Raw genomic sequence first — 57,072 nt, forward strand, 5'->3', positions numbered from 1 at the left:
CGGGGGGCGGGCCGGCCGCGCGCCCCCCGCCCCCCCCCCCCCGGGGCGGCCCCCGCCCCCCCCCCCCCCGGGGGTGGGGGGGGGGGGGGTGGGGGGGGGGCGGGGGGGGGGCCCGGCCCCCCCCCCACTACCCTGCCGTCGTGGTTAAACTAGAGTAAGTAACTCTTATTACTCTGGGAGTGTTGGTCATGCCGGTCGGCAACTTGTTCACCCGTCGCAAGCGCGCTGTTGTCGCGACGGTGGCGATGAGCGCTCTCGCGGTGACCGGCCTGGTGCACGAGCCGGCCGCCGTGGCGGCGGGCCCGTCGCGTACGCCTGCGCTGGAGCGGCCCGTGGAGAGGCCGAACCTGCTGATGGTCACGGTCGATGACCTCTCTTCCCTCGACATGGACTACCTGCCGCGGGTGCGGAAGCTGGTCGAGCGGACCGGGGTCGCCTTCTCCGAGGGGATCGCGCCGACGCCGATCTGCGTGCCGGCGCGGGCCTCGCTGCTGACCGGGCAGTACGCCCACAATCACGGCGCGCGCACGATCGAGGGGCCGTACGGCGGGTATCAGGCCTTCGACGACTCCTCGACGGTGGCCACCTCGCTGCAGGACGCGGGCTACTCGACGATCCTGGCGGGGAAGTACCTCAACGGCTACGGCGAGGGTGCGACCCGCGACGACGTGCCGCCCGGGTGGGACCAGTGGCGTGCGACCGTCGACCCGTCGACCTACAACTTCCGTTCGCCGAAGTTCAGCGTCAACGGCAAGATCGTCAAGTCCAAGGGCTACTCCTCGACCGTCATCACCGAGCACGCGAAGGCCGGGATCGCGGCCGAGCGCGCGACCGGGAACCCCTGGTTCACCTGGGTCAACTACGTGGCGCCGCACCACGGCGGGCCTTCCGGGCCCGACGATCCGAAGAAGATCTACCCGGGCACCGATGCGGCGCTGTCCGTGACCGTGCCCGACACCCAGGACCGCGGGTTCTACGACAACGTGCAGATCCCGGCGCGCCCCAACCTCTTCCCCGAGGACACCTCCGGCTATGCCAAGGGCTCGCCCGGGCGCGGGAAGTTCAACCCGCGGAAGAAGGACGCCCTCCGGATCGCCTACCAGCGCCGCCTCGAGGCCATTCGCAGCCTGGACCGCAACATCGCCTCGCTCCTGGGCGGGCTGAAGAAGAGCGGTGAGCTGAAGCGGACGCTGGTCGTCTTCACCTCCGACAACGGCTTCTCCAACGGCTACCACAACCTCAACGGCAAGCTGTGGCACTACGACGAGTCGCTGCGGATCCCGGTGCTGATGAGCGGCCCCGGGGTGCCGCGCGGGCGGACGGTCCGGACCCCGGTCACCAACCCGGACATCGCCGCGACCCTGCTGGCGGCGGCCGGGGCGCGCGCTCCCGGCCCGCTGGACGGGATCGACATCATGCCGTGGCTGAGCGCCCCCGAGCAGGTCCGCGCGATCCCGGTCGCGGGCTGGCGGGTCACCGACGGGAGCAGGCAGCTGTGGTCCGGCGTCCGGGTCGGCTCCTGGACCTACGCCCGCCTGCACACCGGCCAGGTCGAGGTCTACGACCGCTCCTCGGACCCCTATGAGCAGCACAACCTCGCCGCGGACCCCTCCGCCGCGCAGACCGTGAAGGCGCTCGCCAGCCTCGCCGACCGCTATCAGGCCTGCGCCGCCTCGACCTGCCCGAAGGACCTGTACGCCGCCGGACGGGCGCTCGATCTGGAGGCGCTGTGACGCGCGTCGGCGACCTCGAGCGCGAGGCCGCGCGGGCGCGGCTCGTGGAGGCGTACGCCGCGGGGCGGATCGACGCGCCCGAGCTGGAGTCACGCGCCGAGGCGGTGTGGGGCGCGGCGAGGTCCGCCGACCTCGCCGCGGTGGTCGACGACCTGGGGGAGGAGGAACCCGTCTCCTCGCCCGGGGCGGGCCGGCGCTTCGTACGCGATGTTCTGGTGTTCCTGATCTGCGGTGCGATCGCCGTGGTGGCGTGGCACGTCACCGGCCGGGGGTTCTTCTGGCCGGTGTGGGTGCTGGTCTACACGGGGCTGCCGCTGCTGCGCCTCTGGCGCGACTAGGACTGCTTCGTCGACTGCTTGGCCGACTGCTTGGTCGACTGCTTGGTGAGGGTGTCGGCCGGGACGTTGCCCGACTCGATCTCTCGCGCCAGCTCGGAGATGCGTACGCCGCTGGCGGCCCACCTGCCCGCGCGCTCCTCGTGGATGGGGGTGAAGCCGCGGCGCACCTCGACTGTCCAGTGGCGGCCGAAGACGACCCGGGCGCCGATGGCGAAGGGGAGGATCGCGAGCAGGATGAGAAGCTCGATGCCGGTCAGCAGCATGACCACGACGGCCACGCCGATGATCGGCAGCGCGATGATGAGCCAGAGCACCATGAGGATCGCGCTGATCGGATCGTCGCCCGAAGGCGCATCGACGGGGACGTCGAATCCGTCGAGACTCAGCCGGCGGGACTTCCGCTGCCAGGGGACCCAGCGGCGGGTGATCCGGTAGGTCTGTCCGGCCGGGGTGCGTACCTTCACGGCGCTCAACCTAACGGCGCGTCTCAGTTAGCGGTTGTAAACCTCACACTTTGTGGTCACCGCCACTCCATCGGCCTAAGGTTCGATTCATGAACGACGCCGCTCGCGACGACTCGTTGCGCCTTGCCCAGCCGGCGGATGCCCATTCCCAGGCCGAGTGGGAGGCGGCGACTGCTGCCGTCCTCCGGAAGAGCGGTCGGCTGTCGGCCGACGACGCCGACTCGCTCGTCTGGGACAAGCTGACGCGCACCTCCCTCGACGGACTCAGGATCGCCCCGCTCGGGCTGCCGGAGGAGTCCTTTGCCGACGCGGCACGTCCCACGCGCTCCGGCGCCTGGGACATCCGCTCCCTCGTCTCCGGTCTCTCGGGGGTCGACGCCAAGACGGCCAACGAGGCCGCCCTGGTCGACCTCGACGGCGGGGTCTCCTCGCTGTGGGTGGCCGCCGACGAGACCACCGACCTCGCGGTGCTCCTCGACAAGGTGCTCCTCGACCTGGCGCCGATCGTGCTCGACGCGCCGATCGGCGCGGTCAAGGTCGCCCAGAACCTGCTCGCGCTGATCGCCGAGCGTGGCGCCGGGCTGCACGCCGGGACCAACCTGGGTGCCGATCCGATGGGCGCGCTGCTGCGCGACCTGCCGCTGGCGCCCGACGAGGCGTTCGCCGAGCTGGTCGACCTCGCCCGTCTCGCACAGGGGATCGGCGTGCGCGCGATCGTGGTGGACGCCACGGCGGCGCACGATCTGGGCGCGTCCGACGTGCAGGAGCTCGGCTGGTCGATCGCGGTCGGCGTCGCCTACCTGCGCGCGCTGACCGAGGCGGGGTTCTCGCCCGCCGTCGCGGCGAGCCTCATCGAGTTCCGGTTCGCGGCCACCGACGAGCAGTTCCCGACGATCGCCAAGCTGCGGGCTGCCCGGCAGCTGTGGGCACGAGTCCTCGAGCTCTCCGGGGCCGAGGGCGTGGAGATGCGCATCCACGCGGTGAGCTCGCGGCCGATGCTGTCGAAGTACGACCCCTACGTGAACATGCTGCGCGGCACCGTCGCCGCCTTCGCCGCCGGCGTCGGCGGCGCGGACGCGGTGACCGTGCTGCCCTTCGACTCCGCCAACGGCGTCCCTGACGGGTTCGGGCGACGGATCGCCCGCAACGTGTCCCACCTGCTGATCGACGAGTCCCATGTCGCGGCCGTCGCGGACCCCGCCGGCGGCTCCTTCGCCGTCGAGCAGCTGACCGCCGACATGGCCGCCGCCGGCTGGGAGGCGTTCATCCAGCTCGAGGAGGAATGGACCGGGGCCAACGCCGTCGGAGGCCACGACTTCTCGCCCTTCCGCGACCGGATCGCCGCTGTCTCGGCCGCGCGGGAGAAGGCGATCGCCCGCCGCAAGCGGCCGATCACCGGGCTCACCGAGTTCCCCAACCTCGCCGAGACGCTGCCCTCGCGGCCGAGCGATCCTCTCAACGAGCGGGTCGTGCGCTACGGCGCCTCCTTCGAGGCCCTGCGGGACACCCCAGCCACCGCCAAGGTCTTCCTCGCCACCCTCGGCACGGTCGCCCAGCACACCGCCCGGGCGACCTTCGCGACCAACCTGCTCGCCGCTGGAGGCATCGGCGTCGAGGTCGCGGGTGCGACCGCGGACGCCGAGGAGCTGGCCGGGAAGTACCGTGCGGCCGGCACGCCACCGGTCGTCTGCCTGGCCGGATCCGACAAGACGTACGCCGAGTGGGGCGCGGCCGCGATCGCGGCCCTCCGCGAGGCCGGCGCCACGCACGTGATCATCGCCGGGAAGCCCGACGCCGTCGACGCCGAGGTGGACGACGCCGCCTCGATGGGTGTCGACGCGCTCGCCTTCCTGACCGCTACGAGGGAGAAGCTCTCATGACGATTCCCGGATCCTTCAGTGGCATCCCGCTCAACGGCGGGGGCGCGACAGGCCCGTCCGCCGAGGCGACCGGTGCGGGCTGGCTGAGCCCCGAGGGCATCGAGATCCAGCCGGCGTACGGGCCTGCGGACCTCGAGGGTCTCGACGCGCTCGACACCTTCCCCGGCCTGAGCCCGTTCCTGCGTGGGCCCTACCCGACGATGTACACGACCCAGCCGTGGACGATCCGGCAGTACGCCGGGTTCTCGACCGCGGAGGAGTCCAACGCGTTCTACCGCCGCAACCTGGCGGCCGGCCAGAAGGGCCTGAGCGTCGCCTTCGACCTGGCCACCCACCGTGGCTACGACTCCGACCACCCGCGGGTGCGCGGCGACGTCGGCATGGCCGGCGTCGCGATCGACTCCATCTACGACACCAGGACGCTGTTCGACGGCATCCCGCTCGACGAGATGTCCGTCTCGATGACGATGAACGGTGCGGTGCTGCCGGTGCTGGCGCTCTACATCGCCGCGGCCGAGGAGCAGGGTGTCGCGCCCGAGAAGCTGGCCGGGACCATCCAGAACGACATCCTCAAGGAGTTCATGGTCCGCAACACCTACATCTACCCGCCGGCGGCGTCGATGCGGATCATCGGCGACATCTTCTCCTACACCGCCGCGAAGATGCCCCGGTTCAACTCGATCTCGATCTCCGGCTACCACATGCAGGAGGCCGGGGCGACGGCCGATCTCGAGCTCGCCTACACCCTGGCCGACGGCGTCGAATACCTGCGCACCGGTCTGGCCGCCGGCCTCGACGTCGACGCGTTCGCGCCGCGGCTCAGCTTCTTCTGGGCGATCGGGATGAACTTCTTCATGGAGGTCGCCAAGATGCGCGCGGCCCGTGCGCTCTGGTCCCGGCTGGTGAGCCAGTTCGACCCGAAGAACCCCAAGTCGCTGTCCCTGCGTACCCACAGCCAGACCTCCGGCTGGTCGCTGACCGCCCAGGACGTCTTCAACAACGTCGGCCGCACCGCGATCGAGGCGATGGCCGCGACCCAGGGTCACACCCAGTCGCTGCACACGAACGCGTTGGACGAAGCCATCGCGCTGCCGACCGACTTCTCGGCCCGCATCGCCCGCAACACCCAGCTGCTGCTGCAGCAGGAGAGCGGCACGACCGAGATCATCGACCCGTGGGGCGGCTCCTACTACGTCGAGAAGCTCACCCACGACCTCGCCGAGCGCGCCTGGGCCCACATCCAGGAGGCCGAGGCGGCCGGCGGGATGGCCAAGGCGATCGAGCAGGGCATCCCGAAGATGCGCATCGAGGAGGCGGCCGCCCGCACCCAGGCGCGCCTCGACTCCGGTGCCCAGAAGCTGATCGGCGTCAACACCTTCCGGCTCCCCTCCGAGGACCCGCTCGACGTGCTCAAGGTCGACAACGACCAGGTCTACAAGCAGCAGCTCGCCAAGCTCGAGCGGCTGCGTGCGGAGCGCGACGACGAGGACGTACGCCGGGCCCTGGAGGCCATCACGAACTCTGCCGGTGCCGAGAAGTCCGGGGCGAACCTGGAGGGCAACCTGCTCGCCCTGGCCGTCGACGCGGCCCGGGCGAAGGCGACCGTCGGCGAGATCTCCGACGCGATGGAGAAGGCATGGGGCCGGCACCAGGCCGTCATCCGTACCATCTCCGGTGTGTACCGGGATGAGGCGACGACGTCGGGTGACTCGAAGGTGGCCGACGTGCTGAAGGCGACCAAGGAGTTCGAGGAGGCCGAGGGTCGCCGGCCGCGCATCCTGGTCGCGAAGATGGGCCAGGACGGCCACGACCGTGGCCAGAAGGTCGTGGTCTCGGCCTTCGCCGACCTCGGCTTCGACGTCGACGTAGGCCCGCTGTTCTCCACGCCCGAGGAGGTCGCGCAGCAGGCGGTCGACGCCGACGTACACATCGTCGGGGTCTCGTCGCTGGCTGCCGGTCACCTCGCACTGCTCCCCGCGCTGAAGGCGGCGCTGGAGGAGCAGGGGCGCCCGGACATCATGATCGTCATCGGCGGGGTCATCCCGCCCGACGACGTGGCCACGCTCGAGCAGATGGGCGCGGCCGCGGTCTTCCTGCCGGGCACCGTCATCGCCGACTCCGCCATCGACCTGCTCGGTCGTCTGCGGGAGCAGCTCGACCACTGACACTCCCGCCGCGGTATGTCCTCGCCGGGGGCGTTCGGCTCGTCTAGCCTCAGAGCTGTGACGGACCTACGCCCCGGGCGGGCATCCGGGGACGGGCTGGTGAGGGTCGGCGCCTACGAGCTCCTCACCAAGCTCGGTGAGGGTGGCATGGGAGTCGTCCACCTGGCCCGCCACGAGGAGACCGGCGAGCGGGTGGCGCTGAAGGTGCTGCGTACGCATGTCGTGGGGGACGAGGAGACCCGTGCCCGGCTGGAGCGTGAGGTGCGGTCGCTGCGGCAGGTGCGCAGCCCCTGGATCGCGGAGGTCGTCGACGCCGACCCCTACGCGGACCTGCCTTACGTCGCGACCCGCTACGTGCCGGGGCCGACGCTGCACGACCGGATCAAGGACGACGGACCCGTCGTCGGTGAGGACCGGTTCTGGCTGGCACGCTGCCTGGCCGGCGGGGTCGCGGCCTGCCACGACGCCGGCGTGCTGCACCGTGACGTCAAGCCTTCCAACGTCGTGATGGAGGGGCGTACGCCGGTGCTCATCGACTTCGGGCTGGCCCGGGTCGCCGACGATCCCAAGATCACGCTCACCGGCTGGCTGGTCGGCACCCCGGGCTATCTGGCGCCGGAGATCCTGGAGGGGACGCCCTCGACGCCGGCCAGCGACGTGCACTCGTGGGCGGCCACGACGGCCTACGCGCTGACGGGGCGACCTCCGTTCGGGACCGGTCCCTCGATGGCCGTCCTGGATCGCGTACGCCGCGGCCAGCACGACCTCGACGGCATCGACGGTTCGATGCGGGAGGTCCTGACGGCGGCGCTGGCGACGGATCCCGCGGACCGGCCGGGCCTGGAAGAGCTGCGGGAGTGGCTGATGGAGCCCGAGGTGCCGTGGTCGGGAGGCGATGCCTCGGCGGTCACCGAGGTGCTGCCGGTGACGATGCCGCTGGCCGCCGCACCCACGGGCGCCGAGCTGAAGCCGACGCTGGTCGATCCGGACGCCGCCGACGATGCGATGACGGAGGTGGAGGAGGTGCCGCCGACAGCGGTGACCGACGCCGACGTGCCGGCCGAGCCCCTGGTGGTGCGCAGGTTCGACCCGCAGGCGCCGCCACCGGCTCCGTCGCCCGAGCCCGGGTGGAGCCCGCCCAGCAAGCACGCCAACCTCAAACGCTGGCCGGGTCCGATGCACTTCCTGATCCTGGTCGCGCTCGCCGCGATCCTCGCCGGGGTCGTGGCTGCGTACCCGTTCCTGGGAGCCGGTCTGCTCGGCCTCGGCGTCTGGCTGCTGCGGGCGACGTCGCTGGCCGCCGACCACCTGGCCAAGCGCCGGGAGGCACGCGGGCGGAAGTGGTACGACGGGCCGTGGGCGCTGGTCCGCTCGCCGTGGGACCTCTTGCGCGCCGTCCCCGGCACGGCGGCGCTGACCGCGCTGACGGGAGTGATCGCGGCCGCCGTCGCGGTCGGATGCCTGGGTCTCGGCGTACCTCTGACAGCGGTTCTCTACGCCGCCGCGATGACCTTCATGGCCGCGGCCTGGCTCGCCTCGCAACGGGTCCGCGACACGGTCGGGCCGGTCGCCCGTGCCGCCTCCTCGCCGTGGCAGCGCTGGGTCGTCGCCGTCGTCGGCCTGGCGATCATCGCCGCCGCCGTCGCCTGGTACGCGGTGCAGATGGGGGTCTCGTGGGTGCCGCTGGACGACGGGCGAGCGGGGCGGCTGCCCGACGCCGTCCGCGACGCCCTGTGGCGCGCTCGCTGACATCGTCGCGCGATTGGCTAAGGTGCTGGCCATGCCAGGGCCCGACGTACAAGACCTTCTCGACGGCATCAGCGACGGCAAGCGGGCGGCGGTGTCACGGGCGATCACCTTGGTGGAGTCGACCAAGCCCCAGCACCGCGACATCGCGCGCGAGCTGCTCACCAAGCTCCCGGCGGGCGACACCGTGCGGGTCGGCATCTCCGGGGTGCCGGGGGTCGGCAAGTCGACCTTCATCGAGGCGCTCGGCAGTCGGCTGACCGCCAACGGCCTCAAGGTCGGGGTGCTGGCGGTCGACCCGTCCTCGGTACGCACCGGCGGCTCCGTCCTGGGCGACAAGACCCGGATGGCCCGGCTGAGCGTGGACCCCAACGCCTTCATCCGGCCCTCCCCGTCCGCCGGCACCCTCGGCGGGGTCGCCAGGGCGACAGTGCAGGCGATGGCGGTGCTGGAGGCGGCCGGCTACGACGTGGTGCTGGTCGAGACCGTCGGCGTCGGGCAGTCCGAGGTGACCGTGGCCGGGATGGTGGACACGTTCCTGTTCCTCACCATCGCGCGCACCGGTGACCAGCTGCAGGGGATCAAGAAGGGCATCCTGGAGATCTCCGACGTGATCGCGGTCAACAAGGCCGACCCCGACGACCCCCACCGTGCCCAGGAGGCCCGCGCTGCCGCTCGCGAGCTCGCCGGAGCGCTCCGGCTGGTGCGCTCGCGTGAGGAGTGGGCGCCGCCGGTGGTCACCGCCTCGGCGCTCCACGACGACGGGGTCGACTCGGTCTGGGAGCAGGTGATGGCCCACCGTGCCCACCTCGGCAAGGACGGGCTGCGCACCAAGCGCGCCGAGCAGCAGCTCGACTTCACCTGGGCGCTCGTCCGAGACGAGCTCGACCAGCGGCTCAAGCACTCCGTAGGCGTCAAGGCGATCCGCGACGAGGTGCGTGACGAAGTGCTCTCCGGGGAGCTTCCGGCGACTGTCGCGGCGGACAGGATCCTCGCCGCCTACGACAAGGATTAGTCTGACAAGACCATGCTGGAGCCTGCTGCCTTCCTCGCCGAGCGAGTCGATGCCTACGACGCCGAGCTGACCGACCTGCGCCGGGACATCCACGCGCACCCGGAGCTGTCCTGGCAGGAGCATCGCACCACCGAGCTGATCGCCGAGCGACTGGAGAAGGCGGGCTGGCAGGTCGACCGGCCCTCTGCGACCGGCCTGATCGCCGACCTGGGCCAGGCGGACCGGGTCGTCGCGCTGCGCGGCGACATGGACGCGCTGCCCGTCGACGACGTCACCACCGACGTCTGGACGAGCACCGTCCCCGGCGTCGCGCACGCCTGCGGCCATGACGTACACACCACGGCGCTGCTCGGCGCCGGCCTCGCCCTGGCCGACCTGCATCGCGAGTCACCGCTGCCCGGTGGCGTACGCCTGCTGTTCCAGCCCGCCGAGGAGGTCATGCCGGGCGGGGCGCTGCACCTGATGAGCCTGGGCGCGCTCGACGACGTGGAGCGGATCTTCGCGCTGCACTGCGACCCGACCGTCGACGTCGGCCGGGTCGGGATCCGCTCCGGCGCTCTGACGAGCGCGGCCGACCTGATCGACGTGCACCTCAGCGGCACCGGCGGTCACACCTCCCGCCCGCACCTGACCGGCGACCTCGTCTTCGCGCTCGCCAAGGTGACCACCGAGCTGCCGGTGATCCTGAGCCGCCGGATGGACCCCCGGGCCGGCGTGAGCGTGGTCTGGGGCAAGGTGACGGCCGGCCAGATCCACAACGTGATCCCCGCCCACGGGTCCGTCGGAGGCACCGTGCGGATCCTCGACAGCGACGCCTGGAGCGAGGTCGAGCACGTCGTACGCGAGGTCGTCGCCGAGATCATCGCGCCCTACGGAGTGACGGCCGCGGTCGACTACACCCGCGGTGTCCCGCCGGTCAGCAACGACGAGGAGTCCCACCAGATCCTCGTCGAGAGCGTCCGCGCCGTTCTGGGGGAGCGGGGTGCCGTCGTCTCCGCGCAGAGCCTCGGTGGCGAGGACTTCGGCTGGTACCAGGAGCAGGTCGCCGGCTCGATGTTCCGTCTCGGCGTACGCACCCCCGGCGGCCCCACCTACGACCTCCACCAGGGCGACCTGCGCATCGACGAACGCGCGGTGGGCGTCGGCGCCAAGGTACTGGCAGCCGCCGCCCACCGCGCGCTGGTCTAGCCCGGGCTAGCCCTTTCGGTACGGCACCCCGTCTGCCGCAGGGGCACGCGAGTGCCCGACGAGGCCGGCGACGGCGAAGATCGTCACCACGTACGGCAGCATCAGCATGAACTGCGACGGCACCGGAGAGCCGATCACCGAGAGCACGGACTCGACGTTGGACGCGAAGCCGAAGAGCAGCGCCGCCAGGGTCGCCTTGATCGGGTCCCACTTGCCGAAGATCACCGCGGCCAGCGCGATATAGCCCGCGCCGCCGGTCATCTCACGACCGAAGGACGGCACCGAGACGAGCGTGTAGGTGGCCCCGCCGATGCCCGCGATCGCGCCGGCCAGGAGCACGGTGCGGTAGCGGGTGGCGATCACGTTGATGCCGACGGTGTCCGCCGCCTTCGGGTGCTCGCCGACCGCGCGCACGCGCAGGCCCCACTTGGACCGGTAGAGCGCCCAGGCGATGAGGAAGACGGCGGCGTACATGATGTAGACCAGCACCGTCTGGCGGAAGAAGATCGGGCCGAGCACCGGGATGCCGGACAGCAGCGGGATCTCCAGGCGCGGGAAGTGGGGCGGGTTGTTGAGCGCCGCGGCGTTCTCCGAGAGGACCTGGGAGAACATGAAGCTGGTGAAGCCGATCACGAGCACGTTGAGGACGACACCGACGATGACCTGTTCGACCCAGTAGGTGATCGCGAAGAGGCCCAGGAGCAGCGCGACCAGCATCCCCGCGACCATCGCGGCCACCAGGCCGGCCCAGGGGCTGCCGGTGATGGAGGCGACGATCGCGGCGCCGAAGGCACCGAAGAGCAGCTGCCCGTCGATGGCGATGTTGACGACGCCCGACCGCTCACCGAGTACGCCGCCGAGCGCACCGAACACGAGCGGCACCGCCAGCGCCAGCGCGCCGGCGAGCAGGCCGACCACGGGAAGCGTCTTGCCCGCGACCGCCCAGGCCAGGAACCCGGACACCGCGATGACGGCGAAGGCCGCGACCAGCCACAGGGGAGTCTTGCGGCCGGCGCGAGCGGTCCATGCCGCGTACGCCGTGCACAGCAGGCACAGCAGCACGGCCGTCCAGACGACGGCGTTGGCCGGCAGCGTGATGTCGGGGATGGCGAACCAGTCACCGTCGCGGCTCCACCTGAAGGTGGAGTCGCCGGTGCGAGGAGCCAGGATGACGAGCAGCGCCACCAGCACGGTGAACACCGCCATGACGATGGGCGTCTTCCACAGGCCCGGGATGCGCTCGGCGACGACTGGTTCGTCGGAGTCGACCGGAAGATCGGCAACGGACATGGTCCTCAGGCCTCCTTCGTGGGGAGTCGGAAGATCGCCTTCACCAGGGGCGGCGCGGCGAGGAACAGCACGATCAGGGACTGGATCACCAAGACGATGTCGACCGGGATGCCTTCGGAGGCCTGCATGAAGAAGCCGCCGGACTTGAACGCGCCGAACAGGATCCCGGCGGCCAGGATGCCGAACGGGCGCGACCGTCCCAGCAGCGCGACCGTGATCGCGTCGAAGCCGATTCCGGCGTCGAGGCCGCTGGTCGCGCCGTCGGTCACCGAGCCGAGCACCTGGTTGACCCCGGCCAGTCCGACCAGGGCGCCGGAGATCAGGAAGGCGCTGAGGTAGGCCGCCCCGACGTTGATGCCGGCGGCCTTCGCGGCCGAGGGGTTCTCGCCCACCGCGCGGAAGCGGTAGCCGAGCGAGGAGCGGTTGAGGATCCACCAGACGAGGAGTGTCGCCAGCACCGCGAGCAGGAACCCGGCATGCAGGTTGAACTGCGGCCCGAGCAGATCCGGCAGGATCGCCGACTCCGGCATCGGCGAGGACTTGGGGTTGCCCGACCCGGGCGCCTGGAGCAGCGACTTGCGGGTCAGGGCGTAGAAGACCAGGTAGTAGCCGACGTAGTTGAGCATGATCGTCACGATCACCTCATGAGCACCGGTGAGCGCCTTGAGGAGGCCGGCGATGCCGCCCCACAGCGCGGCGGCGAGTGCTCCGGCGAGGATGGCCAGCGGCAGGTGCACGATCATCGGCAGGTCGAGCCGGACCGCCACGAACGCGGCGGCGGCGCCACCGAGCAGCATCTGGCCGCGACCGCCGATGTTGAAGAGCCCGGCGCGGAAGGTCAGGCCGATGCCGAGCCCGGCCAGCGTCAGCGGCGCGGCGAACTTCAGCGTCTCGGTGATCGGCTTGATCTGCTGGGTGAACGTCCCGGCCAGGTCGTTGTAGACCGCACCCCGCCACAGCGAGACGTACGCCCCCGAGATGGCTTCCCACGCGTAGACGAACGTGTCGGAGGGGCGGGCGAAGAAGTAGGAGAGCCCGTAGCGGACGTCCTCGTCGGTGAAGAGGATCATCAGCGACCCGACGAACATCGCGAGCACCACCGAGAGCACCGCGACCAGCGCGTTGCCCGTGGTGATCTCGCGCATCGCCAGGTGCCAACGGCTCGCCTCGGGTACCCGGTCGGCGTCGGAGGACGCCTTCACCTCATCGACCGACTCAGTCAGCTCGGTCGGCCCAGTCGGCTCGGTCGGCTCGGTCGTCTCGGCCGGCTCGTTCTCCGGCCCCTTCTCACTCACGACTCAATCCCTTCAGGAGTCTCGCCGGCCATCATCAGGCCGAGGGTGTCGCGGGAGGTGTCGGCGGGCACGATGCCCACGACCCGCCCGCGGTAGAGGACCATGATCCGGTCGGCGAGGGCGGCGATCTCGTCGAGCTCGGTGGAGACCACGAGCACCGGGACACCGGTGTCGCGCGCGGCCACGATCTGCTGGTGGATGAACTCGATCGACCCGACATCGACGCCGCGCGTCGGCTGTGCCGCGACGAGAAGTCGCAGGTCACGTGAGAGTTCTCGGGCGACGACGACCTTCTGCTGGTTGCCGCCCGACAGCTGCCCGGCCAGGGTCGAGACCCCGGGGGCGCGTACGTCGTACTCGGCCAGCTTCTCCTTGGCGAAGGTGTCGAGCTTCTTGAGGTTCAGCGATCCGCGGGAGACGAAGGGCTCGTCGAAGCTGCGGTTGAGCATGAGGTTCTCGGAGATGGTGAAGTTGCCGACCAGGCCCTCGACCTGGCGGTCCTCGGGGATGAACCCGATGCCCGCCTCGAGCGCCTTGCGGACCGAGCGGCCCACGATCTCGCGGCCGTCGAGCTTGATCGAGCCCTCGACGTGCGGAGCCAGGCCCACCATCGCCTCGGTGAGCTCGGTCTGGCCGTTGCCCTGGACACCGGCGACGGCGAGGATCTCACCGGCGTCGATGTGGAAGCTGATCGAGTCGACGTTGACATAGCCGTCCTCGTCGACCACCGTGAGGTCGGAGACGACGAGCGCGCGCTCGCCCGGCTGTGCCGGGTCCTTGTGTACCTTGAGCTCGACCGGGCGCCCGACCATCAGGGCCGCGAGCTCGGCGTTGGAGGCCTCCGGTGAGGCCTCGCCGACGACCGCGCCGCGGCGGATGACCGTGATCCGGTCGGCCACCTCGCGCACCTCGCGCAGCTTGTGGGTGATGAACACGATGCCCGTGCCGGACTCCTTGAGCTGGCGCATGATCGTCATCAGCTCATCGGTCTCCTGCGGCGTCAGCACGGCGGTCGGCTCGTCGAAGACGAGCACCTCGGCGTCACGCGAGAGCGCCTTGATGATCTCGACCCGCTGCTGCACGCCGACGGGGAGGTCCTCGACGAGCGCGTCGGGGTCCACCTGGAAGCCGAAGCGGTCGGAGATCTCCCGGACCCGCCTGCGGGCGGCGTCGAGGTCGAGGCGACCGGCGAAACCGGTGGACTCGTGGCCGAGCATGACGTTCTCGGCGACGGTGAAGACAGGGATGAGCATGAAGTGCTGGTGCACCATGCCGATGCCGGCGGCCATCGCATCGCCGGGGCCCTTGAAGCGCTGCGGTTCGTCGTCGATGAGGATCTCGCCCTCGTCGGCCTGGTAGAGGCCGTAGAGAACGTTCATCAGCGTGGACTTGCCCGCGCCGTTCTCACCGAGGAGGCAGTGGATCTCACCCGGCTCGACGGTCAGGGAGATGTGGTCGTTGGCGACCAGGGAGCCGAAGCGCTTGGTGATGTCGCGAAGCGCGAGTCTCATGGCACGGATCATTCCTTGCAGGTGGAGAAATTCCGAAGGTACGTGGCGAGGGGGCCGGGTGCATCCGGCCCCCTCGTCGTAGTGGCCCCGACGGGCGGGACCACCGGGTTGGTCACTCCGCCAGGTAGGAGTTGACCTTGATCGAGCCGTCCTTGATGCCGGCGGTGACCTCGTCGATCTCGTCGGGGAGGGTCTCGGAGACCTTCGACTCGAAGTTGTGGAACGGCGCCAGGCCGACCCCGTCGTTCTCGAGCGTGCCGACGTACGGCGTCGCGTCGAACTTGTCCTCACCCGCGGCGAGGATGACGTCCTTGGTGGAGGTCTTCATGTTCTTCAGGATGGAGGTGAGCACGACGTCCTGGGTGTTCGGGTCGGTCTCGTAGAAGTCGGCGTCGACACCGATCAGGGCGACGTCCTTGCCGGAGTCGGCGATGGCGGTGAGCGCACCCTGGTAGATCGGGCCGCCGACCGGCAGGATCACGTCGGCGTTCTGGTCGATGATCTGGCGGGCGGTGTTGGTGGCCTTCTCGTTGGCGACGAACTCGCCGGTGAAGGAGCCCTTCTCGCCGCCCTCGTAGCCGACGACCTTGACGTCCTTGTTCTTCGTCTTCGCGTAGTACTCGACGCCCTGCTTGAACCCGTCCATGAAGATCGTCACGGTCGGGAACGGCTGGCCGCCGTAGGTGCCGACGACGCCGGTCTTGGTGTAGTCGGCGGCGACGTAGCCGGCCAGGAACGCGGCCTGGGCGGTGTCGTAGAGGATCGGCTTGATGTTCTCCGCGTCGGTCTTGCCGTCGAAGTCGGCGTCGGCCGCGTCGTCGATCAGGACGTACTCGGTGTCGGGGTTGGCCTTGGCCGACTCGATGGTGGCCGCCGAGAGCGCGAAGCCGACGGTCACGATGGTGTCGCAGCTCTGTCCGACGAGACCCTCGAGGTTGGCGGCGTAGTCGTTCTCGCTGTTGGACTCGACGTCCTTGTACTTCGAACCCAGCTCGTCAGCGGCCTCCTTCACGCCCTCGAAGCTGAGCTGGTTGAACGACTTGTCGTCGAACCCGCCCGAGTCGGAGACGATGCAGGGAAGGTAGTCGCTGTTGCCTTCCCCGGCGCGCTCGGCCGGCGCCTCACCGCCGCACGCGGCGAGCGCGGCAGCTGACAGGACCGCGGCGAAGCCGCCGGCGGCGGCCTTCTTGATGTTGTTCTTCACTGGTGCCTCCAGGTCGTTGCTCCGCGGAACGCGGCGCAAAGGACATTCATGTCCGAACGCTCTCCCCAAAGACCGAGCATTGCCAGGGATTACGCGAACGGTTACCAACTTTTGATCTGGACGAAGCCTAAGCCGCCTCGTTTGCGCTCGGTTGTCCGGACAGGCTTTAAGGTCGAACCATGACCGAGAAGCAGACGTACGCCGCAGAGGGCTTTGACTGGGAAGGCCTGCGCACGCAGGCCGTCGAGGCCGCAAAAAATGCGTACGCGCCCTACTCCAACTTTCGTGTCGGAGTGGCCGGATACGCCGACGACGGGCGGCTCCTCCAGGGCTGCAACGTGGAGAACGCGGCCTACGGAGTGACCCTGTGCGCCGAGTGCGGGCTGGTCTCCTCCCTGCACATGACCGGCGGCGGCCGTCTCACCCACGTCGTCTGCGTCAACGGCAGTGGCGAGGTCATCATGCCGTGCGGCCGCTGCCGACAGCTGCTCTGGGAGAACGGCGGCCCCGAGCTGCTGCTGATGACCGTCTCGGGTGTGAGGCCGATGTCCGAGGTCCTTCCTGACGCCTTCGGTCCGGAGGCGCTGGCCTGATGCCTAGGGTGGTACCCATGTCACAGCATGATGCGGTCGAGGTGATCCTCGCCAAGCGCGACGGCGGCGAGCTGAGCGACTCGCAGATCGACTGGATGATCGCGGCCTACACGGCCGGGGTCGTCGCTGAGGAGCAGATGTCGGCGCTCAACATGGCGATCCTGCTCAACGGGATGTCCCGGCGCGAGATCGCGCGGTGGACCGCGGCGATGATCGCCTCGGGAGAGCGGATGTCGTTCGACTCCCTGGCCCGGCCGACCGCCGACAAGCACTCCACCGGCGGCGTGGGCGACAAGATCACGCTGCCGCTGGCGCCGCTGGTCGCGGCGTGCGGGGTGGCGGTGCCGCAGCTGTCCGGCCGCGGGCTCGGTCACACCGGTGGCACGCTCGACAAGCTCGAGTCGATCCCCGGTTGGCGGGCGTCGCTGTCCAACGAGGAGATGCTGGCGCAGCTCGGTTCCGTCGGCGCGGTGATCTGCGCGGCCGGTGAGGGGCTGGCCCCGGCCGACCGCAAGCTCTACGCGCTGCGCGACGTCACCGGCACCGTCGAGTCGATCCCGCTGATCGCCTCCTCGATCATGTCCAAGAAGATCGCCGAGGGCACCGGGGCGCTGGTGCTCGACGTCAAGGTCGGCGCCGGGGCGTTCATGAAGACGCTCGCCTCCGCGCAGGAGTTGGCGCGCACCATGGTCGACCTCGGCACCGACGCGGGCGTCAACACGGTCGCGCTCGTGACCGACATGGCCACCCCGCTCGGCCTGACCGCCGGCAACGCGATCGAGGTCACCGAGTCCGTCGAGGTCCTGGCCGGCGGCGGGCCCGCAGATGTCGTCGAGCTCACCGTCGCGCTCGCGCGGGAGATGCTGGCCGCCGCCGGCGTCTCCGGCCCGGACCCCGCCGACGTACTCGCCTCCGGCAAGGCCATGGACACCTGGCGGGCGATGATCTCGGCGCAGGGCGGTGACCCCACGGCGACGCTGCCGGTCGCCCGCGAGACCCACGTGATCACCGCGCCGACCGCTGGCGTGCTGACCCGGCTCGACGCAATGGCCGTCGGGCTCGCGGCCTGGCGCCTCGGCGCCGGGCGGGAGCGCAAGGAGGACGCCGTCCAGGCCGGTGCCGGCGTCACCTGGCACGCTCGTCCGGGCGACTCGGTCGCTGCTGGTGCGCCGCTGTTCACGCTCCACACCGACACCCCCGAACGCTTCGAGCGCGCGCTCGCCGCGCTGGAGGGTGGCTACGAGATCGGGGACGGGGCTGCGTACGCGGCGACGCCGCTGATTCTCGACCGGATCGCCTGACTCGACCAGCGAACGGCATGGATAACCCGTCGCTCTCGAGGGTGGCGGCACGTCAGACTTCGTACATGAAGATCGTCAAGCCACCCAAGGCCGTCGCGGGCGACAAGGTCGCCGTCCTGTCACCCTCCTTCGCCGCGCCGGGGGTGGGGCCGGCGATCCACGAGCAGGCGCTGGCGCGGTTGACCGAGGTGACCGGGCTGGTGCCGGTGGAGTACCCGACGACCCGGAAGCTCGGCGCGACCCCGCAGGAGCGCGCGGCCGACCTGAATGCCGCGTTCGGCGACCCCGAGATCCGGGCGGTGCTGGCGACCATCGGGGGCGAGGACCAGATCACCGTGATCCCGCACCTCGACGCGGACATGGTCCGAAAGGACCCGAAGCCGTTCCTCGGCTACAGCGACAACACCAACCTGCTCAACTGGCTGTGGACCAACGGCGTCGCGGCGTTCCACGGCGGCTCGACCCAGGTCCACCTCGGGCCGGGCCCGGGGCTCGACCCGATCCACGAGGCCTCGCTGAAGGCGGCGCTGCTGACCGGCGAGCGGCTCGAGATCACCGAGCCCGGGGAGTCCGAGGACATCGGCCGCGACTGGAACGACCTGCGCGCGCTGACCGAGTACGGCGAGCGTGAGGCGACCGAGCCCTGGACCTGGGCCGGGCCGGCCCGCGAGGTGACCGGCCGCACCTGGGGCGGCTGCATCGAGATCCTCCAGTGGGCGCTCACCGCCGGACGCTTCCCGGCCGACCCGGGGGTGGTGGCGGGTGGCGTACTCCTGCTGGAGACCTCCGAGGAGCTCATCCCGGCGCAGGAGTTCGGCTGGATCGCGCGCTCGCTGGGCGAGCGCGGGCTGCTCGAGGCGATCGACGCGGTGGTCGTGGCTCGCCCGCCGACGTCCGACTTCGAGCGTCGCCCGAGCGCTGAGGAGCGCGCCGCCAAGCGCGCCGAGCAGCGCGACGCGGCGATCGAGACCGTCGCTCGTTACAACCCCGACGCCGTGGTCGTCGTCGGCCCACCGTTCGGGCACACCCGACCGCAGTGGATCCTGCCCTACGGTGGCCAGATGACCGTCGACGGCACGACCCAGCGTCTGTGGGCCGACTACTCCTGAGCGGGGCTCAGGCCTCCAGCAGGAGCACGACCGACTCGGCGACACATGCGGGCTTGGCCGAACCCTCGATCTCGATCGTGGTCTTCACGACGAGCTGGAGGCCGGTGGGGAGCTCGGTGACCTCGCCGAAGGTGATGACCGGACGGATCCGGGAGCCGACCAGGACCGGGGTGGGGAACCGGACCTTGTTGAGGCCGTAGTTGAGCTTCGCGCCCGGCGTCTCCAGCGAGTAGACACTGACACCGAGGTAGGGGATCAGCGACAGCGTCAGGTAGCCGTGGGCGATGGTGCCCCCGAACGGTCCCTCCTTGGCCCGCTCCTCGTCGACGTGGATCCACTGGTGGTCGCCGGTGGCGTCAGCGAAGGCGTTGACGCGGTCCTGGTCGACCTGGAGCCATTCGCCGGTGCCGATCTCGGTGCCTGCGGCGTCGGATACTTCTTGGAGAGTGGTGAATGTACGCACCCCCGGAATCTAGCGGCATACGGAATAATGGGCCCATGGAACCGTCCGACATGCAGATCAAGGCCGCCCCGAAGGTGCTGCTCCACGACCACCTCGACGGTGGCGTACGTCCCTCGACACTGGTCGAGCTCGCCGCTGAGGTGGGCCACCGGCTGCCGGAGGGGACCCAGGACGATCCGGTCGCGCTGGAGGAGTGGTTCGTGACCAGCGCGGACTCGGGGTCGCTGGAGCGCTACCTCGACACCTTCGCGCACACCCTCGCCGTCATGCAGACGCTGCCCGCGCTGACGAGGGTGGCGCGGGAGTGCGTCGAGGACCTCGCCGAGGACGGCGTCGTCTACGCCGAGGTCCGCTGGGCACCGGAGCTGCACCTGGCCAACGGTGGCGAGCTGGAGGAGGTCGTCGCGGCAGTACAGGCCGGGTTCGACGAGGGCATGGCGAAGGTCGCGGCGAGCGGTCGGAAGATCGTCGTACGCCAGCTGCTCACCGCCATGCGGCAGGCCGCCCATGCCACCGAGATCGCCGATCTCGCGGTGGCCTGGCGTGACCGCGGCGTCGCCGGGTTCGACATCGCAGGCCCGGAGAAGGGCTTCCCGCCGAGCCGGTTCCTGGCGGCGTTCGAGCAGCTCGCCGCCGACAACATGCGGTTCACCATCCACGCCGGCGAAGGGTTCGGGCTGCCCTCGATCTGGGAGGCGGTGCACCCCTGCGGCTGCGACCGGCTCGGGCACGGCGTACGCATCGTCGACGACATCACCCTCGAGGAGGGCGAGGCGCCGCGGCTCGGCCGGCTCGCCGCGTACGTCAGGGACCGGCGGATCCCGCTCGAGCTCTGCCCTCGCTCCAACGTGCAGACCGGGGCGGCGAAGTCGATCGCCGAGCACCCGATCGGGCTGCTCTACGACCTCGGGTTCCGAGTCACCATCAACACCGACAACCGGCTGATGTCACGGACCTCGATGTCGGCGGAGATGGCCGGCATCGTGGAGGCCTTCGGCTGGGGGCTGCCCGAGCTCCAGCGGCTGACGACCAACGCGATGAAGTCCGCGTTCCTGCCCTACGACGAGCGGGTCGACCTGATCCACGAGATCAAGGACGCGTACGCGGCCCTGTGAGCCGTCCGATGGCGACGTAGCCGTGCTTCGGGTAGACCGCGGTGCAGCCCTTGGCGACCGCGTCCGCGACGACCTGCGGCTGTGCGCGCATCAGCGCCAGGCCCCGCTTGACCAGCACGAACGGTGGCTTGCGGCGCTCGCGCAGATCGCGGGTGAGCCGGCGCCAGAAGGTCACCGTCGGTGAGTGGGTGACGCAGTAGGCGACGGCCAGCAGGCCCGCGTCGCGGCACCCGGCCACGATGTCCTGGGCGAAGATCCCCTCGGCGACGAAGAACTGCGCGTCCCCGAGGGTCAGCGACTGCCAGCCGGTGCGGCCGTCGTGGGCGATGTCGTAGACGGGTACGTCGGCGGTGCCCGTCTCGCAGAGCGCCGTGATCGCCTTCATCGCGTCGTCGGGATGCCAGGAGTCGGGGTGGTCCCAGTCGACCAGGCCCGCGTTGGGGCCCTCGGTGATCCGGGGGAGCGAGGGGTCGGAGCCGTCCTTGTAGAAGTCGTCCAACCTCAGGACCGGCAGGCCGAGCCGCTCGGCCAGGCGGGACTTGCCGGCGCCCGATGGGCCGGCGAGGACGATGACCTGAGCGCGCACCGGAGCATTCTCGCCTGTGCCGGGCCGAAGTCAGTAGCCGGCGCCGGGAGCCGACCCCGCCAGCAGCGCGCGCGAGCCCGAGACCCCGAGCCTGGTCGCCCCGGCGGCGATCATCTGCTCGGCCTGCTCCATGGTCCGCACGCCGCCCGAGGCCTTGACGCCGAGGTCGGGGCCGACGGTCTCGCGCATCAGCTCCACGGCGTGGACGCTGGCGCCACCGGCGGGGTGGAAACCGGTGGAGGTCTTCACGAAGTCCGCGCCGGCGTCGACGGCAGCGCGACAGACGCCCACGATCTCGTCGTCCTCCAGCGCGGCGGACTCGATGATCACCTTCAGCACCGTCGGGGCCGGGGCCGCGGCGCGCACGGCGGCGATGTCGGCCTCGACGTCGGCGTAGCGCTTCTCCTTCGCGGCGCCGATGTCGATGACCATGTCGATCTCGTCCGCACCGGCCTCGACCGCCGCCGCCGCCTCCGCGGCCTTGACGGTGGAGAGGTGCTTGCCGCTCGGGAAGCCGCAGACCACGGCGACCTTCAGGCCGGCCGGAACAGTGACCGGGAGCATCGACGGTGAGACGCACACCGAGTAGGTGCCGAGCTCGGCGGCCTCAGCGATCAGCGCGTCGACATCGGCGCGGGTCGCCTCGGGCTTGAGGAGGGTGTGATCGATCAGCTTCGCGATCTCTGCGGGGGTAGGCACAGGCTCAGCATATGCACCTACCGCGCGAAGGCTAAGGTTTGCGCCGTGAGCGATGATCAGCCCGAGGAGTGGTTCCGCAACTCCAGCAGCACCACGTGGGGATTCCTCGCGGCAGGAGGCGCGATCGCGGTCATCGTGATCGATGCCGTCACCGGCTGGCACCCCGAGACGACGGCCGGCGGGGTGCTCTTCGCGCTGGTCGCGTACGCCGCGTTCATCCGCACCAGGGTCGGCGTCAGCGAGGGCGACTTCGTGCTCCACCACCTGTACTCGACGGTGCGCTTCCCGATGGCCGCCCTGGAGAGCGTCTCGGTCGGCCGCACCCTCGGCGCCTACGCGGGCGGCCACACCTACGTCAGCGGTGCCATCGGGCGTCCGATGCGGGAAGCGATCAAGGGCGCCAAGCGCGACCACAAACCGCTGAGCAACCACGCCGACTTCATCGAGGACCGGCTCAACGCGCTCGCCCAGGATGCCCGCGACCGGCGCCGGATCAAGCGCGACTCCGACGAGCAGTTCGCTCTCGCCGAGGACGTACGCCGCAGCTGGGACTGGCCGCTGATCGCCGCCACCGGCGTCGTGGCCGTCGTCTTCGTGGTCCTGCTCCTGGTCTGACCCCGCTGGTCGAGCCGCCGCTCGACCAGCGGGAAGCTCTACAGCCCCATCGCCGCGCGGATGTCGACCTTGAGCGCGCCGAGGGCGATCTCGGCGTCCGTACGGGCCTGTGGCAGTGCCTCCGGCGAGGCGACCGGCTCGACGACCTCGAGGTAGCACTTGATCTTCGGCTCGGTGCCGCTCGGTCGCACGATCACCCGTGACCCGCCGGCCAGCTGATAGCGGATCCCGTCGGTCGGCGGCAGGCCGCCGATACCGGTGGTGAGGTCGTCGAGTTGCTGCACGGCGGCCCCGGCCAGGGCGGTCACCGGCCGGTCGCGGAGGCGCTGCATCGCGCCGGCGATCTGAGCCGGGTCCTCGAGCCGGACGGAGAGCTGGGTGGTGGCGTGCAGGCCGTGCTCGACCGCGAGCTCGTCGAGCAGGTCGGCCAGGCCACGGCCCTCCGCCTTCAGCGACGCGGCCAGCTCGCACAGGAGCAGCAGCGCCGAGATGCCGTCCTTGTCGCGTACGTGCTCGGGGTCGACGCAGTAGCCCAGCGCCTCCTCGTAGCCGAACGCGAGCCCGGGGGCGCGGGAGATCCACTTGAAGCCGGTGAGCGTCTCGGCGTAGGCCTGCCCGGCGGCCGCGGCGATCTTGCCGAGCAGCGAGGAGGAGACGATCGAGGCCGCGTACGTCCCCTTCACGCCCTTGCGGATCAGGTGGGTCGCGAGCAGCGCGCCGACCTCGTCACCGGTCAGCATCCGCCACTTCTTGCCGACAGGGATGGCGGCGGCACAGCGGTCGGCGTCGGGGTCGTTGGCGATGACCAGGTCGGCGCCCTTCTTGCTGGCGAGTGCCATCGCCCGGTCCATCGCGCCGGGCTCCTCGGGGTTGGGGAACGCCACGGTCGGGAAGTCGGGGTCGGGCCGCTCCTGCTCCTTGACCACGAACGGCGCGGGGAAGCCGGCGAACTTCATCGCCAGGTGCACCAGGTCGCCGCCGACACCGTGCAGCGGCGTGTAGACGGTCTCGAGGTCGCGCGCGCCGCCTTCGGTGAGGAGCCCGACGACCGTGTCGAGGTAGCTGTCGACGAGGTCCTCGCTGATCGTCTGGCCGGCCGGACCCTGCGGGACCGAGCTCACCTTGTCGACCGCCGCGATCCGCTTCGCGATCTCGACGTCGGCCGGCGGCACGATCTGCGACCCGTCACCGAGGTAGACCTTGTAGCCGTTGTCCTGCGGCGGGTTGTGGCTGGCCGTCACCATCACCCCCGCGCTAGCGTCCAGCGCCTTGACGGCGTACGCCAGCACCGGCGTCGGGAGCGAGCGCGGCATCACCAACGCGTGGAGTCCCGCTCCGGTCATCACCTCGGCCGTGTCCTGGGCGAAGACGTCGGAGTTGTGCCGGGCGTCGTAGCCGATCACCACCGGCCCCTGCGCGCCGGTCGCGAGCAGGTAGCGGGCCAGCCCCGCGGCAGCCTTGATCACGACCACCCGGTTCATCCGGTTCGGCCCGGCCCCGAGCGCGCCCCGCAGCCCGGCGGTGCCGAACTGCAGCATGCCCGAGAACCTGTCGGCCAGCTCGGCCGTGGCCCCCGGGGCGGTGGAGGTCAGGAGGCTCTCGAGCTCTGCTCGGGTCTGTGCGTCCGGGTCATCGGCAAGCCATTCCCTGGCCTGGACGACGAGCGCGGAGTGATCTGTGGGGACCATGGATCTGACCCTAGGTCATCGGGTGGCTGAGATCGACGATCGGCTTCGGTTCTGTTGGGCTGATGCTTGTTTGTGGTTGGGGTTTGCCGCCGACCCTTTCGGGGAGGGTGTTCTCGGCGGCGTCCGGAGTAAAGGACGGCCTGCGGCCGCCGGCTGACGCCGGTCGCCTTCGGCGATCCTTGACACCGGCCGTCGCCGAGAAAGGACTTGGCTGGCTATCGGGTCGGCGGCAGGGGTTTGGTGCGGAGAATTCGGGTTGGTACGGGCTTGGGAATCGGCTGATCGCTTCGCCGGTGCGGGCGAGTGGGGTGGTTGGTGAACGAATTTTCGTTCGCCGTGTGAGTTGGTCTCCGCCGGGTGTGGGTTCTGCTGGTGGAAGGAATTTTCTTTCCGCTGCAGGAGTCCCTGCTCGGTGGGGCGAACGAATTTTCGTTCGCCCGGAGCAGCCGTCCCCTAGCCCGGGGCGGTTCCCCGCGACCACACCCGGGCCGCCGCCCCGATAGCCAGCCAAATCTTTTCTCGACATGGTCCGGTGTCAAGGATCGCCGAAGGCGACCGGCGTAGCCGGCGGCCGCAGGCCGTCCTTGACTCCGGGCCAGGTCGAGAAGACCCTCAGAGATCGGGTCGGCGGCCCACCCCAGCCCCGAAGAAACGGTGAGAGACGAACCAGGCTCAGATCTTGGGAACGAGGTTGCTCAACAACCCACCCATCCGAGCAGCCGCACTGCGCCCAGCCTCCAGCACCTCCGCGTGGTTCAACGGCTGGTCAGAGATGCCGGCGGCGAGGTTGGTGACCAGCGAGATCCCGAGGATCTCCATCCCCGCCTCGCGGGCCGCGATCGCCTCGAGGGTGGTGCTCATGCCGACCAGGTCACCGCCGATGATGCCGGCCATCTTCACCTCGGCCGGGGTCTCGTAGTGGGGACCGGGGAACTGGACGTACACGCCCTCGTCCAGGGAGGAGTCGACCTGCTTCGCCAGCCCCCGCAGGCGCGAGGAGTAGAGGTCGGTGAGGTCGACGAAGTTGGCGCCGACCAGCGGAGAGGTGGCGGTGAGGTTGATGTGGTCCTTGATCAGCACCGGGGTGCCGGGCGACCAGGACGGGTTGAGTCCGCCGCAGCCGTTGGTGAGCACCATCGTCGAGCAGCCGGCGGCGGCCGCGGTGCGGACCGGGTGCACGACCGCGTCGACGCCCTTGCCCTCGTAGTAGTGGGTGCGACTGAGGAAGACCAGCAGGTTGCGACCGCTCGCCGCCCGGATCGAGCGGATCTTGCCGCTGTGACCGGCGACCGCGGCGGCACTGAAGCCGGGCAGGTCGGTGGTGGCGATCTCGGTGTAGTCCTCGCCGAGCGCGTCGACTGCGGGCAGCCAGCCCGAGCCCAGCACCAGCGCGATGTCGTGCTTCTCGACGCCGGTCTTCTCCGCGAGAGCGGAGGCGGCTTTCTTGGCGAGTTCGTAAGGCGTGGTCACTCGCTGAGTTTAGACCTGACCGGACCGGCTCAGTCGTTGGACCGGCAGGGCCGCGTACGCAGTGCGTGCACGTAGTCGGCCGGCGCCCCGGCCGCCTCGGCGGCGTCGGCCAGCGCGCCGAGCTGGCGGGCGTCCGGGATGCCACCTTCGTACGTGTCCAGGACGTAGGTCTCGCAGAGGAGATCCTCGGCGAGCGCGGAGATCCGCACCTTGGTCTTGAAGTAGAGGCCGATGTCGGCCAGCTCCCACTTCTCCAGGGCTTCCATGTCCTGGTCCACGACGTCGTAGACCGCGACGAAGACCTGCTCGAACGGGTCCTGGACGATCGTGGCCGTCGGTCCGTCGCCGAGCACGTTGTCTTCGCCCCCGAAGGTGAGCCGCCAACCGCCCAGCCACCCGGTGGTACGCAACGGCGAATGCGGGCACCGCTCGCTCATCAGCGCCGGGTCGAGATTGACGCCATAGGCCGCGTAGAGAGTCACAGGTCACGAGGTTACCGCCCAGTCCTCACCCGCTTGGGATCTATCTGCTATTGGCGGTCTACCCTTGATGTGTGACCCACTTTGATGTTCTCGTCCTCGGCGCTGGCCCTGGTGGCTACGTCGCCGCCATCCGTGCCGCTCAGCTCGGCAAGTCCGTCGCCGTCGTCGAAGAGAAGTACTGGGGCGGTGTCTGTCTCAACGTCGGGTGCATCCCGTCCAAGGCGCTGCTGAAGAACGCGGAGCTGGCCCACACGCTGAACGACCCGAAGGAGAAGCAGAAGTTCGGGATCGTCGGTGACGCCCACCTCGAGTTCTCCACGACCCACGCGCGCTCCCGCCAGGTGAGCGCCGGGATCGTCAAGGGCGTTCACTTCCTGATGAAGAAGAACAAGATCACCGAGATCGACGGCTGGGGCACGCTGACCGGTCCGAAGTCGATCACGGTCGCGAAGGACGGCGCGAACACCGACTACACCTTCGACAACCTGATCATCGCCGCCGGCGCCACCGTGCGCTCGGTGCCGGGTGTGGTGCCGAACGGCAAGAACATCGTCACCTACGAGGAGCAGATCCTCGACTCGAACGTTCCGAAGTCCATGGTGATCGGCGGCTCCGGCGCGATCGGCGTCGAGTTCGCGTACGTCATGAAGAACTTCGGTGTCGACGTCACCATCGTCGAGTTCCTCGACCGGATGGTGCCGACCGAGGACGCCGAGGTGTCCAAGGAGCTGGCCAAGCACTACAAGAAGCTGGGCGTCAACGTACTCACCTCGACCGCCGTCAAGTCCGTCGAGGACACCGGTTCGGGTGTGCGCGTGACCGTCGCGCCGGCCGGCGGTGGCGAGGAGACCGTCATCGAGGCCGACAAGTTCCTGGCCGCCTTCGGCTTCGCTCCCCGCGTGGAGGGCTACGGCCTGGAGAACGTCGGCGTCGAGCTGACCGATCGCAAGGCCATCGCCATCGACGGCCGTGGACGCACCAACGTCGAGAACGTGTACGCGATCGGCGACTGCACCGGGAAGTTCATGCTCGCCCACGTCGCCGAGGCCATGGGCATCGTCGCCGCCGAGACCATCGCCGGTGCCGAGACCATGGAGATCAACTTCGACATGGTGCCGCGGGCGACCTACTGCCAGCCCCAGATCGCCTCCTTCGGCTACTCCGAGGAGCAGGCCAAGGAGAAGGGCTACGACGTCAAGACGGCGAAGTTCCCGTTCTCGGCCAACGGCAAGGCGATGGGGTTGGGCGACGCTGTCGGCTTCGTGAAGATCGTCGCCGACGCCGAGCACAACGAGCTCCTGGGTGCTCACATGATCGGCCCGGACGTCACCGAGCAGCTCCCGGCGCTTACCCTCGCGCAGCAGTGGGACCTCACCGCCGACGAGATCGGGCGCAACATCTTCGCGCACCCGACGCTCTCGGAGGCCGTCAAGGAGGCCATCCACGGCATCGCGGGTCACATGATCAACCTCTGATCCTGCAGCGCCCGACGTGGCCGGTGCCCTTGAGGGGTGCCGGCCACGCGGCATTTCCCCGCCATGGCGGGGATGTGCGAGACGGGTGGTGGCGGGTGGGGTGCAGAATCCCGCCATGGCGGGAAAATCCGGTGGGTGGGCGCGGGGCTAGGCGCCATTTCCCCGCCATGGCGGGAAAATGGCGCGCCGCGCCGACCCGCCCCCAGCTAGGGAGCGACGAGCCTGCGTACCGACTCGATGACGAACTCCCGCTGCTGAGCGACGGTGAAGTCCCGCTCGATCATGTCGAAGCCGGGCGGCAGGTCGGTCCAGGCCGAGGCGATGGTGACGATGAGGCCGAGGAGAACGGCCGCGGGCAAGCGGTCGGTGACGATCCCGTCCGACTGTGCCTTCTCGATGGCGCGGATCTTGGCCGCGTTGGCGTCCTCCAGCGCGGGCATCGGGGCGTCCAGGCTGGTCGCCTCGACGCGCAGCCAGTGGGCGAGGCGGGCGAGCTCGGGGTTGTCGACGAAGGTGTCGAAGATCGCCGCCGCGGTCTCGGGAAGGGCGGTGGCGTCGAAGTAGTCGGTGGCGAAGGTCGCCTCGACGTGCGCGCCGATGACAGCCGCGAAGAGGCCGTCCTTGCTGTTGAAGTAGTGGTAGATCTGCGCCTTGTTGGACTGGGCGGCGGCCGCGATCCGCTCGACCCGCGCGCCGGCGACGCCGTAGCGGGCGAACTCGGTTGCGGCAGCGGTCAGCAACCGGCTGCGGGTCGCGTCGGCGTCACGTGGCGGCATGAGGGCCAGCGTAGTTTCTAACCGGTTGGTTGAAAAACGCGGAGAGGGCGTGTTCACTTCTAACTAACCTTTCAGTTAGGAGTTGGGACAATGACCAAGGTCGCCCTCGTGACCGGTGCCTCGTCGGGCATCGGCGCTGCCACCGCCCGCCGCCTGGCGCGGGCCGGATGGATCGTCTACGGCGCCGCCAGGCGGATCGACCGCCTGGCGGAGCTCGAGCCAGATGGCGTACGACCGCTGGCGCTCGACGTGACCGACGACGCCGCGATGGTGGCCGGCGTCGAGAAGATCCTGGCCGAGGAGGGCCGGGTGGACGCGCTGGTCAACAACGCCGGCTACGGGTCCTACGGCTCGATCGAGGAGGTGCCGCTGGAGGAGGCGCGACGCCAGATCGAGGTCAACCTCTTCGGCCTGGCCCGGCTCACCCAGCTGGTCGTGCCGGGGATGCGTGAGCGCGGCAGCGGCACGATCGTCAACATCACCTCGATCGGCGGGAAGATCACGACGCCGTTCGGCGGCTGGTACCACGCCAGCAAGTTCGCCGTCGAGGGTCTCTCGGACGCGCTGCGCGTCGAGCTGGCGCCGTTCGGCGTCGACGTCGTGGTCGTCGAGCCCGGGGCGATCGCCACCGAGTGGGGCGACATCGCGATGGAGTCCGGCCGCAAGGTCTCCGGCGATGGCCCCTACGCGGAGCTCGTCGAGAAGATGGCGTCGTCGCTGGAAGGCGACGCCATGGCCCGGCTGGCCTCCGACCCCGATGTCGTCGCCCGCGCGATCGAGAAGGCGGTGACCGCGAAGCGCCCCCGGACGAGGTACGCCGTCGGCTTCGGTGCCAAGCCGATCCTGGCCGCGCGGAGGGTGCTCCCCGACCGGGCGATGGACTGGATCCAGCAGCGGGTCGTCGGCTGACCCTTCAGTGCATGCGCAGCGCCTCCTCGACGGAGGTCTCGCGCCAGGCGCGGAGCTCCTCGTGGAAGGCGACGGCGGAGCCCGGGTAGCCGGTGGGGGCGTCGGAGCGTCCGGCGCCCTCGGCGTTGTAGTAGCCCGGAGTGCACTCGGCGTGGAACCAGGCGTGCTTCGGGGCGCCCTGGGTGAGCCGGTGGGCCCAGGCGTCCTCGGCCTCGCGGGACGGCTCGATGACGGCTCCCCGCGCCTCGGCAGCGGCGACGAGCGCCGCGGCATGGACGGCCTGCTCGTCGAGGATGTGGCTGAAGTTCACGCTGTTGGCGTTGTGCAGCGAACCCATCTTGAGCAGGTTGGGGAAGCCGTTGGACGCGAAGCCGTGCAAGGACCGCGGCCCCTCGGCCGCCCAGGCGTGGAGGAGCTGGACCCCGCCTCGACCGGTCACCGGCAGCCTGCCCGAGGTGATCCCCGAGACGCCGACGGAGAACCCGGTCGCGAAGACCAGGGCGTCGATCTCGTACTCGACCTCGTCCACGACCACGCCGCGCTCGGTCATCTGCTCGATGCCGTGGGAGTCGGCGGTGTCGACGAGGGTGACGTTGTCGCGGTTGAACGTCGGCAGGTACGTGTCGGAGAACGTCGGCCGCTTGCAGGCATAGCGATACCAGGGCTGGAGCGCGGACGCGGTCGCCGGATCCTCGACGATCTCGGTGACCCGGGCGCGGATCCGGTCCATCGTGGCGTGGTCGAGGTCCTCGTACGCGGCCTCGAAGCCCGGCTCGAAGTCGCGGCGGAAGCTGGGCAGCAGCTTCTCGAGGAGGGCCGCCGACTCGGTCCAGGCGTCGTCGACGAGGTCCTCGTCGACGCCCGGGACAGCCTCGCCGGAGACGAGCCTCAGGAAGTTCTCGCGGCGCTCGCCGGCCCAGCCCGGGCGGTCCGCGCCGAGGTCGGCGGCGGTGAGCGGGCGCTGGCCACGTACGCCGACGGTGGAGGGAGTGCGCTGGAAGACGTAGAGGTGCTCGGCGTCCTCGGCGAGCTTCGGCACCGCCTGGATGCCGGTCGCGCCGGTGCCCACGATGCCGACCTTCCGGTCGGCGAGGCCGGTCATGCCGCCCTCGGGGGTGCCGCCGGTGTAGCCGTAGTCCCAGCGCGAGGTGTGGAAGGTGTGACCCGTGAACGACTCGATCCCGGGGATGCCGGGCAGCTTCGGCTCGGTCAGCGTGCCCGTCGCCGTGATGACGTACGTCGCCCGGAACTCGTCGCCGCGGTCGGTGGTCACCAGCCACTGCTGGTCGGTGTCGTCCCAGGTCAGCGAGGTCACAGCGGTCGAGAAGAGCGCGTTCTCGTAGAGGTCGAACTTCTCGGCGATGCGCACGGCGTGCTGGCGGATCTCCTCGCCGGGGGCGTACTTCCATCGCGGTATGTACCCGGTCTCCTCGAGCAGCGGGAGGTAGACGGCCGCGTCGATGTCGCAGTGGATGCCGGGGTAGCGGTTCCAGTACCAGGTGCCGCCGAAGTCTCCGCCCTTCTCGACCACGCGCACCGACCCGATGCCCTGCTGGCGCAGCCGCGCGCCGGCGAGGATGCCGCCGAAGCCACCGCCGACGACCGCGACATCGACCACGTCGCGGACCGGCTCGCGCTCGGCGCGCTCGGTGTAGGGGTCCTCGGCGAAGTATCCGAACTCGGCCGCGGCCGGTCGATACTGCGCCGTCCCGTCGGGACGTACCCGGCGCTCGCGCTCGGCGGTGTAGCGCTCGCCGATCTGGGCGGCGCGCTCGTGGGTGACCGGGTTCTGGCAGCGCGGCAGGGTCATGGCGCGGCTCCTCTCGTGGGGTGCGGTGTGCCCGGAGCGCCGACGAGGTCGCGAAGTGCCCCGAGCGGCATTCGCGGTTACGATAACCGAAACGGACAAGTGTGTCCGGATCGCCTCCGACGAAAGGCCGCCGTCATGTCGACGCTCACCCCCTCCTCGCCCGTACGCAGCTTCCTGGCCCATCCGGTGGCCGGCAAGGTCCTGCGCGGCATCATCGCGGCCGGCGGCGGCACCGAGGAGGCGCTGGCGCCGGCGCTCGGTCTGCCTCTGGACAAGCTCGTGGAGATGTCCGGTGGCAGGTTCCCGGCCGAGGTCGTCGGGTTGCTTGTCGGTGTCGCCGAGACCGGCGTGATCCCGGACGGGGTGCCGACCGCCGATGCGGTGACGGCGACCGTGGCTGCGGTGCCGGCCGATCTCGGCGTCGAGATCGGCTCGCCCCAGCCCTGGACCGAGGCGCTCACCGGTGGCCGGTTCGCCGGCCAGACGGTGGTGGTCACCGGGGCCGCGGGCGGGATCGGGAAGGCGGTCGCGGCCCGGATCGTCGGCGAGGGTGGACGGGTGGTCGGGATCGACGTCTCGGCCGAGAAGCTGTCCACGACCGCGACCGAGCTGGGCGAGAGGTTCCACGCGCTGGCCGCGGACATCACCGCGCCCGAGACCGCCGCCGCGGTCCTGGCCGCGGCCGGGGAGCGCGTCGACGCGCTCGCCAACGTGGCCGGCGTGATGGACGACGACGCCGCCCCGCACGAGATCGACGACACGATCTGGGCGCGCTGCCTGTCGGTCAACGTCGACGGGCCGATGCGGCTGATGCGAGCGGTGCTGCCCGTGATGCTCGCCGCCGGCGAGGGCCGGATCGTCAACGTCGTCTCCGAGGCCGGGCTCCGCGGTTCGGCGGCCGGTGCTGCGTACACGACCTCGAAGCACGCCCTCGTCGGCCTGACGAAGTCGGCGGCGTTCCAGTACGCGGGGACCGGGGTGCGCATCAACGCGCTCGCTCCGGGCGCGGTCGCGACCGGCATCCACGTGCCCGAGGGCGCGCCCTACGGCTCGTCCCGGACGGCCGGGATGCGCGTCGCGATCCCGGGGATCGCCACCGCCGAGGAGCTCGCCGCCTCGATCACCTTCCTGCTCTCACGCGACTCGGTCAACATCAACGGGGCCGTAGTCGCCTCCGACGGCGGCTGGTCCGCCGCCTAGCGCTCAGACGCCGGTCAGACGCCGGGCGTGACCGCGCCGATCTCGATCCCGAGCAGCCCCCATGCCCGGCGGGCGGTGCTCTCGCGCGCCTCCGGTGTCGGGCCGTGGGCCCCGCCGGAGACCATCGCGACGGCGAGCATGAGGTCGTCGGTGCCGTAGGCCCCCTTCGGGAGTCCGTCGACGGCGGCGCGTACGCGGTCGGCCAGGAAGAGGGAAGTCTCCTCGCCGCCGTAACGGATGATGCCGAGGAACGCGGTCGAGTGGATCATCTGCCAGGTGATGACGCCGAGCACGTCGGCCAGCGTGGCATCCGGGCGGGCGGCGACCTGCTCGATGTCGCGTACGTTCTCCTCCAGCACGGCGGTCGCCAGGGCGAGGCGGTCGGGGAAGTGCCGGTAGAGGGTGCCCTGGCCGACGCCGGCGCGCTTGGCGACCGCCGACATCGGCGCGTCCAGACCCTGCTCGGCGAGCACCTCACGGGCGGCGGTGACCAGGAGGTCGCGGTTGCGGACCGCGTCGCTGCGGGTCGGGTTCGCGGGGCTCGTCATCCCAGCAGGGTAATGGTCCGCGGATCTTTTCGGATGCCCTTCGAATACGGACAGAAACTGACCTGAAGAGCTTCTAGCGTTGTCGGTGTCAGAGGGACACATCACCAAGGAGCTGAGCCATGACCGCCACCACCACCCTGAGCCGCGAGCGCACCGATCTGCTGGAGACCCTGGCCAAGCACCGCGGCTTCCTGCGTTTCGCCGTCCGCAACCTCACCGACGAGCAGGCCCGGCTCACCCCGACCGCTTCCGTACTCAGCCTCGGCGGCCTGATCAAGCACGTGGCAGCCGGCGAGCGGGGGTGGGCCGACTTCATCGTCCGTGGCGCGGTGGCGCAGGAGCTCACCCCGGAGAAGTACGCCGAGTTCGCCGCCGACTTCGTGCTAGCCGAGCACGAGACCCTCGAAGGTGTGCTCAAGGCGTACGAGGACGTGGCTGCCGCCACCGACGAGCTGATCCGGACCGTCGACCTCGACGCGGACCACGCCCTTCCCGAGGCGCCGTGGTTCGAGTCGGGCGCGCGCTGGTCCAACCGCCGCGCTCTCGCCCACATCCTGGCCGAGACCGCCCAGCACGCCGGCCACGCCGACATCATCCGGGAGACCATCGACGGTCAGAAGACGATGGGCTGACTCTGCCGCTCCGGGCGCGTGAAAGAATGCGGCCCATGGCGCGGGTGACGATCATTGGTGGGGGTCCAGGCGGATACGAGGCGGCGCTGGTCGCGCAGCAGCTCGGGGCGGAGGTCACGGTCGTCGACCGTGACGGCCTCGGCGGCAGCGCGGTGCTCACCGACTGCGTTCCGAGCAAGACCCTGATCGCCACCTCCGAGCTGATGTCGGACATGACGCTCGCCCGCGACCTGGGCATCAACTTCCGCGACCACCACGGCGACCCGGCCACCGAGCTCTACGCAGACCTCGGCCTGGTCAACAAGCGCGTGAAGTCGCTCGCGCTCGCGCAGTCGAGCGACATCGAGAGTCGGTTGACCCGCCGCGGGATCCGTATCGTCAAGGGCACCGGGCGCATCGACGCCGACAAGCGTCAGGTGATCGCGACCCGGGACCAGGACGGATCCGAGGAGGCGATCGAGAACGACGCGGTCCTGATCGCCACCGGCGCCCGCCCGCGGGTGCTGCCCACCGCCCAGCCCGACGGCGAGCGGATCCTGACCTGGGAGCAGGTCTACGACCTCGACGAGCTGCCCTCGCACATGATCGTCGTGGGCTCGGGTGTCACGGGTGTGGAGTTCGCCAACGCCTACCTCAACCTCGGCTCCCAGGTCACCCTGGTCTCCTCGCGCGACCGTGTCCTCCCCGGTGAGGACGCGGACGCGGCGACGGTCCTCCAAGACGTACTCGAGCGGCAGGGGATGAACATCCTCAGCAAGTCGCGGATGGAGTCGGTGACCCGTTCCGGCGACGTCGTCACGGTCAGGCTCACCGACGGCCGCGAGGTCACCGGCAGCCACTGCATCCTCGCGCTCGGCTCGATCCCCAACACCGAGGGCCTCGGTCTCGAGGAGGCCGGTATCGAGCTCGACGAGGGCGGGTTCATCCGCACCGACAAGGTGTCACGTACGTCCGCTTACGGCGTGTACGCAGCCGGCGACTGCACCGGCGGCTTCATGCTCGCCTCGACCGCCGCCATGGCCGGCCGGATCGCGATGCGCCACTTCCTCGGCGACGCGGTCATCCCGATGGACCTCAAGGAGGTCGCGGCCAACGTCTTCACCTCGCCCGAGATCGCCACCGTGGGCTACTCGCAGGCCCAGGTCGACTCCGGCGAGGTCGTCGCCGACACGCTGCGCCTCGACCTCAAGGGCAACCCGCGAGCTAAGATGCAGGGCATCTCCGACGGCTTCGTGAAGCTCATCTCCCGCCCCGGCACCGGCGTCGTCATCGGCGGCGTCGTCGTCGGCCCCCGCGCCTCCGAGCTGATCCACCCGATCACCCTCGCGGTGTCGACGGGCCTCACCGTCGACCAGATCGCCAACACCTTCACCGTCTACCCCTCGATCTCCGGCTCCACCGCCGAGGTAGCCCGCCGCCTCCACCACGTCGAGTAGTCACCTACGTCGGCCGAGACGGCAGTTGCGTCGGCCGAGACGGCAGTTGTGCGGACTCGGCAGGGGGCTCTAAACCGGATGCGAGCGGGCCCGGCGGCTCGCTAGCGTGTGCGCCATGGGTAACTGCTGCATGACGATGATCGTTCGGATCCGCCGCCGCTGACGGCGCGGATCCCACCGAAGCACTCGTTCGCATTCGCGCCGCCTCCTGGCACCCTGCCGGGCGGCTCTCGAGTGATATCCACATGCCGCCCGGCTCCTTCTTCTCTCGAGGAGCATCCATGCCCGACGTACGCCCTGGCCGGCACGAGCTCGGCCAGAACTTTCTCACCGACAGGTCGGTACTCGACCGCATCGTCCATCTCGTCTCACAGCGGCAGGGTCCGCTGGTGGAGTGGGGCACCGGCAACGGTGCCGTCACCCTGGCGCTGGCCGAGCTGGGCCGTCCGCTGGAGGGGGTCGAGATCGACTCCCGCCGGGCCGCCGAGCTGCGCCGACGGACCGGTACGCACGTGTGCATCGCCGAGGGCGACATCCTGCGTCACGCGCCACCGCGGGACGCGGTCGTCGTCTCCAACGTCCCGTTCCACCTGACCACACCGATCCTGCGCCACCTGCTCGCCTCGACGACGTGGCGCCATGCCGTACTCCTCACCCAGTGGGAGGTCGCCCGCAAGCGCGCCGGCGTCGGCGGCACCACCCAGCTGACCGCGCAGTGGTGGCCGTGGTTCACCTTCACCCTCGACCGCCGCGTCCCCTCGACCGCGTTCCGTCCGCGGCCGAACGTCGACGGCGGGCTGCTGCTCATCGACCGCCGTCCCGTGCCGCTGCTCCCCGACACCGACATCCGTGACTTCCAGTCATGGGTGGCGCAGGTCTTCAGCAGCCGGGGCCGCGGGGTCGCCGAGATCCTGCGCCGCAACGGCGTCCCGGCTCGGCTCGCGGACCAGATCGCCCGGCGCCGCCGGCGATCGCAGGCGCCGGTGCTGCCGCGAGACCTACGCGCGGAGGACTGGGTCGAGGCGTACGCGGCGGTCTGATCCTTCGTCAAGGTATGCAGGAAAAGTCGCACATCCCCAGCGGAACTCCGCTGGGGATGTGCGCCTCCGGCTGCATACCCTTCGACAGGCTCAGGACACCGCCTTGACGAAGGGGCCGTGTCAGCCGAGGACGAGCACCAGGTCGCCGCCATCGACCGCCTGGGTGCCGGAGAAGGCGAGGCGGGAGACGGTGCCGTCGACGGGAGCGGTGATGGCGGCCTCCATCTTCATCGCCTCGATGGTGGCGACGGTGTCGCCGGCCTTGACCGTCTCGCCGGCAGCGACCGCGATGGTCACGACGCCCTGGAAGGGCGCTGCGACCTGGCCGGGCACCGAGGGGTCGGCCTTCTCGGCGGCAGCGACCTCGGCGGCGACGGAGCGGTCGCGCACCCCGATCGGGCGCAGGTGACCGTTGATCGTCCCCATGACGGTGCGGATGCCGCGCTCGTCGGGCTCGGAGACGGCGGTGAGCCCGAAGATGACGGTCTTGCCCTCGGAGAGCTCGACGACGTGCTCCTCGCCCTCGCGCAGACCGTAGAGGTAGTCGAGCGTCGAGATCACCGATACGTCGCCCCACTTCGAACGGGCCTCGGTGAAGTCCTTCGTCGGTCCGGGGAAGAGCAGCCGGTTGAGCGTCCCACGGCGGTCGGAGGCGAGCCCGGCGGCGTCCTCGGCCGACAGGGTCGGCGACGGCGCCTTCCAGGTGCGGCCGCCGATCGCCTTGCTGCGGAACGGCTCGGGCCAACCGCCCGGCGGGTCACCGAGCTCCCCGTTGAGGAAGCCGATGACGGAGGCCGGGATGTCGTACGCGGCCGGGTCGGCCTCGAACGCAGCAGGATCGGCCCCGGCCGCGACCAGCGACAGAGCCAGGTCGCCGATGACCTTGGATGACGGCGTGACCTTGGGGACGCGGCCGAGGATCGAGTTGGCCGCGGCGTACATGTCCTCGATCTGCTCGAACTTCTCGCCCAGCCCGAGCGCGATCGCCTGCTGGCGCAGGTTGGAGAGCTGGCCGCCCGGGATCTCGTGGCGGTAGACCCGGCCGGTCGGCGCGGGCAGTCCGGACTCGAAGGGCGCGTAGACGCGGCGTACGGCCTCCCAGTAGGGCTCGAGCGAGTTCACCGCGGCCAGCGAGAGACCGGTGGCGCGCGGGGTGTGGTCGGTCGCCGCGACCAGGGAGGAGAGCGGCGGCTGGGAGGTGGTCCCGGCCATCGACGCGGTGGCCGCGTCGACCGCGTCGACACCGGCCTCGATCGCGGCGGTCAGGGTGGCCAGCTGGCCACCGGCGGTGTCGTGGGTGTGCAGGTGGACCGGCAGGTCGAACCTCTCCCGCAGTGCGGTCACGAGCGTCCGTGCGGCAGGCGCCCGCAGCAGCCCGGCCATGTCCTTGATCGCCAGTACGTGCGCCCCGGCCGAGACGATCTCCTCGGCCAGCCGCAGGTAGTAGTCGAGCGTGTAGAGCTTCTCGTCCGGCGAGGAGAGGTCGCCGGTGTAGCACAGCGCCACCTCCGCGACGGACGTCCCGGTGGCCCGCACAGCGTCGATCGCCGGCCGCATCTGCGAGACGTCGTTCAAGGCGTCGAATATCCGGAACACGTCGATACCGGTCTCGGCGGCCTCCGAGACGAACGCGTCGGTGACCTCGGTCGGGTAGGGCGTGTAGCCCACCGTGTTGCGACCGCGCAGCAGCATCTGCAGGTTGACGTTGGGCACCGCCTCGCGCAGCGCGGCCAGCCGCTCCCACGGGTCCTCGGAGAGGAACCGGAGAGCCACGTCGTACGTCGCGCCACCCCATGCCTCCAGCGACCACAGCTGCGGTGTCAGCCGGGCGACATGGCCGGCGACGCCGAGCAGGTCGGTGGTGCGGACCCGCGTCGCCAGCAGCGACTGGTGGGCGTCGCGGAAGGTGGTGTCGGTGACCGCCACCGCCTCCTGGGCGCGCAGCGCGGCGGCGAAACCCTCCGGCCCGAGCTCACGAAGAAGGTCGCGAGAGCCGGCCGGCGGAGCCACCGACAGGTCGAGCTTCGGCAGCTTCTCGACCGGGTGGAGCGAGACCGGGGCGGCGCCGTGCGGCTGGTTGACGGTGACGTCTGCCAGGTAGGTGAGCAGCTTGGTGCCGCGGTCACCGGAGGCCCGCGCGGTCAGCAGCTGCGGGTGGGTCTCGATGAACGAGGTGGTGATCGAGCCCGAGATGAAGTCGGGGTCGTCGAGCAGCGCCTGCAGGAACGGGATGTTCGTCGCGACCCCGCGGATCCGGAACTCCGCCACGGCTCGGCGCGCCCGCGTCACGGCGTCGGCGAAGGTGCGCCCGCGACAGGTGAGCTTGGCGAGCATCGAGTCGAAGTGGGGCGAGACCTCGGCACCGGCGTACGTCGTGCCGCCGTCGACGCGGATCCCGGCACCGCCGGGGGAGCGGTAGGTGGTGATCATGCCCGTGTCGGGGCGGAAGTTGTTGGCGGGGTCCTCGGTGGTGATCCGGCACTGCATCGCAGCGCCGCGCAGCTGCACGGAGTCCTGGGTCAGCCCCAGGTCGGCCAGCGTCTCGCCGGCGGCGATCCTCATCTGCGAGCGGACCAGGTCGACGTCGGTGACCTCCTCGGTCACGGTGTGCTCGACCTGGATGCGCGGGTTCATCTCGATGAAGACGTAGTTGCCGGCCGGGTCGAGCAGGAACTCGACGGTGCCGGCACACGAGTAGCCGATCTCCTTCGCGAACCGCACCGCGTCCGCACACATGCGTTCGCGCAGCTCAGGGTCGAGATTGGGCGCGGGCGCGATCTCGACGACCTTCTGGTGGCGACGCTGCACCGAGCAGTCACGCTCGAAGAGGTGGATCACCTCACCGGTGCCGTCGGCGAGGATCTGCACCTCGATGTGACGCGGCTCGACCACTGCCTGCTCGATGAAGACGGTCGGGTCGCCGAAGGCGGCCTCGCCCTCGCGCATACAGGTCTCCACGGCCTCCCGGAGCTTCTCCGGCGAGTCGACCCGGCGCATCCCGCGACCGCCACCACCGGCGACGGCCTTCACGAACAACGGGTAGGGGAGGGCGGATGCGGCGGAGACGAGCGCGTCGACGTCGGTGGACGGCTCGACGGACTGCAGAGTGGGTACGCCGGCGGCCTTCGCCGCCGCGATGGCGGTGGCCTTGTTGCCGGTCAGCGTGAGGACCTCCGCCGACGGCCCGACGAAGGTGATCCCCGCCCGGGCGCAGGCCTCGGCCAGCGCCGGGTTCTCGGAGAGGAACCCGTAGCCGGGGTAGATGGCGTCCGCGCCGCTCTGCTTGGCGACCTCGACGATCGCGTCTGGATCCAAATAGGCCCGGATCGGATGGCCGAGCTCTCCGATCTGGTAGGCCTCGTCGGCCTTCAGCCGGTGCTCGGAGCCCCGGTCCTCATAAGGGAAGACGGCGACCGTCTTCGCACCCAACTCAAAGCCCGCACGGAAAGCTCGGATCGCGATCTCGCCGCGGTTGGCTACCAACACCTTCTTGAACATGGCGGTCACGCTACCCATCGGAAGTACGCCGTCCCAGGTTATGGGACGTTTCCTTTCAGTTGGTGGACACCCGACCTGCGCGAAGTGTGCGGATTCGTTGGGACCGCGCGACGGCTCGCGTCGATACCGTCGGCGGAATGAGACCCAAGACTCGACAGCGTCGTTCAGCCCTGGTCGCCCTCGCGGGCACGGCCCTGCTGGCCGGATCGCTCACCGGGATCGGGGCGGCGAGCTCGCCGGCCGCGGCGGCCGGCACCGTGAACTGCTCCGGTTCGATCAACGGCAAGGCCAGCGGCTACGTCCGGAAGCGCTCGATCAAGAACAGCACCGTGACCCAGAACTACCGCAGCGCCGGCACCGTCAGCTGGTCCCCGCGAGCCTGGATCGAGGTCGGCGGCGCCGGCGACGAGACCACCTGGAAGACCAGCTACATCGTGCCCGGCACCGACGGCACCGGCCGCACCGTGACCATCGGCGGGACCAACGGACAGTCCGTGCTGAGCGAGACCAAGGCCGCGCAGCTCTACCGCACCAACGGCTCCGCGGTGACCGGCTGGAGCCCCAAGAAGGTCGTGAACGGCCCGACGACGGCCGTCTACAGCGTCACCACCTCCGGCGTCGTACAGCAGACCGCGATCTCCTACTCCAGCGCGGGCGCTCGCCTCGGCACCACCACGAACCTGCCGGTCACCCTGCCGAGCACCACGACCGTCGCAGGCGTGTGGACGAGCCACAACGGGGTGATGTACAACCTGCTCTACTCGATCAACCCGACCACCAACAAGCTCGAGCAGATCGTCGTACGTCCCGACCGCCCGGCCGAGGCGAAGAAGTACGTCGTCCGCAGCCTCGGCACCGGCTGGCGCTACCTGTCGGTGCACAACTGCTACGACGCCGACGGGGCGGTCGCGGCCAAGGACATCGTGTTGATCAACCCGACGTCCGGCAACGCGGTGCGCATCCGCCAGAGCAGCGGGATCGGGCACAGCACGACCTTCTCGGCCTCGACCGCGGTCGGCACGAACGGTTCGTGGAAGTGGAGCGGGATCAGCAGCTAGGGGTCACCCTGGCCAGAGGTCGAGCAGGTCCCCCGGGCGCAGCCCGAGGGCGTGCTCGATGTCGCCGGGCGAGGTCTCGCGCAGATACTCCGAGACCAGCTGGGCCAGCTCCATCCAGTAGCCGCGCAAGGTCGACTCGGACAGGTACATCGACCGGCTCATCTCCGCGTACGTCAGTCCGCGGGCGCGATGGGCGAGGACCTCGCGTTGCCGCGGGGTGAGGACGGTGATGCTGCGGCGGCGTACGAGAACTTCGATGAGGCCGGTGATGCCCGGGGGGATCACCGGCTCATCGGAGGCCACGGCCCGGAAGGCCGCCTCGGCCTCCGCCAGGGTGGCCGACTTGGAGACCACACCCATCGCGCCGGCGGCGAGGCAGGCCGCGAGCACGAACCGCCGCTCCTCCTGGGAGTAGACGCAGACCCGGTAGCCGGCCTCGACGATGCGCCGGATGGCCGTGGTCCCCTGAGAGGCGTCGGGCTGCCCGGTGTTGGCGAGGTGGAGGTCCAGGATCACCACGTCGGCCTCCGGCCGCGCCGTGAGCAGCTCCTCGACGGAACCGTGGCTCGACACGAAGGTGAGATCGGGCAGGAGCAGGCTCAGCGAGGCGCGCATCACCGTCGCGTCGTCCACATGGGTGAACCGCGGCCCGGAGGTCACCTCGGACATCACGCCACCTCCGCGACGGTCGTCCGCGTGAGCGTGACGGTGGTGCCGAGGTCGCGGATGCTGCTGATCTCGACGGAGACCCCCGAGCGCGCGAGCTGCTCGACGACCACCTCCCGCAGACCGACGCCGAAGGCGGTCGCCGAGGTGTCGAAGCCGATGCCGTCGTCGTGCAGGGTGACCTCCCAGCCGGTGCCGTCCTCGTCCTCGGCGGCGTGCAGGACGACCCGGCCTGCCCGCGCGTGCTGACGCACGTTGAGGAGCAGGCTGCGCAGCGCGGCGGCCAGGTCGTCGGCGAGATCGCGCGGGAGCGCGACGTCCTGGGCGAGGTCTGCGACGACGGTGATCGGGAGGTCGTCGAACTCCGCGCCGACGGCGGTGACCACCGCGGCCAGGTTGGTCGCCTCGTTCACCGGCGGAGGGGTCTGACCGCTCAGATACGCGCGCATCCGGTTGAGCTCGACCTCGGCCTGCGACCGCAGCGCACCGTTGCCGTCGGCGGAGTCGGTCTCCACGAGCAGCCGCATCATCGCGGTGCCGTTGTGGATCGCGAGCCGGGCACGCCGCTCCTCCTCGGCCTTGGCCGCCTCGGCGGCATATCGCCGCGCCTCATCGGCCTCCGTCCCGATCCGCACGATCGTCTGACAGCCGAACCACGCCAGCGGCCCGAGGACCAGGAGCGTCAGGCAGGTGCTCAGCGCACCGGTGAGGTCGGCCCAGCCGTCCACGGTCGGCGCGATGTAGACCACCTCGGCGACCGCCAGCGAGGCGAGCAGGAACATCCACAGCCACCGCGAGCGTACGGCCGAGAGCCCGCACGACACGCACAGCGCATAGCCCAGCTGGAACCCCACCCAGGTGCCCGTACGCAGCTCCACGGGGACCGTCCACAGCCCCACGATCAGCAGCGCCACAGCCACGGCGACGTCGAGCACTGCGTACGTCACTCCTGGCGGCCGCCGGGTGACCAGGGTGATCGCCGTGATGGCGACGAGCATGCCGGTGGCCAGGATCCAGCTCGCTCCGGTCAGCCACGGGTGGTCGACACGGGAGAGCGCGGGCATCGCCGTCAGTAGCGACGGCGCCATCTGCGCGAGGGTCGCCAGCCGCATCCCGGCCACGAAGAACGCCACCAGACGCACGGCGGCTGCCCGAGTCGAGTGTGGCACCCGTGAATTGTCGCTGATGGGCGGGGGAACGGCGGAGCATGGGGCCAGGATCTGGCATCCGACGCCGGGCCGGTACCAACGAATCCGCAGGCGTCACCGGCCGATCAGGGTGTCACGCTGTTCGTCCATCTGCTCCCGCAGACCGCCCACGACGGCGGCCACGGCGGGCCGCCGCCAGGACTCCGGATGCACGACCGCCCAGTAGGGCAGCCGCTGGTGGATCTCCTCGTGAAGCATCCGGACGAGGTCGGGGTGCCGGTCGGCCATGAAGCAGGGCAGCAGGCCCAGGCCGGCTCCGGCCCGGGTCGCCTCGACGTGGACGAACACGTTCGTCGAGGTGACCGCGTCGCGGATGCCGGGCAGCAGCCGCCGGGGGATGTCGAGGTCGTCGACCTGGAGCATCGAGTCGACGAAGTAGACCAGGCGGTGGCGTACGGCCTCCTCGATCGTGCCGGGGGCGCCGTGACGCTCCAGATAGCCGGGGGAGGCGTAGAGGCCGAGCTCGTACTCACCCAGGTGCAGTGCCCGACCACGCATGACCGCCGGCTCGCCGACGACCACCTCGATGTCGACGCCGGAGCGGTGCTGTGCCGCCTGCCGGGTCACGGTGACGATCTCGACCGAGAGCTCGGGATGGTCCTGCCGCAGCGCGGCCACCGCCGGCGAGGCGATGTACGCGGCGAACCCGTCGGTCGTCGACATCCGGACCACGCCGGCCACCGGGTCGGCCGGCTCGTCGGCCGCCAGCCGGGCCAGCGACTCGGCGACTCCTTCGGCGGCCCGCGCGGCGCGCTCACCGAGCGCGGTCAGCGCCCACCCGTCGGAGCCGCGCACCAGGACCCGGCCGCCGAGGGCGCGCTCGAGGGCGGAGATGTTGCGACTGACCGTCGTGTGGGTCAGGCCCAGCGAGCGCGCGGCGGTGGTGAAGCGGCCGCTGCGGGCCACCTCCAGCAGCACCAGCAGCTGGTCGGCGGAGGGCGACGTCGACGGAGGGGTGGCCATGGGGCGACCCTATCGGCGAATGTGCATTTGCGTTCACGCCGTGTGCCAACATGCGCGTTGCAAGCACATTATGACCGCTGTCACACTCCCAGCCATGACCTCCACACAGCCGGGCGCCACCGCCGCCCCCAACGACCCAGTCGACGAGCAGGGCCTGCTCCGCAGGACCGTGGCGGCCTCCATGGCCGGCACGGTCGTGGAGTGGTACGACTTCTTCCTCTATGCCACCGCCTCGGCGCTCGTCTTCGCGAAGGTGATCATGCCGGCCACCGGCAACGCCTACGACGCGATCATCGCCGCCTTCGTGACGTACGCCATCGGGTTCGTCGCCCGGCCGCTGGGCGGCGTCGTCTTCGGCCACATCGGCGACCGCCTCGGCCGCAAGTACACGCTGCAGCTGACCATCATGCTGATCGGTGTCGCCACCGTGCTGATGGGCTGCCTGCCGACGTACGACCAGATCGGCCTCGCCGCGCCGATCGCCCTGGTGGTGCTGCGGTTCGTGCAGGGGCTCGCACTGGGTGGTGAGTGGGGCGGTGCCGTCCTGCTGGTCGCCGAGCACGCCCCCGACGACAGGCGCGCGACCTGGGCCGCCTGGCCGCAGGCCGCGGTGCCGGTGGGCAACCTGCTCGCCACGCTGGTGCTCACCGTGATGACCCTCGCGCTCTCCGACGCCGCCTTCCTGGCGTGGGGCTGGCGGGTCGCGTTCTGGCTCTCGGCCGTGGTGGTCGTCGTCGGCTACTTCATCCGCCGCTCGGTGACCGACTCGCCCATCTTCGAGGAGGCGAAGGCGGAGCAGAGCGATGCCGCCTCGACCGGCTACGGGGTCTTCGAGGTGCTCCGCCGCTACCCGCTGGGCGTGCTGAAGGGCATGGGTCTGCGGTTCGCGGAGAACATCATGTACTACCTGGTGGTCTCCTTCTCGATCGTCTACCTGGTCGAGGACCAGAAGATGGACCAGGGCGCGCTGCTCGGCCTGATCGCGGTCGCGCACGCCTGCCACTTCTTCTTCATCCTCGCCGTCGGCCGGATCGCCGATGGTGTCGGCCGCAAGCCGGTCTACCTGGTGGGTGCCGTGCTGGGCGCGACCTGGGGCTTCTGGGCGTTCCCGATGCTCGACACCAAGAACAACCTCGCGATCGTCGCGGCGCTGATCGCCGGTCTGGCCATCCACGCGCTGATGTACTCCACGCAGCCCGCGATCATGGCCGAGATGTTCCCGACCCGGATGCGCTACTCGGGCATCTCGATCTCCTACCAGGTGACCTCGATCTTCGCCGGCTCGCTCGCGCCGCTGCTGGCCATCGCCTGGCTCAAGGACACCGGCACCTGGACCAACACCGCGATCTACCTCGCCGTGGCAGGCATCATCACCGCACTCGTCGTGCTCACGCTCAAGGAGACCCGGGGCGCCTCGCTGCGGGCCCTGGACCGCGCCGACGCCGAGCGTGCTGCCGAGCGCGAGGTGAGCCCCGCGTGAGCTCAGCGACGACGGCCCCGCCAGTGCCGGTCGAGTCCGGTCGTACGCTGCGGGGCCGCCGCGCCCTGGTCACCGGCGGCGCCTCGGGGATCGGTGCGGCGGTGGCCCGCGAGCTCGCCGCACGTGGCGCGCGGGTCGTCGTCGCCGACCTGGCCGGCGATGCCGCTCACGCGCTCGCCGAGGAGATCGGCGGCGAGGCGTGGGTGGTGGACCTGACCGCCACCGAGGCCTTGGACGACCTCTCGCTGGAGGTCGACATCCTGGTCAACAACGCCGGGATCCAGCGGGTCAGCCCGATCGAGGAGTTCGACCCCGACGACTTCCGCACGATCCACTCGATCATGCTCGTCGCTCCGTTCCTGCTGGTCAGAGCTGCCTTGCCGCACATGTACGCCAACGGCTGGGGCCGCATCGTCAACATCTCCTCCGTGCACGGCCTGGTCGCCTCCCCCTTCAAGAGCGCCTACGTCTCGGCCAAGCACGGCCTGGAGGGACTCTCGAAGGTGACCGCCCTCGAGGGCGGTCCGCACGGGGTGACCAGCGTCTGCGTCAACCCGGGCTACGTGCGTACGCCGCTGGTGGAGAAGCAGATCGCCGACCAGGCCAAGGTGCACGGTGTCCCGGCCTCCGAGGTCGTCGAGCAGGTGCTCCTGCAGGACGTCGCGGTGAAGCGGCTGGTCGAGCCCGACGAGGTCGGCTCCCTTGTCGGCTGGCTCACCGGCCCGGACGCCTCGATGGTCTCCGGCGCCTCGTGGGCCATGGACGGTGGCTGGAGCGCCCGCTAGCCCGCTCAGGCCTGCGTACGCCACCAGTCCACCGTCGCCTTGGCCCCGGTCTCGAGCGGGGTGGGCGCCAGGCCGAGCAGGGTCTCGCTGGCCGAGGAGTCCAGCACGAACGGCTTGTCGAACTGGTAGATCATCTCGGCCAGCTCCCGGGTGCCGCCGTGCACCGCGCCGATCGCCTTCATCGTCCAAGTGGGGATGCGGCCGACCTTCGGGGCGGCGACCCCGGCCACGTCGGCATAGAGCTGGACCAGGGCGCGCTGCGAGAGCGCCGGCGCGGTGGGCGCGTGCAGGAAGGTGTTCCACAGGCTCTGCTCGTCGGCGGCCCTGATCATCGCGGCACCCAGGTCGGGGACGTACGTCCAGGAGTGCGGCGCGTCCGGGTCGCCGAGGACGCGCATGGTGCGGCCGGCGAGGACCGTCGGCACCATCCGCTCACCGGCGTGGGCGGTACGCACCAGCGGACCGTAGAAGTCCGAGGCCGCGACGCTGACCGTCGGGGTCGGGGAGGCGTCGCGGGCGCGGAGCAGCTCGACCCGCACCGCGGGCTTGCCGAAGTCGGCGTCGCGCGGCGTTTGCTCGGTCATCGGCCCGGTGACGTGGCCGTAGGCATAGAGGCTCTCCGGGAAGACGACCACGGCGCCGGCCCGCCCGGCGGCCTCGAGCACGACCTTCTCGGCCCGCGGGAGCTCGGCGCGCCAGGTGTCGGCGGCGTAGGCGCTGCCGTGCATGCAGTGGAAGACGGCGCTCGCGCCCGCCGCCGCCTGGGTGACGGTGTCGAGATCCGTGGCGTCGCCGCGCAGCCGCTCGATGCTCGCGTGCACCGGGCCGCTGCCGGAGCGGGTGAGGAGGCGTACGCGATCCCCGCGGTCGGCGAGCTGCTGGGCGATGGTCGCGCCGACGGGGCCGGCGCCGATGACGAGGTAGGTGCTGTTCATGACTGTCTCCTCTGCTGTGGTGGTCGAGCCCGTCTGGCCCGATTCCGAGAGCAGTGCTCTCGGAATGAGTCTGACGCAGGTCGGCCCGAAATGCAAGAGCAGTGCTCTCTTTTGTTGACAGTGCTCTCCTGATTGGGTCACGATGGCCCCATGACAGCCACCTCACGAGACGGGACGCCGCGCGAGCGGGCGAGGGCGCAGACGATGGACGAGATCGTCCGGATCGGTCGCGAGCACCTGGCGGTCGATGGCGCCGCCGCGCTCTCGCTGCGCGCGGTCGCCCGCGACCTCGGCGTGGTCTCCTCGGCGGTCTATCGCTACGTGAAGAACCGCGACGAGCTGCTGACCCTGCTCCTCGTCTCCGGGTACGACGAGCTCGGCGACGCCGTCGACGCCGCCGTCGCCTCTGCCCCCTCGGACGACTACCGCGCCCAGTTCCTGGCGCTCGGCCGCGCGGTCAGGTCCTGGGCGCTCGCCGAGCCGGCGACGTACGCCCTGCTCTTCGGGTCACCGGTCCCCGGCTATGCCGCACCCGATGAGCGCACCAGCGTGCCCGGCACCCGGGTCCCGACCGCGATGCTGCGGGTGTGCGCCGGTGCGCTCGCCGCCGGGCGGCTGGCTGTCCCCGAACGGCCGGCGGGGATCTCACCCGAGCTCGAGGTGGGGCTCCAGGGCATCCGCGACCAGCTCGGTCTCGACCTGCCCGACTCGGGGCTCACCCGCGGCATACTCGTCTGGACGAGCCTCTTCGGCCGAGTCAGCTTCGAGGTCTTCGGCCAGTTCGGCCCTGATGCTTTCGGCGACCCTGCCACCCTCTTCGAGCTTCACCTGGCCGTGCTGGCCGACGAGCTCGGGTTGTGACGCGGATGCTCACCGAGTTACCTCGGTGAGTGGGCACTGCCTTCGTGGAGTTCCACGAAGAAAGCGGCCGTTCACCGAGGTACCTCGGTGAACGGCCGCCGCCAGCTCGAGCCGGCTACTTGATCTCGGCGATCACGGCGCCGTTGGCGACGGTCTCGCCTACGGTGGCGTTGAGGCCGGTGATGGTGCCGCTCTTGTGGGCCTTGAGGGGTTGTTCCATCTTCATGGCTTCGATGACCACGACCACGTCGCCCTCGGCGACCTCCTGGCCCTCCTCGACGGCGATCTTGACGATCGTGCCCTGCATCGGTGAGGTGACCGAGTCACCCGAGGCCGCTGCGCCGGCCTTCTTCGCGGCCCGCTTGGGCTTCTTCGCCGCCCCGCCACCGCCGCCGACCGCGAGGCCGCCGAGCCCGGCGGGCAGGGAGACGTTGAGGCGTTTGCCGCCGACCTCGACTACGACGGTCTGGCGCTCGACTGCCTCTTCGGCCTCGCCCAGACCGCCGGCGTACGGGGTGATCTGGTTGTCGAAGTCGGTCTCGATCCAGGTGGTGTAGACCTCGAAGGAGCCGTTCTCGGCGGTGTAGGCGGGGTCGTTGACCACGGCCTGGTGGAAGGGGATCGCGGTGGGCATGCCGTCGACCTTGAACTCGTCCAGCGCGCGGCGCGAGCGCTCCAGGGCCTGCTCACGCGAGGAGCCGGTGATGATCAGCTTGGCGATGAGGGAGTCGAAGGCGCCCGGGATGGTCTCGCCCTTCTCATACCCGCCGTCCAGACGCACCCCGGGTCCGGCCGGGGGTGCCCACTCGGTCAGGGTGCCGGGGGCGGGCATGAAGTTGTTGCCGCCGTCCTCGGCGTTGATCCGGTACTCGATGGAGTGGCCGCGGACCTCGGGGTCGTCGTAGCCCAGCTCTTCACCGGCCGCGATGCGGAACATCTCCCGGACCAGGTCGAGGCCGGTGACTTCTTCGGAGACGCAGTGTTCGACCTGGAGGCGGGTGTTGACCTCGAGGAAGGAGATGGTGCCATCGGCGGCGACGAGGAATTCACAGGTCCCGGCGCCGACGTAGCCGGCCTCTCGCAAGATGGCCTTGGAGGATTCGTAGAGGCGTTTGGTCTGCTCCTCGCTCAGGAACGGGGCGGGGGCTTCCTCGACCAGTTTCTGGTGGCGGCGCTGCAGGGAGCAGTCGCGGGTGGAGACCACGACCACGTTGCCGTGGGTATCGGCCAGACACTGGGTCTCGACGTGGCGGGGCTTGTCGAGGAACTTCTCCACCAGACACTCCCCGCGACCGAAGGCACCCACGGCCTCACGGACCGCGGATTCGTACAGGTCGGGGATCTCCTCCAGGGTGCGGGCGACCTTGAGGCCGCGGCCGCCGCCACCGAAGACGGCCTTGATCGCGACCGGCAGGCCGTGCTCGGTGGCGAAGGCGGTGATCTCGGAGGCGTCCTTGACCGGGTCCTTGAGACCTGGGGCCAACGGGGCACCGGCCTTGAGGGCGATCTGCTTGGCCTTGGCCTTGTCCCCGAGGGCGTCGATGGCTTCGGGGGAGGGACCGATCCAGGTCAGGCCGGCGTTGATCACGGCGGTGGCGAAGTCGGCGTTCTCGGCGAGGAACCCGTAGCCGGGGTGGACCGAGTCCGCCCCCGACTGGGCCGCGACGTCGAGGATCTTCTCGATGGAGAGGTAGGACTCTGCCGGGGTCGCGCCACCGAGGGAGTAGGACTCATCGGCCAGTCGCACGAACAGTGCGTCACGGTCGGGCTCGGCATAGATCGCGACCGACCCGATCCCGGCGTCCTTGCACGCACGGATCACTCGCACGGCGATCTCACCGCGGTTGGCGATCAACACCTTTGTCAGTGGCTTGCTCAACGAGAACTCCTCCGTCGTGAATGCTTGGACATGCTAGGGGAGACCATCTCGCCCTCACGCCAGCCGCCCGTAACGATTGTCACACCTCGGTGAGCTGAGCGAGCGAAGAGGTTACTCGGCGGTACACGGCGTCGTCGACGAGCACGCCCGCATGCCGCAGCGCCAGCACGGCCGCTCCGGCGAGGCCGTCGGTGGCGACCACCGCCCCGGGAGCGACCCTCGCGGCGAAGTCGGGCTGCCGGGCCAGGACGCTCCCGGCCGCGACCAACGGCCCCTCGACATCAGGCGTACGCACCGCCGCCAGCGTCTCCCGCAGCCCTGCGGCAGCCCGGTCGAGGATGCCCGCGGCGACCTCGTCGCCGGCACCTGCCGCGGTGAAGACGAGCGCGGCGAAGTCGGCCAGCCGCAAAGGAGGCATTGCGTAGAGCGCCGCCGTCGCCGCGACGAGGGTCCCGGTCCGTCCGCCTTGTGGCCGCTCGTCCCGGACGGTGCCGAGCCGGTCCAGCAGCAGGTCGGTCAGCAGCGTCGCGGCGCCCCGCCCGTCGAGCGGCGCCAGCCCGGCACGTACGACCTCCCGGCCCAGCCAGAAGCCCGAGCCGACATCCCCGATCAGCCAACCCAGCCCGTCCGAGATCCCGGCCAGCCGACCGTCCTCGACCCGCACCGCCGACGCCCCCGTGCCAGAGAGCAGCACGTAGCCATCAGGCGCCGCCGTCCCCGAGAAGTACGCCGCCAGCACATCGAAGTCGAAGACCGGCTCGACCGCGACCAGATCGGAGAGAGCGGCCACGATCGCGGACCGATGACCGGGGTCGCCCGCCCCCGCCACCGCCAGTGCGGCGCCGTCGAGCCGGGCGGTGTTCGCCGAGGTCACGGCCTGGGTGACCGCGGCCCTGATCGCTGTCGTGGCAGCGTCGATTCCGGCGGAGGTCGGGTTGCCGCTGCCGGCCTTCCCGATGCCTCCGCAACGTCCGTCAGAGGAGACGACGACGGCGCGAGTGCTGGTGCCTCCCGCGTCGAGTCCCAGATAGTTGTGAGTCATTGACACCGTTTCGTAACAGAAAACCATTGCCAGGCGTACTCTCTCCAAATAGTTTTCGTGCGCAGGGCTCGGCATACGGTCGCGGCCCGAGTTTGCAAAGTGGGTGGACTAATTGACCAGTGACGTGTTCGCGACCTTCGATGAGCAGGTTCGCACACGCCTGTCCGAGCTGCAGTCCGTGGCCCAGTCCGGCGGCCTCGACAAGGCGGTCGAGGCGATGGTCGGCAGCATCCGCAACGGCGGTGTGCTGCAGGCCTTCGGCACCGGTCACTCCCAGGCGTTCGCGATGGAGATCGCCGGACGGGCCGGCGGCCTGATCCCCACCCACGCCATCGCTCTGCGCGACACGGTCCTCAAGGGCGACCGGCCGGCGAGCGATCTCGAGGGCGGCCTCCTCGAGCGCGACACCAACATCGCCAACGAGCTCTGGGAGCTCCACGAGTTCCACCCCGAGGACGTCTTCCTCATCGCGTCCAACTCCGGTGTCAACGGCTCCATCGTCGGCATCGCGCTGCGCGCGAAGGAGGAGGGCCATACGGTGATCGCGGTGACCAGCCTCGAGCACACCAACGCGGTCACCCCCAAGCACCCCAGCGGCAAGCGCCTGGCCGAGATCGCCGACGTGGTGATCGACAACCTGGCTCCGTTCGGCGATGCCACGGTGCCCGTCGGTGACGGCGGCGTACTCGCCGGTGCCGTCTCCTCCATCACGGCGGCCTACATCGCCCAGCTCCTGACCCTCGCCACCGCCGCGAGGATCCAGGAGGCAGGCGAGACCCCGCCCCTCTATCTCTCCGCCAATATCCCGGGTGGCGATGAGCACAACGATGCGTTGAAGGCTCGCTACGGCGAGCGCATCGGAAGCATGGCCTGAACACCCGTAATGAAGAAGTAACGAGGAACCCACCCGAAAGAAGGCAGCACGATGTCCCAGCAGCTTCACCGGCTCGACCGCCGGACCCTTCTGCGCGGCACCCTCGCCGGCGCGGCTCTCGTGTCGTTCTCCGGAGCGCTCGCCGCGTGTGGCGCGCCCGGTAGCGACTCCGACAACTCCGGCGGTGGCACCAAGTCCGCGTCGAACCCGTTCGGCATGCCCAAGGACGGCACCGTCGACGCAGTGATCTTCGACGGTGGCTACGGCTACGACTACGTCGAGTTCGCCGCCGGCATCGTCGGCAAGGAGTTCGCTGACGCCAACCTCAAGGTCAGCGCCACCACCAAGATCGCCACGGAGCTGCAGCCGCGCTTCGTCGGCGGCACGCCCCCGGACCTGATCGACAACTCGGGTGCGGACCTGATCGGCTTCAGCTCGATCGCCGCCCAGCTCGAGGAGCTCGACGACGTCTTCGAGGCCGACAGCTACGAGGGCGTCAAGATCGAGGACACCCTCTACCCGAACGTGAAGGTCCCCGGCACCTACAGCGACCGGTTCGTGGCGATCAACTACGTCATGACCCTCTACGGCGTGTGGTACTCCGCCTCGCTCTTCGAGGAGAACGGCTGGACCGCGCCGAAGACCTGGGACGAGGCGCTCGACCTGGGTGCCAAGGCCAAGGCCAAGAAGAAGTACCTCTGGACCTGGGGCAAGGAGGCGGCGACCTACTACCGCACCCTGGTGATCGACTCGGCGGCGAAGGAGGGCGGCGACGAGGTGCGCCTCGGGCTCGAGAACCTCGAGAAGGGCATCTGGTCCCACCAGGTCATCCAGGACATCCTGGGCAAGCTCGGCGAGATGGTCAGCCAGGACATGTTCATCCCGGGCGGCGCCGGCACCCAGTTCACCGCCGCGCAGGCCAAGTGGTCCAACGACCAGCAGGCGCTCCTCTACCCGAGCGGCGGCTGGATCGAGAACGAGATGAAGGACGCCACCAAGGAAGGCTTCGAGATGACCGGCATCCCGGAGTTCGTCCTCAGTGACAGCCCGGCGCTGCCGTACGAGGCCGTCCGAGCCGCGGCCGGCGAGGCATTCATCGTCCCGAGCAAGGCGAAGAACCCTGCTGGTGGCAAGGAGATCCTCCGCGCCATGCTGTCGAAGGAGGCCGCGACCAACTTCGCCAAGACGAAGCTCGCGCCGACCATCGTCAAGGACACCATCCCTGCCGACGGGTTCGGCTCCGCGGCGCTGAAGTCGCAGAGCGCGATGCTCGACGCCGCTGGTGAGAACACCTTCAACTTCCAGTTCTACGACTACTACGGCACCAACGCCGACGAGCTCGTCGTGTGGAACTCGTTCCTCTCCGGTGACCTCGACGTCAAGGGCCTGACCAAGGCAGTCCAGGGCATCTTCGACAAGGTCGCCGACGACTCATCGATCGAGAAGCTCAAGGTTTCCTGACACCATGCCAGACCCATCCACCACGATGGCCATGACGGCCGGCGGCCCCTCCGAGGAGAATCCTTGGGGGGCCGCCCCCGGCCGGCGCCGCCGCAAGCTCACCCTCGACCGGGCACTGTTCATGACGGTCTTCCTCGGCCTCCCGGTCGCGGTCTTCGTCATCTTCGTCGTGGTCCCGATCGGGCAGGCCCTCTTCTACTCGCTCACGGACTGGACCGGCTTCTCCCCGGTCATGAACTTCGTCGGCCTGGACAACTACGCCAAGCTGCTCGACGACGAGACCTTCCTCAAGGCGCTGCGCAACAACATCCTGCTCACCCTCGTGGTGCCGCTGGTGACTCTGGTCGCGGCGCTGGCGATCGCGGTGGTCGTGACCACCGCCGGTCCGAGCACCGGTCAGGTCCGCGGGCTGAACGGATCCGGCTTCTACCGGGTCGTCTCGTTCTTCCCCTACGCCGTCCCGGCCGTCGTCATCGGTCTCCTCTGGGCGCAGGTCTACGACCCTGCCGCGGGCCTGCTCAACGGCATGCTCACCGGCATCGGCCTCGACGGGTTCAAGGACTACGCCTGGCTCGGGGAGGTGCGTGCGGCGATGCCGGCCTCGATGTTCGTGATCATCTGGGCGAGCATCGGCTTCTACACAGTGCTCTTCGTGGCTGCCATCAAGGGCGTACCCGCGGAGATCTACGAGGCCGCCCGCATCGACGGCGCCGGCCGCTTCCGCACCGCCATCTCGATCACGCTCCCCTCGATCCGTGACAACGTGCAGACGGCCTACATCTACCTGGGGATCCTCACCCTCGATGCGTACGTCTTCATGGCGGCGCTCGCCCCCGGTGGCGGTCCTGCCAACAGCACGCTGACGATGAGCCAGCACCTGATGAACACCGCTTTCAAGAAGAGCCAGTTCGGCTACGCCACCTCGATGGGCGTGGTGCTCGCCCTGGTCACGCTGCTCTTCGCCGCCCTGGTCTTCGTCGTCTTCCACTTCGCTGGCGGACGGGACAAGAAGGGAGACGTACGCTGATGAGCACCGTCACTCTGGACAAGCCGGTCGCTGCCCGCTCGGAGGGCGGGCGACGTACGCCCGGCGACGCACTGGTCGCCGGCACCTCGCACACGATGCTGATCATCTGGTCGGTGATCGTCATCGTGCCGTTCTGCTGGGTGGTGCTCTCCTCGTTCAAGACGTCGAAGGAGATCCTGTCCTCGCCGTTCTCGCTGCCCGCGGAGTGGAGCTTCGACAACTACGCCAGCGCCTGGACCAAGGCCGGCATCGGGACGTACTTCTTCAACACCGTCATCGTCGTCGGCACCGCCTTGGTGCTGGTGATGCTGCTGGGGGCGATGTGCGCCTACGTGCTGGCGCGGTTCGAGTTCTTCGGCCGCAGGGTCATCTACTACACGATGCTCGCCGGTCTGACCTTCCCGGTCTTCCTGGTCATCGTGCCGCTGTTCTTCGTGCTCCAGGGATTCGGGCTGCTCAACACGCTGCCCGGGCTGATCCTCACCTACGTGGCCTACGCGCTGCCGTTCACCGTCTTCTTCCTCTACGCCTTCTTCAAGACGCTGCCCGACGACGTCTACGAGGCGGCGATGATGGACGGTGCGGGCGAGTGGCGCACCTTCTTCCAGATCATGCTGCCGATGGCCGCGCCCGGGATGGCCGGGGTGGCGATCTTCAACTTCCTGGGGCTGTGGAACCAGTTCCTGCTCCCGGTGGCGCTCAACACCGACCGGGACAACTACGTGCTCACCCAGGGGATGGCGTCGTTCTCGTCCCAGGCGGGCTACAACGTCGACTTCGGTGCGCTCTTCGCCGGTGTGGTGCTGACCGTGCTTCCGGTGCTGGTCGTCTACCTGATCTTCCAGCGGAGGATCGCCGGGACGGTCTCGACGGGCACGTTCCGCTGATCCGTATCTGACCCGGATCTGATCCAGATGTGACGCGGATCTCGCGCCCCAGGTTAATAACCGCTAACCTGGGGCGCGTGACCTCCTTTCTCCAGCCCGAGCACGAAGAGTTGCGTGCTGTCGTCCGTGACTTCGCCCAGAAGGAGATCGCGCCCCACGCCTCGCAGTGGGACCGCGACCATCACTTCCCCGTCGACGTGGTCCACAAGATGGGTGAGCTGGGCCTGTTCGGCCTGACCGCCCCCGAGGCGTACGGCGGGGGTGAGGGTGACCTCGTCGCGCTCTGCGTCGCGATCGAGGAGCTCGGCCGCGTCGACCAGTCGATCGGGATCACGCTCGAGGCCGCCGTCGGCCTCGGCATCAACCCGATCCTCACCTACGGCACCGACGAGCAGAAGGAGCGGTGGCTCCCCGACCTCGTGGCCGGTAAGAAGCTCGCCGGGTTCGGGCTGACCGAGCCGGGTGCCGGCTCCGACGCCGGCGCGACCGCCACCAAGGCCGTCATGGACGGCGAGGAGTGGGTCGTCGACGGCTCCAAGCAGTTCATCACCAACTCCGGTTCCTCGATCACCTCGGTCGTCACCGTCACCGCGCGCACCGGGACCCGCGACAACGGCAAGCCCGAGATCAGCACCATCATGATCCCCTCGGGCACGCCCGGGTTCACCGCGGAGAAGGCGTACGACAAGCTCGGCTGGCACGCCTCCGACACCCACCCGCTCTCCTTCGACGGCGCCCGGGTGCCGGCCGACCACCTCCTCGGTGAGCGCGGCCGCGGCTACGCCCAGTTCCTCGCCACCCTCGACGACGGCCGCGTCGCGATCGCCGCGCTCGCGGTCGGCTGCATCCAGGCCTGCCTCGACATGGCGCTCGAGTACGCGGGGGAGCGGCAGACCTTCGGCGGCCCGATCGGCCGCAAGCAGGGCGTCGCGTTCCAGATCGCCGACCTCGAGGTCATGCTGCGGGCCTCGCGTCTGCTGACGTACGAGGCCGCGGCGATGAAGTCCGGGCTCGACTCGGGTGCGGTGTCGATGAAGGAGTTCAAGCAGGCGGCGGCCGCCGCCAAGCTGTACGCCACCGAGTCGGCCGTCACCGCGACCCGCATCGCCACCCAGATCTTCGGCGGCTACGGGTTCATGGAGGAGTATCCGGTGGCCCGCTTCTACCGCGACGCGAAGATCCTGGAGATCGGCGAGGGCACCTCCGAGGTGCAGCGCATGCTGATCGCGAGAGGTCTCGGCCTCCCGGTGGAGTAGGCGCGAATCTTACGGCACGCTGAACGAAACCCGCGAAGTAATCAAGAGCCATCTCACCACTGACCGTTTACTGTGGCCACATGGTGTTCGGGGGACAGCTGCTGGGACGGCTGCGTCGCACCCGCGTCTTCGGTGAAGCGATCCGCTTCATGATGGTCGGCGGAATCGCGACAGCAGCCGCCTTCGTGCTGTTCAACGGACTGGTCCACGGCTTCTTCCTGGGTGCGGGGCCGATGAACGGTCAGCCGATCCCCGCCTACATCATCGCCAACACCGTCGGCATGCTGATCAGCTACGACCTCAGCCGCCGCTGGACGTTCCGGCACCGCGTCTCCGACCACCCCGACGGCGGGTTCACGGCGTACGTCGTGATCAACGCGATCACGATGGTGCTGCCGATCGCCTGCCTGTACTGCACCCGTAGCGTGTTCGGTTGGGACAGCGCGATCGCCGACAACGTCTCGGCCAACGTGGTCGGCGTGCTGATGGGTCAGGTCGCCCGGTTCTTCCTCTTCCGGAAGTTCGTCTTCGGCCGCCCGATCCGCTACACGCAGGTCTACGGCAGCGTCGAGGAGGAGGCGGCAGCGCTCAAGGCTGCCGAGGGCGGGCCGTTCCTGGTGGCCCCGGAGCCTCGCGAACGGGTCAGCGGTTCCACAGATCGGGCCACGCGTGACCGAGCCGGCTGAGCAGGTCGCGTAGCAGCGGCAGGCTCAACCCGACCACGTTGTGGTGGTCGCCCTCGATCCCGGTCACGAACGCTCCGCCGAGCCCGTCGATCGTGAACGCACCGGCGACGTGCAGCGGCTCGCCAGTCGCGACGTACGCGGCGATCTCCTCGTCGCTCACATCGGCGAAGTGCACCGTCGTGGCAGCCGTCTGCGACACCTGCTGACCGGTCGCCGTGTCCGTCAGCGCGTGCCCGGAGACGAGTACGCCGCTGCGCCCCCGCATCTCCCGCCAGCGCTGGGTCGCCTCCTCGGGATCGTGCGGCTTCCCCAACGGCTTCCCGTCCAGCTCGAGGACGCTGTCGCACCCCAGCACGAGCGCCCCCTCGGGCACCTCAGACCGGCCGGCGACCGCGTCCCGCTTGAGCTCGGCGAGCCCGAGCGCCAGCTCCGTCGGCGGCAGCCCGTCGAGCCTGCTCTCGTCGACACCGGAGACGATCACCACAGGCTCGACACCTGCGCTGCGCAGTGTCTGCAGCCGGGCGGGGGACTTGGAGGCAAGGACCAGCGTGGTCATGGCTCAACCCTAGGGGTAGCGGTCCTTTACCCCGGAGTCCGTCCCGACTAGGTTTCGCACATCCAACCCATCTCAACGAGGAGAAATCCGAAGTGACGGATTACCCGCCGCCCCCGCCCCAGCAGCCGTACGGTGCTGGTCCCGTGGGCGAAGTTACGCTGAGCCAGCCGCTCC

General features: G+C 70.0%; 51 protein-coding genes (1 of these 51 running past the window's edge). 29 read left to right on the forward strand and 22 right to left on the reverse strand.

Translation table 11 applies throughout. The features are described 5' to 3' along the window. Window positions 1-188: 188 nt before the first annotated feature. Window positions 189-1,733 (forward strand): sulfatase-like hydrolase/transferase, encoded by a 1,545-nt coding sequence (locus tag ACIRON_RS25890; protein WP_402996862.1) that lies wholly within the window; start codon window positions 189-191, stop codon window positions 1,731-1,733. Continuing rightward, window positions 1,730-2,071: a DUF1707 domain-containing protein gene (locus ACIRON_RS25895; RefSeq protein ID WP_402996864.1), complete on the forward strand. Its 342-nt coding sequence runs from the start codon at window positions 1,730-1,732 to the stop codon at window positions 2,069-2,071. The genes ACIRON_RS25890 and ACIRON_RS25895 overlap by 4 nt, the downstream gene beginning before the upstream one ends. Here ACIRON_RS25895 and ACIRON_RS25900 read toward each other — a convergent pair. After that, window positions 2,068-2,535, reverse strand: coding sequence for a hypothetical protein (locus tag ACIRON_RS25900; RefSeq protein ID WP_402996866.1), 468 nt, complete (start codon window positions 2,533-2,535; stop codon window positions 2,068-2,070). The two genes, ACIRON_RS25895 and ACIRON_RS25900, sit on opposite strands and share 4 nt — an antisense overlap. Before the next feature lie 89 nt (window positions 2,536-2,624). On the opposite strand from ACIRON_RS25900, the gene ACIRON_RS25905 reads away from it, so the two are divergent. From ACIRON_RS25905 to ACIRON_RS25925, 5 genes are read left to right on the forward strand one after another with little or no spacing between them, the layout of a single operon-like run. After that, entirely contained in the window at window positions 2,625-4,415 is a 1,791-nt protein-coding gene (locus ACIRON_RS25905) for a methylmalonyl-CoA mutase family protein (RefSeq protein WP_402996868.1), read from the forward strand. Then, window positions 4,412-6,580, forward strand: coding sequence for a methylmalonyl-CoA mutase (scpA, locus tag ACIRON_RS25910; protein ID WP_402996870.1), 2,169 nt, complete (start codon window positions 4,412-4,414; stop codon window positions 6,578-6,580). The genes ACIRON_RS25905 and scpA overlap by 4 nt, the downstream gene beginning before the upstream one ends. 57 nt (window positions 6,581-6,637) lie before the next feature. After that, a complete protein-coding gene (locus ACIRON_RS25915) occupies window positions 6,638-8,329 on the forward strand; it encodes a serine/threonine-protein kinase (RefSeq protein WP_402996872.1) in 1,692 nt (563 codons plus the stop codon). 13 nt (window positions 8,330-8,342) lie between these two features. After that, complete coding sequence (gene meaB / locus ACIRON_RS25920; RefSeq protein WP_402996874.1) at window positions 8,343-9,341, forward strand: methylmalonyl Co-A mutase-associated GTPase MeaB; 999 nt, start codon at window positions 8,343-8,345, stop codon at window positions 9,339-9,341. A 12-nt stretch (window positions 9,342-9,353) separates the two neighbouring features. Beyond that, window positions 9,354-10,529: an amidohydrolase gene (locus ACIRON_RS25925; RefSeq protein ID WP_402996876.1), complete on the forward strand. Its 1,176-nt coding sequence runs from the start codon at window positions 9,354-9,356 to the stop codon at window positions 10,527-10,529. Between the two features lie 6 nt (window positions 10,530-10,535). On the opposite strand, the gene ACIRON_RS25930 is transcribed toward ACIRON_RS25925, so the two are convergent. The 4 genes from ACIRON_RS25930 to ACIRON_RS25945 form a co-directional block, all read right to left on the reverse strand. Next, on the reverse strand, window positions 10,536-11,819 hold the full coding sequence (locus tag ACIRON_RS25930) for an ABC transporter permease (protein ID WP_402996878.1): 1,284 nt from the start codon (window positions 11,817-11,819) through the stop codon (window positions 10,536-10,538). Between the two features lie 5 nt (window positions 11,820-11,824). Then, the gene (locus ACIRON_RS25935) at window positions 11,825-13,114 is read right to left on the reverse strand and encodes an ABC transporter permease (RefSeq protein WP_402996880.1); all 1,290 of its coding nucleotides are present in this window, start codon (window positions 13,112-13,114) and stop codon (window positions 11,825-11,827) included. Next, window positions 13,111-14,625, reverse strand: coding sequence for an ABC transporter ATP-binding protein (locus ACIRON_RS25940; protein WP_402996882.1), 1,515 nt, complete (start codon window positions 14,623-14,625; stop codon window positions 13,111-13,113). Before ACIRON_RS25940 ends, ACIRON_RS25935 begins: the two co-directional genes overlap by 4 nt. A 112-nt stretch (window positions 14,626-14,737) precedes the next feature. Beyond that, entirely contained in the window at window positions 14,738-15,829 is a 1,092-nt protein-coding gene (locus ACIRON_RS25945; RefSeq protein ID WP_402996884.1) for a BMP family protein, read from the reverse strand. A gap of 179 nt (window positions 15,830-16,008) precedes the next feature. Here ACIRON_RS25945 and ACIRON_RS25950 point away from each other — a divergent pair, with 179 nt between their 5' ends. The 3 genes from ACIRON_RS25950 to ACIRON_RS25960 all read left to right on the forward strand — a co-directional run bounded on the left by ACIRON_RS25950 (window position 16,009) and on the right by ACIRON_RS25960 (window position 18,832). Continuing rightward, on the forward strand, window positions 16,009-16,422 hold the full coding sequence (locus ACIRON_RS25950; protein WP_402996886.1) for a cytidine deaminase: 414 nt from the start codon (window positions 16,009-16,011) through the stop codon (window positions 16,420-16,422). A gap of 17 nt (window positions 16,423-16,439) precedes the next feature. Beyond that, entirely contained in the window at window positions 16,440-17,723 is a 1,284-nt protein-coding gene (locus ACIRON_RS25955) for a thymidine phosphorylase (RefSeq protein WP_402996888.1), read from the forward strand. Window positions 17,724-17,788: 65 nt separating this feature from the next. Continuing rightward, window positions 17,789-18,832 carry a S66 peptidase family protein gene (locus ACIRON_RS25960; protein ID WP_402996890.1) on the forward strand — a complete coding sequence of 348 codons (1,044 nt, stop codon included), beginning with the start codon at window positions 17,789-17,791 and terminating at the stop codon, window positions 18,830-18,832. Between the two features lie 7 nt (window positions 18,833-18,839). Here ACIRON_RS25960 and ACIRON_RS25965 read toward each other — a convergent pair whose 3' ends face one another. Continuing rightward, on the reverse strand, window positions 18,840-19,295 hold the full coding sequence (locus ACIRON_RS25965; RefSeq protein ID WP_091052783.1) for a MaoC family dehydratase: 456 nt from the start codon (window positions 19,293-19,295) through the stop codon (window positions 18,840-18,842). A gap of 35 nt (window positions 19,296-19,330) precedes the next feature. Here ACIRON_RS25965 and ACIRON_RS25970 point away from each other — a divergent pair, with 35 nt between their 5' ends. Further along, window positions 19,331-20,410, forward strand: a complete 1,080-nt coding sequence (locus ACIRON_RS25970; RefSeq protein ID WP_402996892.1) for an adenosine deaminase — start codon at window positions 19,331-19,333, stop codon at window positions 20,408-20,410. On the opposite strand, the gene ACIRON_RS25975 is transcribed toward ACIRON_RS25970, so the two are convergent. Beyond that, complete coding sequence (locus ACIRON_RS25975) at window positions 20,385-20,996, reverse strand: uridine kinase (protein WP_402996893.1); 612 nt, start codon at window positions 20,994-20,996, stop codon at window positions 20,385-20,387. The two genes, ACIRON_RS25970 and ACIRON_RS25975, sit on opposite strands and share 26 nt — an antisense overlap. Before the next feature lie 30 nt (window positions 20,997-21,026). Continuing rightward, window positions 21,027-21,695, reverse strand: a complete 669-nt coding sequence (gene deoC / locus ACIRON_RS25980; protein ID WP_402996895.1) for a deoxyribose-phosphate aldolase — start codon at window positions 21,693-21,695, stop codon at window positions 21,027-21,029. Window positions 21,696-21,740: 45 nt separating this feature from the next. Between deoC and ACIRON_RS25985 the strand changes: the two genes are divergently transcribed. Next, window positions 21,741-22,310 (forward strand): hypothetical protein, encoded by a 570-nt coding sequence (locus ACIRON_RS25985; RefSeq protein WP_402996897.1) that lies wholly within the window; start codon window positions 21,741-21,743, stop codon window positions 22,308-22,310. 38 nt (window positions 22,311-22,348) lie between these two features. Here the strand turns inward: ACIRON_RS25985 and ACIRON_RS25990 are convergent, their stop codons facing one another. The 3 genes from ACIRON_RS25990 to ACIRON_RS26000 form a co-directional block, all read right to left on the reverse strand. Beyond that, on the reverse strand, window positions 22,349-23,998 hold the full coding sequence (locus ACIRON_RS25990) for a phospho-sugar mutase (RefSeq protein WP_402996899.1): 1,650 nt from the start codon (window positions 23,996-23,998) through the stop codon (window positions 22,349-22,351). A gap of 672 nt (window positions 23,999-24,670) precedes the next feature. Then, complete coding sequence (locus ACIRON_RS25995) at window positions 24,671-25,468, reverse strand: purine-nucleoside phosphorylase (RefSeq protein ID WP_402996901.1); 798 nt, start codon at window positions 25,466-25,468, stop codon at window positions 24,671-24,673. Between the two features lie 29 nt (window positions 25,469-25,497). Then, complete coding sequence (locus ACIRON_RS26000; protein ID WP_091052774.1) at window positions 25,498-25,950, reverse strand: gamma-glutamylcyclotransferase family protein; 453 nt, start codon at window positions 25,948-25,950, stop codon at window positions 25,498-25,500. Between the two features lie 71 nt (window positions 25,951-26,021). Here ACIRON_RS26000 and lpdA point away from each other — a divergent pair, with 71 nt between their 5' ends. Continuing rightward, window positions 26,022-27,425 (forward strand): dihydrolipoyl dehydrogenase, encoded by a 1,404-nt coding sequence (lpdA, locus tag ACIRON_RS26005; protein WP_402996903.1) that lies wholly within the window; start codon window positions 26,022-26,024, stop codon window positions 27,423-27,425. 206 nt (window positions 27,426-27,631) lie between these two features. On the opposite strand, the gene ACIRON_RS26010 is transcribed toward lpdA, so the two are convergent. Next, entirely contained in the window at window positions 27,632-28,201 is a 570-nt protein-coding gene (locus ACIRON_RS26010) for a TetR family transcriptional regulator (protein WP_402996905.1), read from the reverse strand. A 90-nt stretch (window positions 28,202-28,291) separates the two neighbouring features. Between ACIRON_RS26010 and ACIRON_RS26015 the strand changes: the two genes are divergently transcribed. Continuing rightward, the gene (locus ACIRON_RS26015) at window positions 28,292-29,110 is read left to right on the forward strand and encodes an oxidoreductase (protein ID WP_402996907.1); all 819 of its coding nucleotides are present in this window, start codon (window positions 28,292-28,294) and stop codon (window positions 29,108-29,110) included. Window positions 29,111-29,114: 4 nt separating this feature from the next. Here the strand turns inward: ACIRON_RS26015 and ACIRON_RS26020 are convergent, their stop codons facing one another. Further along, window positions 29,115-30,920, reverse strand: coding sequence for a flavin-containing monooxygenase (locus tag ACIRON_RS26020; protein ID WP_402996909.1), 1,806 nt, complete (start codon window positions 30,918-30,920; stop codon window positions 29,115-29,117). 135 nt (window positions 30,921-31,055) lie between these two features. Between ACIRON_RS26020 and ACIRON_RS26025 the strand changes: the two genes are divergently transcribed. Then, on the forward strand, window positions 31,056-32,120 hold the full coding sequence (locus tag ACIRON_RS26025; RefSeq protein ID WP_402996911.1) for an SDR family NAD(P)-dependent oxidoreductase: 1,065 nt from the start codon (window positions 31,056-31,058) through the stop codon (window positions 32,118-32,120). Window positions 32,121-32,134: 14 nt separating this feature from the next. Here the strand turns inward: ACIRON_RS26025 and ACIRON_RS26030 are convergent, their stop codons facing one another. Beyond that, window positions 32,135-32,668 (reverse strand): TetR/AcrR family transcriptional regulator, encoded by a 534-nt coding sequence (locus tag ACIRON_RS26030; RefSeq protein ID WP_402996913.1) that lies wholly within the window; start codon window positions 32,666-32,668, stop codon window positions 32,135-32,137. A 119-nt stretch (window positions 32,669-32,787) separates the two neighbouring features. Here ACIRON_RS26030 and ACIRON_RS26035 point away from each other — a divergent pair, with 119 nt between their 5' ends. From ACIRON_RS26035 to erm, 3 genes are all read left to right on the forward strand, one after another. Further along, window positions 32,788-33,300, forward strand: coding sequence for a DinB family protein (locus ACIRON_RS26035; protein WP_402996915.1), 513 nt, complete (start codon window positions 32,788-32,790; stop codon window positions 33,298-33,300). A 35-nt stretch (window positions 33,301-33,335) separates the two neighbouring features. Continuing rightward, the gene (locus ACIRON_RS26040; protein ID WP_402996917.1) at window positions 33,336-34,736 is read left to right on the forward strand and encodes an NAD(P)H-quinone dehydrogenase; all 1,401 of its coding nucleotides are present in this window, start codon (window positions 33,336-33,338) and stop codon (window positions 34,734-34,736) included. A gap of 281 nt (window positions 34,737-35,017) precedes the next feature. Further along, window positions 35,018-35,776 (forward strand): 23S ribosomal RNA methyltransferase Erm, encoded by a 759-nt coding sequence (gene erm, locus ACIRON_RS26045; RefSeq protein WP_402996919.1) that lies wholly within the window; start codon window positions 35,018-35,020, stop codon window positions 35,774-35,776. A gap of 120 nt (window positions 35,777-35,896) precedes the next feature. Here erm and ACIRON_RS26050 read toward each other — a convergent pair whose 3' ends face one another. Next, window positions 35,897-39,274, reverse strand: a complete 3,378-nt coding sequence (locus ACIRON_RS26050; RefSeq protein ID WP_402996921.1) for a pyruvate carboxylase — start codon at window positions 39,272-39,274, stop codon at window positions 35,897-35,899. Window positions 39,275-39,411: 137 nt separating this feature from the next. On the opposite strand from ACIRON_RS26050, the gene ACIRON_RS26055 reads away from it, so the two are divergent. After that, complete coding sequence (locus ACIRON_RS26055) at window positions 39,412-40,332, forward strand: hypothetical protein (RefSeq protein WP_402996923.1); 921 nt, start codon at window positions 39,412-39,414, stop codon at window positions 40,330-40,332. Between the two features lie 3 nt (window positions 40,333-40,335). Here ACIRON_RS26055 and ACIRON_RS26060 read toward each other — a convergent pair whose 3' ends face one another. From ACIRON_RS26060 to ACIRON_RS26070, 3 genes are all read right to left on the reverse strand, one after another. After that, window positions 40,336-41,001 carry a hypothetical protein gene (locus ACIRON_RS26060; RefSeq protein ID WP_402996925.1) on the reverse strand — a complete coding sequence of 222 codons (666 nt, stop codon included), beginning with the start codon at window positions 40,999-41,001 and terminating at the stop codon, window positions 40,336-40,338. Continuing rightward, window positions 41,001-42,167, reverse strand: coding sequence for a hypothetical protein (locus tag ACIRON_RS26065; protein ID WP_402996927.1), 1,167 nt, complete (start codon window positions 42,165-42,167; stop codon window positions 41,001-41,003). The genes ACIRON_RS26060 and ACIRON_RS26065 overlap by 1 nt, the downstream gene beginning before the upstream one ends. A 93-nt stretch (window positions 42,168-42,260) precedes the next feature. Further along, window positions 42,261-43,169 carry a LysR family transcriptional regulator gene (locus ACIRON_RS26070; RefSeq protein WP_402996929.1) on the reverse strand — a complete coding sequence of 303 codons (909 nt, stop codon included), beginning with the start codon at window positions 43,167-43,169 and terminating at the stop codon, window positions 42,261-42,263. A 94-nt stretch (window positions 43,170-43,263) separates the two neighbouring features. Here ACIRON_RS26070 and ACIRON_RS26075 point away from each other — a divergent pair, with 94 nt between their 5' ends. Both ACIRON_RS26075 and ACIRON_RS26080 read left to right on the forward strand, forming a co-directional pair. Beyond that, a complete protein-coding gene (locus ACIRON_RS26075) occupies window positions 43,264-44,649 on the forward strand; it encodes an MFS transporter (RefSeq protein WP_402996931.1) in 1,386 nt (461 codons plus the stop codon). Then, window positions 44,646-45,434, forward strand: coding sequence for a 3-hydroxybutyrate dehydrogenase (locus tag ACIRON_RS26080; RefSeq protein ID WP_402996933.1), 789 nt, complete (start codon window positions 44,646-44,648; stop codon window positions 45,432-45,434). The genes ACIRON_RS26075 and ACIRON_RS26080 overlap by 4 nt, the downstream gene beginning before the upstream one ends. Before the next feature lie 5 nt (window positions 45,435-45,439). On the opposite strand, the gene ACIRON_RS26085 is transcribed toward ACIRON_RS26080, so the two are convergent. Beyond that, window positions 45,440-46,369: an NAD-dependent epimerase/dehydratase family protein gene (locus ACIRON_RS26085; protein ID WP_402996935.1), complete on the reverse strand. Its 930-nt coding sequence runs from the start codon at window positions 46,367-46,369 to the stop codon at window positions 45,440-45,442. Between the two features lie 150 nt (window positions 46,370-46,519). Here ACIRON_RS26085 and ACIRON_RS26090 point away from each other — a divergent pair, with 150 nt between their 5' ends. Further along, the gene (locus ACIRON_RS26090) at window positions 46,520-47,230 is read left to right on the forward strand and encodes a TetR/AcrR family transcriptional regulator (protein ID WP_402996937.1); all 711 of its coding nucleotides are present in this window, start codon (window positions 46,520-46,522) and stop codon (window positions 47,228-47,230) included. Window positions 47,231-47,345: 115 nt separating this feature from the next. Here ACIRON_RS26090 and ACIRON_RS26095 read toward each other — a convergent pair whose 3' ends face one another. Both ACIRON_RS26095 and ACIRON_RS26100 read right to left on the reverse strand, forming a co-directional pair. After that, window positions 47,346-49,097: an acetyl/propionyl/methylcrotonyl-CoA carboxylase subunit alpha gene (locus ACIRON_RS26095; protein WP_402996972.1), complete on the reverse strand. Its 1,752-nt coding sequence runs from the start codon at window positions 49,095-49,097 to the stop codon at window positions 47,346-47,348. 91 nt (window positions 49,098-49,188) lie between these two features. Beyond that, entirely contained in the window at window positions 49,189-50,151 is a 963-nt protein-coding gene (locus ACIRON_RS26100; RefSeq protein WP_402996939.1) for an N-acetylglucosamine kinase, read from the reverse strand. A 112-nt stretch (window positions 50,152-50,263) separates the two neighbouring features. On the opposite strand from ACIRON_RS26100, the gene ACIRON_RS26105 reads away from it, so the two are divergent. The 6 genes from ACIRON_RS26105 to ACIRON_RS26130 all read left to right on the forward strand — a co-directional run bounded on the left by ACIRON_RS26105 (window position 50,264) and on the right by ACIRON_RS26130 (window position 56,342). Then, on the forward strand, window positions 50,264-51,025 hold the full coding sequence (locus ACIRON_RS26105; RefSeq protein WP_402996941.1) for a sugar isomerase domain-containing protein: 762 nt from the start codon (window positions 50,264-50,266) through the stop codon (window positions 51,023-51,025). Between the two features lie 51 nt (window positions 51,026-51,076). Further along, window positions 51,077-52,486 carry an N-acetylglucosamine/diacetylchitobiose ABC transporter substrate-binding protein gene (ngcE, locus tag ACIRON_RS26110; protein WP_402996943.1) on the forward strand — a complete coding sequence of 470 codons (1,410 nt, stop codon included), beginning with the start codon at window positions 51,077-51,079 and terminating at the stop codon, window positions 52,484-52,486. A gap of 4 nt (window positions 52,487-52,490) precedes the next feature. Beyond that, entirely contained in the window at window positions 52,491-53,513 is a 1,023-nt protein-coding gene (locus ACIRON_RS26115; RefSeq protein ID WP_402996945.1) for a carbohydrate ABC transporter permease, read from the forward strand. Then, a complete protein-coding gene (locus ACIRON_RS26120) occupies window positions 53,513-54,400 on the forward strand; it encodes a carbohydrate ABC transporter permease (protein WP_402996947.1) in 888 nt (295 codons plus the stop codon). The genes ACIRON_RS26115 and ACIRON_RS26120 overlap by 1 nt, the downstream gene beginning before the upstream one ends. 77 nt (window positions 54,401-54,477) lie before the next feature. After that, entirely contained in the window at window positions 54,478-55,656 is a 1,179-nt protein-coding gene (locus tag ACIRON_RS26125; RefSeq protein WP_402996949.1) for an acyl-CoA dehydrogenase family protein, read from the forward strand. A gap of 80 nt (window positions 55,657-55,736) precedes the next feature. Beyond that, the gene (locus ACIRON_RS26130) at window positions 55,737-56,342 is read left to right on the forward strand and encodes a GtrA family protein (protein ID WP_402996951.1); all 606 of its coding nucleotides are present in this window, start codon (window positions 55,737-55,739) and stop codon (window positions 56,340-56,342) included. On the opposite strand, the gene ACIRON_RS26135 is transcribed toward ACIRON_RS26130, so the two are convergent. Next, window positions 56,299-56,898 (reverse strand): Maf family protein, encoded by a 600-nt coding sequence (locus ACIRON_RS26135; protein WP_402996953.1) that lies wholly within the window; start codon window positions 56,896-56,898, stop codon window positions 56,299-56,301. The two genes, ACIRON_RS26130 and ACIRON_RS26135, sit on opposite strands and share 44 nt — an antisense overlap. A 143-nt stretch (window positions 56,899-57,041) precedes the next feature. Here ACIRON_RS26135 and ACIRON_RS26140 point away from each other — a divergent pair, with 143 nt between their 5' ends. Further along, on the forward strand, window positions 57,042-57,072 hold the start of the coding sequence (locus ACIRON_RS26140; RefSeq protein WP_402996955.1) for a DUF805 domain-containing protein. Its footprint extends 353 nt past the window's final position; only the first 31 of its 384 coding nucleotides appear in the window; its start codon is at window positions 57,042-57,044; its stop codon lies off the right edge, out of view.

The sequence above is a fragment of the Nocardioides sp. NPDC101246 genome, from assembly GCF_044767415.1.
Classification (GTDB): Bacteria; Actinomycetota; Actinomycetes; order Propionibacteriales; family Nocardioidaceae; genus Nocardioides.

Bases quoted from the DNA above. Each gene is read 5' to 3' on its own strand.
- ACIRON_RS25890 (WP_402996862.1), top strand. From the start codon at position 189: ATGCCGGTCGGCAACTTGTTCACCCGTCGCAAGCGCGCTGTTGTCGCG.
- ACIRON_RS25905 (WP_402996868.1), top strand. From the start codon at position 2,625: ATGAACGACGCCGCTCGCGACGACTCGTTGCGCCTTGCCCAGCCGGCG.
- scpA (WP_402996870.1), top strand. From the start codon at position 4,412: ATGACGATTCCCGGATCCTTCAGTGGCATCCCGCTCAACGGCGGGGGC.
- ACIRON_RS25925 (WP_402996876.1), top strand. From the start codon at position 9,354: ATGCTGGAGCCTGCTGCCTTCCTCGCCGAGCGAGTCGATGCCTACGAC.
- ACIRON_RS25930 (WP_402996878.1), bottom strand. From the start codon at position 11,819: ATGTCCGTTGCCGATCTTCCGGTCGACTCCGACGAACCAGTCGTCGCC.
- ACIRON_RS25940 (WP_402996882.1), bottom strand. From the start codon at position 14,625: ATGAGACTCGCGCTTCGCGACATCACCAAGCGCTTCGGCTCCCTGGTC.
- ACIRON_RS25950 (WP_402996886.1), top strand. From the start codon at position 16,009: ATGACCGAGAAGCAGACGTACGCCGCAGAGGGCTTTGACTGGGAAGGC.
- ACIRON_RS25955 (WP_402996888.1), top strand. From the start codon at position 16,440: ATGTCACAGCATGATGCGGTCGAGGTGATCCTCGCCAAGCGCGACGGC.
- ACIRON_RS25960 (WP_402996890.1), top strand. From the start codon at position 17,789: ATGAAGATCGTCAAGCCACCCAAGGCCGTCGCGGGCGACAAGGTCGCC.
- ACIRON_RS25970 (WP_402996892.1), top strand. From the start codon at position 19,331: ATGGAACCGTCCGACATGCAGATCAAGGCCGCCCCGAAGGTGCTGCTC.
- ACIRON_RS25990 (WP_402996899.1), bottom strand. From the start codon at position 23,998: ATGGTCCCCACAGATCACTCCGCGCTCGTCGTCCAGGCCAGGGAATGG.
- ACIRON_RS26010 (WP_402996905.1), bottom strand. From the start codon at position 28,201: ATGCCGCCACGTGACGCCGACGCGACCCGCAGCCGGTTGCTGACCGCT.
- ACIRON_RS26015 (WP_402996907.1), top strand. From the start codon at position 28,292: ATGACCAAGGTCGCCCTCGTGACCGGTGCCTCGTCGGGCATCGGCGCT.
- ACIRON_RS26020 (WP_402996909.1), bottom strand. From the start codon at position 30,920: ATGACCCTGCCGCGCTGCCAGAACCCGGTCACCCACGAGCGCGCCGCC.
- ACIRON_RS26025 (WP_402996911.1), top strand. From the start codon at position 31,056: ATGTCGACGCTCACCCCCTCCTCGCCCGTACGCAGCTTCCTGGCCCAT.
- ACIRON_RS26030 (WP_402996913.1), bottom strand. From the start codon at position 32,668: ATGACGAGCCCCGCGAACCCGACCCGCAGCGACGCGGTCCGCAACCGC.
- ACIRON_RS26035 (WP_402996915.1), top strand. From the start codon at position 32,788: ATGACCGCCACCACCACCCTGAGCCGCGAGCGCACCGATCTGCTGGAG.
- ACIRON_RS26040 (WP_402996917.1), top strand. From the start codon at position 33,336: ATGGCGCGGGTGACGATCATTGGTGGGGGTCCAGGCGGATACGAGGCG.
- erm (WP_402996919.1), top strand. From the start codon at position 35,018: ATGCCCGACGTACGCCCTGGCCGGCACGAGCTCGGCCAGAACTTTCTC.
- ACIRON_RS26050 (WP_402996921.1), bottom strand. From the start codon at position 39,274: ATGTTCAAGAAGGTGTTGGTAGCCAACCGCGGCGAGATCGCGATCCGA.
- ACIRON_RS26055 (WP_402996923.1), top strand. From the start codon at position 39,412: ATGAGACCCAAGACTCGACAGCGTCGTTCAGCCCTGGTCGCCCTCGCG.
- ACIRON_RS26060 (WP_402996925.1), bottom strand. From the start codon at position 41,001: ATGTCCGAGGTGACCTCCGGGCCGCGGTTCACCCATGTGGACGACGCG.
- ACIRON_RS26070 (WP_402996929.1), bottom strand. From the start codon at position 43,169: ATGGCCACCCCTCCGTCGACGTCGCCCTCCGCCGACCAGCTGCTGGTG.
- ACIRON_RS26075 (WP_402996931.1), top strand. From the start codon at position 43,264: ATGACCTCCACACAGCCGGGCGCCACCGCCGCCCCCAACGACCCAGTC.
- ACIRON_RS26085 (WP_402996935.1), bottom strand. From the start codon at position 46,369: ATGAACAGCACCTACCTCGTCATCGGCGCCGGCCCCGTCGGCGCGACC.
- ACIRON_RS26090 (WP_402996937.1), top strand. From the start codon at position 46,520: ATGACAGCCACCTCACGAGACGGGACGCCGCGCGAGCGGGCGAGGGCG.
- ACIRON_RS26100 (WP_402996939.1), bottom strand. From the start codon at position 50,151: ATGACTCACAACTATCTGGGACTCGACGCGGGAGGCACCAGCACTCGC.
- ngcE (WP_402996943.1), top strand. From the start codon at position 51,077: ATGTCCCAGCAGCTTCACCGGCTCGACCGCCGGACCCTTCTGCGCGGC.
- ACIRON_RS26115 (WP_402996945.1), top strand. From the start codon at position 52,491: ATGCCAGACCCATCCACCACGATGGCCATGACGGCCGGCGGCCCCTCC.
- ACIRON_RS26120 (WP_402996947.1), top strand. From the start codon at position 53,513: ATGAGCACCGTCACTCTGGACAAGCCGGTCGCTGCCCGCTCGGAGGGC.
- ACIRON_RS26130 (WP_402996951.1), top strand. From the start codon at position 55,737: ATGGTGTTCGGGGGACAGCTGCTGGGACGGCTGCGTCGCACCCGCGTC.
- ACIRON_RS26135 (WP_402996953.1), bottom strand. From the start codon at position 56,898: ATGACCACGCTGGTCCTTGCCTCCAAGTCCCCCGCCCGGCTGCAGACA.